This window comes from Actinosynnema sp. NPDC053489 (assembly GCF_044544865.1).
Taxonomy (GTDB): Bacteria; Actinomycetota; Actinomycetes; order Mycobacteriales; family Pseudonocardiaceae; genus Actinosynnema.
In genome coordinates, this window is sequence record NZ_JBITXT010000003.1 from 501,974 (window position 1) to 558,057 (window position 56,084).

A 56,084-nucleotide genomic window follows, 5' to 3' on the forward strand; every position below is an offset into this window, starting at 1 on the left:
AGCGGTCCGAGCCGCCACCCGCCCCGTGCGCCCCGCCACCGGGAGCCATCGGCGCGCCGGCCGCCGGCGGGGTCGAGGTCGACGGCGTGCCGGGCAGCCCTCCGGTGATCGAACGGGACGCCGTGCTCCCGCCCGGCGTGGTCGCGCCGGTCGCCGGACCGACCCCCGGCGTCGGCCCGCCCTTCACGGCCGGGCCGCCGGGAACGCCACCCGAGGCACCACCGGGCAACCCGCCCACGGGCGGGATCGAGGCACCACCGGGCGCCTTCACCCCACCCGGCGTGCCGGTCCCGGTCGCGCCGGGCACGTTCTTGACCGGTCCGACGGCCGGTCCCCCGGTGCCCTTCGTGCCGCCGGGGGAGGACGTGCCGGGCGCACCGGGCAGGCCGCTGATCGGCGACACGGACGGTCCACCGGGCGCCTTCACCCCACCCGGCGCGCCGGTCCCGGTCGCGCCGGGCAGGTTCTTGACCGGTCCGACGGCCGGTCCGCCGGCACCCTTCGTGCCGCCGGGGGAGGACGTGCCGGGCGCACCGGGCAGGCCGCTGATCGGCGACACGGACGGGCCGCCGGGGGTCTTCACGCCGCCGGGCGCGTTCGGCCCGGTCGCGCCGGGCAGGTTCTTGACCGGTCCCACGGCCGGTCCGCCGGCACCCTTCGTGCCACCGGAGCCGTTGGGCCCCGTGGCGCCGGGCAGGTCCTTCACCGGCCCCACGGCAGGCCCGCCGGGGGTCTTCACCCCGCCGGGCGCGTTCGGCCCGGTCGCGCCGGGCAGGTTCTTGACCGGCCCGACCGCCGGCCCGCCGGCACTCTTCGTCCCACCCGAGCCGTTGGGACCGCTCGCGCCCGGCACGTTCTTCACCGGCGTCACGGACGGCCCGCCCGCGCCCTTCGTGCCACCCGACCCGTTCGGACCGGACGCCCCCGGCACGTTCGTGACCGGCGTGACCGCCGGCCCACCGGGCCCCTTCGACCCGATCGGGCCGCTGCCCGGCGAACCCGGCAGCCGCTGCGCGCCCGAGTTCGGGTCGATCTTGGTGAACTGGTCGCGCGCGAACTGGTCGTTCTGCACGTGCGTCTGGACCGTGGCCTTGAGCCCCGACTGGACGTTGCCCATCGCGGACGACGCGTTGTTCGCCTGCTTCACGGAGGCGTCGTTCGAGCTGTTCAACGCGGGCACCGCGACGATCCCGATCGGACCGAGCGCGTTCGGCGCGAGCTTGAGGCCCTGCAAGCCGCTGGAGATCGCGGCCAGCCGGGACTGGAAGTCGCCCGCCCGCCGCTGGAGCGCGTCCATCGAGGACTCGTTCATGCCGAAGCCGCTGTTGCCGGTCGGCCCACCCGGCGACGACGGCGATCCGGGAGGGGGCGGTGACGACGGGTTGCCCGAGGGGTTGGGGTTCGGGTTCGGGTTGACGCCGCCGCCACCGCGTGCCATCGCTGGTTCTCCGGACTTCTTCGATCAGACCTGGACGGAACTGGTGGACGTCCCGCTCGACGCGGGCTGCGAGTACTGCGCCTGGAACGAGTCGTAGCTCGACTTGGCCGCCTTGCCCGCCGCCTTGGCGTCGCTCGCCGCCTGCTCGACCTTCGTGCCGGCCTGCTCGGCCCGGCGCGAGGCCTCCTCGGCGGCCTTGATGTCGGCCTCGCTGCCGGACGCGAACGCCTTGGCGTTGGCCTCGGCCGCCGCCGCGTTGGCCGCCGCGTAGTCGACGTTCGCCTGCTCGTAGGTGGCGTTCGCCGCCTTCGCCGCGTCGTTCTTGCTCGACAGCTCGGTCTCGGCGGACGCGCGCGCCGGGTCGCTCGACCCGGGGTTGTTGCGCTTGTACTCCTCGTACGCCGCCTTCGCCGCCTCGTCGGCGGGCTTGGCCGCGTTCAGCGCGTCGTTGCTGGCCTTGGCCGCGTCGGCGACGTCGCGGCTCTCCTTCGCGGCGGTCTCGGCCGCCCGCGCGGCCTCCGAGCGCAGCGACTCGGCCTCGCCCTTGGCCGACTCGTACTTCGCCATCGCGGCGTCGTAGCCTGCCTGGTCGCCGCGCGCGGCGGCGGCGTTGGCCTCGTCGATGGCCTTGCCGACCTTGTCGTTCGCGGCGGCGGCCTTCTCGGAGGCGGTGTTGAGGGCCTCGTTGGCGGCCTTGGCCTCCTCGGCCGCCTTGGTCTCCGCGTCCTTGGCCGCCTCGTACTTCTTGTTGGCCTCGTCGGCCTTGTCGTTGGCCGCGGTGACCTTGTCGTCCTGCACGTCCTTGGCCAGCGCCTTGTCGATCTCCCGGTCGACGCCCTTCTGCGCCTTCCACGACTCGTAGCCGACCTCGGCCACGTCGGCGATGTTCTCGAACCGGTGCCAGCCCTTGCCGACCTTCTCGGTGATGTCGTCCAGGTTCTTGATCCGGGACATCTGCCGGGCCAGCGCCGCGGTCAGCCGGGCGATCCGGGCCGCGATGTTCGTGCCGAGCGCGACGGCCTTGCCGACGGCGAAGCCGATGTAGGCGGCGATCGACGCGCCGAACGTGATGACCGCGGTCGCGGCGGCGATCAGCGCGCCGGCCAGCAGCGACCCGAGCAGCTGGGCGATCAGGTCGCGCACGATGTCGCGCAGCACCGACACCAGCACGCCGCAGATCGCGACGATCTTGGCCTTCTGCTCGACGGCGTTGGCCAGCGAGTCCAGCTCCTGGCCCATCGTCTCCATGTTCTTCTGGAACGCCTCGGACGACGCGCCGGTCCACCCGTCGAACGTGGCCAGCTCGCGCCGGTGGTCCTCGGCCAGCACGCGCAGCTCGGCGGCCTGCTTCTTGGTCGCCTCGACGTTGGCGTTGATCTCGTCCGGGTCGCCCATCAGCTGGTCGAGCGGTTCCTTGAGGAACGACACGTGCTCGATCAGCCAGCCGATGCCCGCGCCGAGGATCGTGCCGAACGGGTCGACCGCCAGCATGGCCATGGACGACGCCGTGCCGATCGCGGCGAACGTGATGTCCAGCGCCTTCTCGGTCTCGGTCTCCGCGTCCTTGCCGATCGAGGTGATCATCTCGTCCCAGGCCGAGATGAACAGGGAGCCCTTGAACTTGTTTTCCTCGGTGATCTCCATGCCGGGCGGCGAGGCGATCGGGGTCTCGGGGGCGGTCATCGGTCAGGGTCTCCTCGTCACCAGGGCTGGTTGTCGTCGTCCTCGTCGTCGGCCGGGCGCGAGGGGCGCGCCGGGCGCGACGGCGGCTGAGCCGCTGCCTGGGCCTGCCACCCCGGCTGGGCCGGTGCGGGCGCAGGCCGGGCCGGCTCGGGCTCGGGCGCCGCGTACTCGGGCTCGGCGTAGTCGCGCTCGTCGTCCTCGACGTCGTCGTCCGGGATCGCGTCGCTGACCATCCGCATGGCCTCGGTGCCCTCGCCGAGCGGCTCGAACGCGGCCATCACCCGCTGCGCGGCCTGCTTCTGCGCGGTCCGGGCCGTCTGCATGATCAGCGCGGTGAGGCGGGCGGAGCCGAGTTCGGTGGCCCGGTGCCCGAGCTGGATGTTCAGCAGGCCGCCGTTCGGGCCGACGGTGATCGTCACCGCGCCGTCCGGGCTGGACACCGTGGCCTGCGAGTTCTCGAAGTTCTCCTGGAGGTCGGCCGACTTCCGCTGGAGATCGGCCAGCTTTGCCTCGAAGTTGTCGAGCCACTGCTGGGGGTCCAAGTCAGCCTCCTAGGGGGGATATCGGTGCAGGCTGGAGTGCACCCGAGCACGCCAACGCGCCCCCAACGCCGCACCAACGGGCCAACGGTGCGGGCACCCGAACCCGGTCGGCCGCCGCGGTCCGCCCGGCCACCTCACCCGATCCGCCTATTGACGGTGAGTAACCACCTGCGACGCCCGGAAGTCGCCGGATCACTACGAGTGGCGGAGTCGCCCGAAGGCACCAACGATTAGGTCACGTGCGGACCGGTACGTGCGCGGGCGTCATTACTACGGGGTACGGTTCGCCACTCGGAAGCCCCGACGGCCCGCCGTCGGGATTTGTCTGCTCCTAGACGAGCAGGGAGGGAGACGAGCCGTGCGTCGTCGAATGCGTGGCCTCGCGGTGGCCGCGATCGCGCTGACCAGCGTTCTCACGATGGCCGCCTGTGCCAAGGACACCGGTGGGAACAACACCGGGTCCGGGTCCACGAACACCGCCGAGGGCTGCAAGCTGGCGGACAAGCCGCCGGCCGCCGCCGCGACGTCCAGCAACGCCGCGTCGGGCGACAAGGTCGACGGCAGCAGCCTCAAGGTGGGCCTGGCCTACGACATCGGCGGTCGCGGCGACGCGTCGTTCAACGACTCCGCCGCGGCGGGCCTGGACAAGGCCAAGGCGGACCTCGGCATCAAGGAGGTCAAGGAGCTGACCGCCGCGCCGAACGAGCCCGAGGACGCCAAGCAGACCCGGCTCCGCCAGCTCGCGGGCGAGGGCTTCAACCCGATCATCGGTGTCGGTTTCGCCTACGCCGAGTCCCTGAAGGTCGTCGCGCCGGAGTTCCCGAACGTCAAGTTCGCGCTCGTCGACGGCTCGGTCGAGGGCGCGACGAACGTCACGCCGCTGCTGTTCGCCGAGGAGCAGGGCTCCTTCCTGGCCGGCGTCATCGCCGCCTACAAGTCGAAGGCGTGCCACATCGGCTTCGTCGGCGGTGTGCAGATCCCGCTGATCCAGAAGTTCGAGGCCGGCTACCTGCAGGGCGCGAAGACCGCCGCGCCGGACATCAAGATCGAGAGCAAGTACCTGACCCCGGCGGGCGACTTCACCGGCTTCCAGGACCCGACCAAGGGCCAGGAGGCCGCGACCGGCCAGGTCGAGGCGGGCGCCGACGTGCTCTACCACGCGGCCGGCGCGTCCGGCAAGGGCGTGTTCTCGGCCGCCAAGTCGGGCAACGCGCTGGCCATCGGCGTCGACTCCGACCAGTACAACCAGAAGACGGTCGAGGAGTCCAAGGACGTCATCGTCTCCTCGATGCTCAAGCGCGTCGACGTGGCGGTATACGACTTCGTCCGCGCGGTCGCCAAGAACGACCTGGCGAGCCTGCCCAAGGTGTTCGACCTGTCCGTGGACGGCGTCGGCTACGCCACCTCCGGCGGCAAGATCGACGACAACCTGAAGGCGGTCCTCGAGGGCTACAAGGCCCAGATCATCGAGGGCAAGATCGACGTCAAGGCCACGCCGTAACCCCATCCGGCCTCCGGCGCACTGGGCCCTGCGAGCACCCTCGCGGGGCCCAGTGCGTGGTGAGCCCCGGCGCAGCCGGAGATCAGACGGAGCTTCCATGAGCACTACGACCCCTGCCGTCGTCCTGTCGGGCATCACCAAGCGCTTCCCGGGTGTCGTCGCCAACAGCGACGTCCACCTCAGCGTCCAGGTCGGCGAGGTCCACGCGCTGTGCGGTGAGAACGGCGCGGGCAAGTCCACCCTGATGAAGATCCTCTACGGGATGCAGCAACCCGACGAGGGCACCATCGAGGTGGCGGGCGAGCAGGTCCGGTTCCGCACCCCGGCCGACGCGATCAAGGCCGGCATCGGCATGGTCCACCAGCACTTCATGCTCGCCGACAACCTGACCGTGCAGGAGAACGTCGTGCTCGGCGCGGAGTCGCTGCACGGCATCGGCGGCCGGGCGCGCAAGCGCATCCAGGAGCTGGCCCGGGCCACCGGCCTGACCGTCGACCCCGGTGTGCTGGTCGAGCGCCTCGGCGTGGCCGACCGGCAGCGGGTCGAGATCCTCAAGGTGCTCTACCGGGGCGCGAAGGTGATCATCCTGGACGAGCCCACCGCGGTGCTCGTGCCGCAGGAGGTGGACGAGCTGTTCGCCACCCTGCGCGGCATGCAGCAGCAGGGCTTCACGTTCCTGTTCATCTCGCACAAGCTGGACGAGGTCCGCGCGATCGCGGACTCCGTCACGATCATCCGCCGCGGCACCACCGTCGGCACCGCCGACCCGAAGGCCGTCAGCTCCCGCCAGCTCGCCGAGATGATGGTCGGCAGCGAGCTGCCCAGCCCGGAGACCCGCGAGTCCACCGTCACCGACCGCGTGGTCCTCCGGGTCGAAGGACTGGGCCTGGTCGCCGCCGAGGGCACCCGGCCGGTGCTCGACGGCATCGACCTGGTCGTGCGCGCGGGCGAGATCGTCGGCATCGCGGGCGTCGAGGGCAACGGGCAGACCGAGCTGGTCGAGACGATCATGGGCATGCGCCGGGCCCACCACGGCCGCGTGCTGCTCGGCGACCGCGACCTGACCCGGCTCGGCACGCTGGCCCGGCGCGAGGCGGGCATCGGCTACATCCCCGAGGACCGGCACCGCCAGGGCCTGCTGCTGACGCAGCCGCTGTGGGCGAACCGCATCCTCGGCCACCAGACGCGCCGCCCGGTGTCGAAGGGCCAGTGGCTCGACCTGCCGGGCGCGAAGCAGGACACCCGGCGCATCGTCGAGGACTTCGACGTGCGCACCCCCGGCATCGACGTGGCCGCCGTCGCGCTGTCCGGCGGCAACCAGCAGAAGCTCGTGGTGGGCCGCGAGCTGTCCGGCGACCCCGTGCTGCTGATCGCGTCGCACCCGACGCGCGGCGTGGACGTCGGCGCGCAGGCGCTGATCTGGGACGAGATCCGCGACGCCCGCGCCCGCGGCCTGGCCGTGCTGCTGATCTCGGCGGACCTGGACGAGCTGATCGGCCTGTCCGACACCATCCGCGTGATGCTGCGCGGCAGGCTCGTGGCGGACGCCGACCCGGCCACGGTCACCCCGGAAGACCTCGGCAGCGCGATGACCGGCGCCACGAGCGCCGAGCACGCCCCGGCGTCGGAATCGGAAGGCGAGTGATGGGAACTCTGCGCGGCAAACTGCTGCCGCCCGTGCTGGCGATCCTGTTCTCTGCCCTGCTGTGCGGCATCGCGCTGGTGGTGTCCGGCGCGAACCCGCTTCGGGCGTTCGGGGTGATGCTGTCGCAGGTCGGCGAGGGCACCACCGCGGTCGACATCGTCAACAGCACCGGCACCTACTACATCGCGGCGCTGGCGGTGGCGATCGGGTTCCAGATGAACCTGTTCAACATCGGCGTCGAGGGCCAGTACCGGGTCGCGGCGGTCGTCGCGGCCGTGGTCGGCGGCTCGATCGCCCTGCCGCCCGGCCTGCACGCCCTGGTGATCATCCTGACCGCCGCCGTCGCCGGCGCGCTGTGGGCGGCGATCCCGGCGGTGCTCAAGGTGACGCGGGGCGTCAACGAGGTCATCTCCACGATCATGATGAACGGCCTGGCGCTCGGCCTGGCCGCGTACCTGATCGGCTCGGACGTGTTCGGCGAGCTGCGCGGCAACAACATCCGCACCCCGGAGATCCCGGAGAGCGGCTGGGTGCCCGGCATCCCCCTCGGCTCGTCCGGCACGGTGTTCGGCCTGGTGTTCCTGGCCGCGCTGCTGGGCATCGGCTACTGGGTGATGATGAACCGCACCCGGTTCGGCTTCGAGCTGCGCGCCTCCGGCGAGTCGGCCACGGCCGCCGCCGCGGGTGGCGTCAACGCCAAGAAGATGGTCCTGATCGCCATGCTGCTGTCCGGGGCGATCGCGGGCCTGGTCTCCATGCCGGAGATCCTGGGCCGCGACCACACCTACAACCTGAACTTCCCGGCCGGCATCGGCTTCTCCGGCATCGCGATCGCGCTGCTCGGGCGCAACCACCCCGGCGGCATCGCGTTCGGCGCGCTGCTGTGGGCGTTCCTGGACAAGTCGGGCCTCGCCCTGGACAACGTGGGCGTGCCCCGGGAGATCGTGACGATCATGCAGGGGGCGATCGTGCTGTCGGTCGTCGTCGCGTACGAGGTGGTCCGCCGGTTCGAGCTGGCCGCGCAGCAGCGGCAGGTCGGCCGGCAGCTCGGAACGGTGGATGCGGCATGAGCACTTCGTTGATGAACCCCTCCGAGGCGCCGGCCACCGTGCCGCCGCCCCGCAAGGCGCGCCGCATCCCCGGCTGGGCCGTCGGCGCGCTCGGCGTGGCCGGCGCGGTCGTGCTGCTGTCGACCACCTCGTACCTGACCGGGGTGCCGCAGCTGACGTCGACCGGCACCATCCAGACCGCCGTGCGGCTGGCGCTGCCGATCCTGCTGGCGGCCCTCGGCGGCCTGTGGGCCGAGCGCGCGGGCGTGGTGAACATCGGCCTCGAAGGCATGATGATCATGGGCACGTGGGGCGCGGCCTGGGCCGGCTACCAGTGGGGCCCGTGGGCGGCGCTGGTGTCGGCGGCCGTGTTCGGCGCGCTGGGCGGCCTCCTGCACGCCATCGCGACCGTGACGTTCGGCGTCAACCACATCGTCTCCGGCGTGGCGATCAACCTGCTCGGCGCGGGCGTGACCAAGTACCTGTCCACGCTGATCTTCTTCCCGATCTCGCACAACCCGCGCGAGTCGCCGGCCGTGCCGAAGTTCGACACCTACTCCGCCTCGGGCCTGTCGGACTGGCTGGGCGAGCTGGAGGCGCAGCAGCGCGTCGGCCTGTCCGACGTCGCCGGCATCCTGCGCGGCCTGGTCACCGGGGTGTCGCCCCTGACGATGCTCGCGGTCCTGCTCGTGATCGGCAGCTACCTGCTGCTGTGGCGGACCAGGTTCGGCCTGCGGCTGCGCTCGTGCGGCGAGAACCCGGTCGCCGCGGAGTCCCTGGGCGTCAACGTCTACCTCTACAAGTACGTCGCCGTGGTCGCGTCCGGCGCGCTGGCCGGCATCGGCGGCGCGGCGCTCGTGCTGAACCCCGGCCAGCCCGGTTACCTGGAGGGCCAGACCAACGGCCGCGGGTTCATCGGCCTCGCCGCGATGATCTTCGGCAACTGGCGGCCCGGCGGCCTGCTCGGCGGTGCGGCCCTGTTCGGCTACGCCGACGGGTTGCAGCTGCGGTCGGGCGGCAAGACGTTCCTGGCGCTGGTCTACGGTGCCGTGCTGCTGCTGGTCGTGATCGTGGTGTGGCAGCTGGCCCGCCGCCGGTGGTTCGCCGCCGCGTTCGGCGTCGTGGCCGCCGGCCTGCTGTACGCGGTGTACTACTCGGTGGACGAGGTGCCCAGCGAGCTGACCACCTACGCGCCGCACCTGGTGACGCTGGTCGTGCTCGCGGTCGCCTCGCAACGCCTGCGCATGCCCGCGGCCGACGGGGTGGTGTACCGCCGTGGTTGAGGTCGACTGGGAGCTGCTGCGGGCGCGTGCCGTCGAGGCCGCGCAGTCCGCCTACTGCCCGTACTCCGGGCTCCGGGTCGGCGCGGCGGCCGTCTGCGACGACGGCCGGGTCGTCGTCGGCTGCAACGTCGAGAACGCCGCCTACGGGGTGGGCCTGTGCGCCGAGTGCACGCTGGCCGGCCAGTTCACGCTGACCGGCGGCGGCAGGCTGGTCGCCCTGGCCTGCCGCAGCGGCGCGGGTGAGCTGCTGATGCCGTGCGGCCGGTGCCGCCAGGTGATCTACGAGCTGGGCGGCGCGGCCTGCCTCGTCGACACCCCGTCCGGCGTCCTGCCCATGAGCCGGGTGCTGCCCGACGCGTTCGGCCCGGAGGACCTGCCGTGACCCACACCGCCGTGGACGTCATCCGCGCCAAGCGCGACGGCGACCGCCTGACCGACGCCCAGATCGACTGGGTGGTCGACGCCTACACCCGCGGGGACGTGGCCGACGAGCAGATGTCGGCCCTGGCGATGGCCATCTACCTCAACGGCATGGACGCGTCCGAGACCGCCCGCTGGACCCGCGCCATGGTCGACTCCGGCGAGCGGCTGACCCTGGACGTGGGCCGGCCCACCGTGGACAAGCACTCCACCGGCGGCGTCGGCGACAAGATCACCCTGCCGCTGGCGCCCCTGGTGGCCGCCTGCGGCGCGGCCGTGCCGCAGCTCTCCGGCCGCGGCCTCGGGCACACCGGCGGCACGCTCGACAAGCTGGAGTCCATCCCCGGCTGGCGGGCGCAGCTGTCGGTGGACGAGGTGGTCTCCCAGCTGCGCTCGGTGGGCGCGGTGGTCTGCGCGGCGACGTCCGGCCTGGCGCCGGCCGACAAGAAGCTGTACGCGCTGCGGGACGTGACCGGGACCGTCGAGTCGATCCCGCTCATCGCGTCGTCGATCATGTCGAAGAAGATCGCCGAGGGCGCCGAGGCGCTGGTGCTGGACGTGAAGGTGGGCTCCGGGGCGTTCATGAAGTCGCCGGAGCGGGCCCGGGCGCTGGCGCAGGCCCTGGTCGCGATCGGCGTCGACCACGGTCTGCGGGTCAGCGCCCTGCTGACCGACATGTCCGTGCCGCTGGGCCGTGCCGTGGGCAACGCGGTGGAGGTGGCCGAGTCGGTCGAGGTGCTGCGCGGCGGCGGCCCGGCGGACGTCGTGGAGCTGACCGTCGCCCTGGCCGAGGAGATGCTGTCCCGGGCGGGCGTCACCGCGTCACCGCGTGAGGTGCTCGCTTCCGGCGCGGCCTACGAGACGTGGGCGAGGATGATCAGGGCCCAGGGCGGTGACCCGGACGCCCCGCTGCCGGAGGCCGCCCACAAGCACGTGGTCACCGCCGAGGAGGACGGCTACCTCACGGAGCTGGACGCCTACGCCGTGGGCGTGGCCGCGTGGCGGCTGGGCGCGGGCCGGGCCCGCAAGGAGGACCCGGTCCAGGCCGCCGCCGGCGTCCTGTGCCTGGCCAAACCGGGCGACGAGGTGACCAGGGGCCAACCGCTGCTGGAACTGCGCACCGACACCCCGGCCGCCATCCCCGCCGCCCTGGCCTCCCTGGCGGGCGGCTATGGGATCGGCGACACCCCGCCGCCACCTCGCCCCCTGCTCCTCGACACCCTCCGCGGCTGACCCGGCCGCACTGGGTGGTCGGTGCGGGCGGTGCAGACGCAATGCGATCGCATTACACTCGGGGCGGTGTTCCGCGAGGTCAAGGACAGCCAGTGGTCGGCCGACCACATCGCGCGGCACCGCGTGACGCTGGACGAGGTCAGGGAGGCGATCCTCGAACATCCGTACTGGCAGGCGGAGGGCAAGGGCGACACGCTGCTGATCTACGGCCGCACGTACGCGGGCCGGTACCTGCTCGTGGTCGCCGTCGACGACGGCGGCGCGGCGTTCATCGTGACCGCCCGGGACATGACAGCCGGTGAGAAGAAGACCTTCCAGAGGAAGGCGCGGTGATGACGATGGCAGAGCGGAACGAGCCACTTCCCAGGCCGGTCGACGAACTCGAGGAGCTGGCCGCCCACTACGACACCGGCGACACCTCGGCGGAGATGGAGCACGGCGAGTGGGTCGACCCACGTCCGATGCGAACCACGTCGCTGCGGCTGCCCGGTGAGGTCGTCGACGCGCTGAAGGCGCTGGCGGCCACGCGGGGCATCCGCTACACCGCCCTGGTCCGGGAGATCATCGAGAACGCCGTCAACGGCGTGCCGCTCGTGGAGTTCCGGGAGTTCGCCCGGATCAACGAGCGGCTGGCGCGCATCGAGGCCGCGGTCGTGGAGCAGGCGGACGAGCCCGTCCCGCCGCGCCCGACCGGGAGGAGCACCCGGACACGGGTTCCGGTGGCGCTGCACGGCCGGACGAGGAAGCCCCGGAGCGCGAAGGCGGTCCTCGGCTCCCGCCGTCGGGTGGCCGGCAAGGGCTGAGGTCCGGACCTGCGACAAGAGGCCCGGTCCGCGAGTGCGCGGACCGGGCCTCCTGCTCACGTCACCCGACGATCAAGCGCCCTCGGCGGCCAGGTCGTCGTCGTCCAGGTTCCGGTTGTCGCCGGGCTTGGGCCCGTTCTTCCGGGTGCGGCGCTGCGGCCGGGGCAGGGCGGTCGGCGGCGGGGGCGGGGTGGGCGAGCCGCCGCCGAGGATCAGCTCGGCGAACGTGGCCATCGCCTCGTCCAGCTGGCCGCCGATGCGCAGCTCGGACTCCTGGTTGCTCCGGCGCACGAGGCCCGCCAGCGAGTCGGCGTCCGGCCGCGAGGCCAGCGTGCCCTCGACCTTGGCGATGCCCTGCTCCACCACGCCGGACAGCTCGCCCAGCCGCGAGGCGAAGTCGTCCTCCACCGAGTCGAGCCGGGTGGCCATGGTGTCCAGCCGCGACGTGACCTGCTCCAACCGCTGCGCGAGCGCCTCCAGCCGGTCGGTCGAGTCGACCTGGTCGCGGGTCTCGTCCAGCGCCGCGTGCAGCGCCTCGCGGGCCTCGTCCAGCTTGCCCGTCAACGTGCTGCGCGTGTCGGCCAACGTCGCCGCCAGCGACTCGCGGTGCTCGTTGAGCGACGAGTGCAGCCCGTCGCGGGTGCTGTTGAGGTTGTCGCGGGTCTCGTCCAGCCTGCCGTGCAGGTTGTTGGCCGTGTCCGTGACGGAGCGCTGCAACGCCTCGCGCGTGCCGTCGAGGTGCTCGTGCACGCCCTCGTCGACCTCGTCGAGCCGACCGCGCAGCGCCGCCTCCAGCGCCTCGATGCGCTCCCGCAGCGGCCCGGTCACCGCGCCCGGCACCTGGTCGACCTTGCCGTCCTGCTTGTCCAGGTGGCCGTCGAGGTCGTCCAGCCGCTTGTGGATGTGGGCGAGCTTGTCCTCCAACCCGTCCATCCGCCCGGCGACGCCCTCGAACCGGCCCGCCACCCCGTCGAGCCGACCGTCGAGCTGCGCGAACGGCTTGGCGAGCTTGTCGACCAGGCCCTCCACGGCCCGACCGATGCCCTGCACCGCGTTGTCCTGCGCCTCCAACCTGGCGAGCGCCTCGTCCAGCCGCTCGGCCAGCACGCTGACCTCGGTGCGGTCGGGCAGCTCGGACAGGCGCTTGCGAACGGAACCCAGCGATTCGAGCGGGGACATCCGCGCGTGGATCTCGTCCAGTGCGTCGAAGATCTGCTGCTGTTCGCTCTCACGGATCTCCGCGGCGCGCGTGAGCATGTTGCGCATCCGATCGAAGGACATCGTGGAGTTGTTGTTCTCGTTCACGGCTCGGGTGCCTTCGTCCAGGGGAGGGGAGACCTCCGGGAGCCTAACCAGGTTGGGGCGGCGGGCAGTAGCGCCCCCCGACGGGGACCGCCTGGATCGACCTTGCGTGTACTCCGTTGGAGTGACGATCGCCGACCCTACCTCAACGTAACCGGCAGCGTGCCCGTGACTGCTCCCGGTGAACATCCGCCGTGCGAGTGACTAAAGTCCAGGTGGCGGTAGCGGAAAGTTCTGCATCACGACTGCACAACGGCTGCACTGCGGCGAATGCCGCGTCCGGGCGAGTGGTTCTCGCCACAGGCGGTGACGACGGGGCGATCCCACCGAACCATGATCATCGCTCGTCGGACCGACACGGTGGGTCACCGGTATACGGTGGCGCGCATGTCGACCCCGCTTACCCCGGAGAACCTTCGCCGCGCGCCGAAGGTCCTCCTGCACGACCACCTCGACGGCGGCCTCCGACCGCAGACCGTGATCGAACTCGCCGAAGCGTGCGGCCACCAGGGGCTGCCCACCACCGACCCGGTGGCCCTGGCCGAGTGGTTCCGCGACAACGCCAACTCCGGCTCGCTGGTCCGCTACCTGGAGGGCTTCGCGCACACGTGCGGCGTCATGCAGGACGAGGCCGCGCTGGTGCGGGTCGCGTCCGAAGCCGTGCAGGACCTCGCCGACGACGGCGTGGTGTACGCGGAGATCCGCTACGCGCCCGAGCTGTTCACCGACAAGGGCCTGACGCTGGAGCAGGCCGTGGAGGCGGTGCAGGAGGGCTTCCGCCAGGGCGAGGCCGCGACCGGCGGCCGCATCAGGGTCGGCACGCTGCTGTGCGCGATGCGCCAGAACGACGGCTGGCAGCGCATCGCCGACCTCGTCGTCCGCTACCGGGACGCGGGCGTGGTCGGCTTCGACATCGCGGGCCCCGAGATCGGGTTCCCGCCGAGCCGCGAGCTGTCGGCGTTCGAGTACCTGCGGCAGCAGAACGCGCACTTCACCATCCACGCCGCCGAGGCCGCGGGCGCGGAGTCGGCGTGGGAGGCCGTGCAGCTCGCCGGCGCGGAGCGGCTGGGCCACGGCGTGCGGCTGACCGAGGACATCGACGGCGACGAGGTCGGCCGGCTGGCCGCGTACGTGCGGGACCGGCGCATCGCGCTGGAGATGTGCCCGACGTCGAACGTGCACACCGGCGCGGTGGCGTCGCTGGCCGAGCACCCGATCAAGCGGATGGCCGACCTGGGCTTCCGGGTCACCGTGAACACCGACAACCGGCTGATGAGCATGGTGTCGCTGAGCGGCGAGTTCGCCACCGTGGTGGAGAACTTCGGCTTCGGCTGGGACGACCTGCGCAAGTTCACCGTCAACGCCGCGAAGGGCGCGTTCCTCTCGCACGAGGAGCGCCGCGCCCTGATCCAGGACGTGATCGAGCCGGCGTACGCCGCGTTCCAGGAGTGACGGGCCGCCGGGGGTGACGGGCCTTCGGCAGTGACGGAAGAGGGGCGGGGACCCGGTGGTCCCCGCCCCTTCGCCGACTAGTGGACCCTCAACCGGTCCTCGAACGCCGCCACGAGCGTCCGCCACGCCACCTGCTCGTCGTCGAACGGCGCGCTGGGCGCGAGCCGCGTCGGGTCCGGCTTGAGCACGTAGGACACCAGCCACCCCAGCCGCTCGGACTGGTTCAGCGCCACCTTGACGGTGTCGTCGCCCGCCCACTCGCCCGCGTCCTCCAGCAGCTCGACCACGAGGTCCAGCTGCGTCGGGTCGATGGCGTCCGGGCCGTCGACGATGTCCTCGTCCAGGCCGGTGAGCACGTAGACGTTGTCCGGGTCGACCTCGACGTCGAGGTCGCCGCCGGTCGCCTTGGTGACCAGCTCGCCCCAGGTCGAGACCTCGGCCAGGTCGTTGTCGTCGGCCTCCACGATGAACCGGGCCAACGCGCGCGGCGACGTGAAGACGTCGATGCGGCCCTTGCGGCCGAGGAACACCGGGTGGTCGTCGAGGTAGCAGCGCAGCGTGTAGTACTCGCCCGCACCGCTGATGATCTTGATGGGGTCGATGCCGACCTCGCCCCAGAAGTTGACGGGCTCCTCGCCGTCCTCTTCCTCCACGTCGACCACGGCCGCCGCGGCGGCGGTGGCCTCCTCGAACTCGGCCAGCTCGTCCTGCGCGACCTTGAGCGCGGTCTCGTCGACCTCCGGCGTGGTCACGACCTCGTCGATCGCGTCCAGCACCTCGTCCCACTTCTCCGCGACGACCTGGGAGATCTCGGTCCACAGCGCCTGGCCCTCGCGGCCGGTGAACGGCAGCGTGCCCTGCGGCAGCAGCGCGAAGCCCTCCGCCGAGTCGAGGATCTCGTGGACCTTCTCCAGCTCGCACACGTCCGCCAGCGACCGCACGATGGAGATCACGTCGGCCAGCTCGCCGATGACCCACGTGTCGGGCTCCTCGGCGACCAGCTCCGGCACGCCGACCAGGTCGAACTGGTGGTTGTCGTCCGGCGACAGCTCACCGACCGACAGCGCGGGCACCACGTGCCACGCCGGGTGGTCGGTCAGGTCGTGCTCTTCGGTCGTGCGCACGAACGCCGCCAGGTGCGCGGCATCGGGGAACGCGTACAGGTCCTCCTCGTGGCCGAGGAAGGCTTCCCACTCCTCGCCCTCTTCCCGCCAGCGCGGGGCCCACAGGGTGACCACATCACCCTGGGTGAGCCCCAGCTCGATCGGGACGATGTCCTGTGCCATCCGACCTCCCGGTCACGCCATGCCCCTTTGCGATGCGGGGGCAAGAGTACGGGGTCGATCAGCCGCTACTGCCGTTGACCACGGAAAGGGTCGGCGAAGTAGTCGTCGTCGTCCGCCTCCTCCGGCAGCGGGCGGGGCGCGGGTCGGCCCCTGACCCGTCCGGCCCACGGCGGCGCGGCGGGTCGTGGCGGCTCCGCCCGCGGTCGTGACGGCGGCGTGACCTGCGGTGGGGTGGTGGTGGCGACGGGTGGCGCGGCGCGCGGCGGCGGCGGGCCCGCGAACGCCTCCACGGCCATGGCGAGGCCGTCGCCCAACGACTTGGCCAGCTCGTTGTAGCTCTTCTGCACGGCCGCGTCCGCCGCGAGCCGGGCCGTCTCCACCACCAGCCTGCCGACGGCCTCCGGTCCCCGCGCCAACGCGTTCGGGTGCAGGTCGAGCGCGGTCAGCTCGCCCGCGGCGGTCGCGGTGGCGCGGGCCAGCCCGGTCGGGTGCTCGGCGCTGCCGGTGGTGCGGGCGAGGACTTCGGTCAGACCTTCGGCCGCCGCGAGCCGTTCCTCCCGCGTCACCGCGGCCCCCTCGGGTACGTGCCGTCGAAGGTGTCCGGGTCGTCGTCCGGACCCGGTGGGAAGCCGATCTCGGCCAGCGCCCGCGCCGTCGCCGGGTCGGTCACCCGCGCGACCGCCCGGTGAGCGCGCGAGGCGGCGTCCCGGGAGGCCCGCGCGGACACGCGCAGGATCTCGTCCGCCAACGCCCTGGGCCCCATCGACAGCGCCGAGGTGGACACGCGCACCTCCCGCGGCGGTCCGCCGGGCGCGGTGACGACGGTGACCGCGCCGTCCGGCGACGACGCCCGGCCGAGCACCGGTCCGGTGCAGGCGACGTGCTCGGCGACCTGCCGCCCGGTGTCGGCGACCCGTCGGGCCGCGCGCTGCGTCTCGTCCACGTCCTCAGCCCGTCGGTCGGTAGAAACCCAGGAAGCCCATGCCGCTGTTGCCGGTGCGGATGGGGTTGACCTGCACCGGGTCGCCTGCCTCGACCATCTGCCCGTTGCCGATGACCATGGCGACGTGCCCGTCCCAGACGACGAGGTCGCCGGGCAGCAGTTGGCCCGGCGGCACGGACGCGCCCATGGCCTGCGACGACGCCGGGCGCGGGAGGTCGAACCCGGCGCCGGCGTAGGCCCACTGGGTCAGGCCGCTGCAGTCGGTGCCCTGGGGCGGGTTCGCACCACCCCACACGTAGGGAGTGCCCAGCGCGGACAGCGCGTTGCGCACGGCGCGCGCGGCGGTCTCGTTGGGCGCTTCGGCGGAGCTGCCGTCGGGCAGGTTCACACCGACGCCGGTGCCGGGCTGCGGCGGGATGGCCACCGGCAGGCGCGGCCCGGTGGCGCCGCCTCCGCCGCCACCCCCACCACTGCCGCCTCCTCCGCTACCGCCTCCACCGCCGCCACTGCCACTGCCTCCGCCGCTGCCGCCGTTGCCGTTGCCCGACGAGGAGGAAGACCCGCCGACGTCACCCGCCGACGAGGTCGACGTCGTGCCGCCGCCCTCCGCGCCCAGCGGGTCGCCGATCCCGGTGAAGTCCGCGCGCGGCAGGCCCCGCAACCGCGCCACGACCGCCGTCAGCTCGTCGCGGACCCGGTCCAGCTCCCGGCCGGTCCTGCCCTCGTACTCGCGGGCCTTCGCGGTCACCTCCGCCGCCACCGCGAGCACCGCGCCGATCCCGCCGAACACCCCGGCCGCCACCGCCGCCGCCAACCGCGGCGTCGCCCAGCCGGTGAACTCGTCGATCAGGCCCTGGATCGCGATCCTGCCCGAGTTCACGGCGGTCACCGCCGTCGCGGCGGCCTCCTGCACGGCCGCGGCGTTGCGCGCCAGCGTGCCCACGCCACCGGAGAACGCGGCGACGCGGGTCTGGAACGCGGTCGCCTTCTCGCCGTACCACTCGCTCAACGCGGTGTTCGCCGCGCTCGTGTGCCTGCCGTCCAGCTCCGCCAGCGCCGAGGAGGCCCGCCCGAAGGCGTCCGCCGCGCCCGTCGCGGCACCGGTGTCGCCGTCGAGCTCGGCCAGGTGGTCCTTCATCGGCCGGACCAGGGCCGCCAGGAAGCCGCCGACGTCCACGTCAGACCTGCGCCGCCCGGCCGAGGTCGGCGCTCGTGCGCGCCTCCTGCTCCTGGTAAGCCGCGCCCGTCCGCCGGACCGCCTCGCCGAACGCCGACAACGCGGCCGCGGCGGCGGCCACACCGTCCACTTGGGCCTGTGCCGCGCGCTGGAACTCCGCGCCGAGGCCGACCTCGTCGCCGAGCGCGCCGAAGCTGCCCGCGGCCAACGACGTGGTGCCCGCCAACGTCGACGTGCCGACCTCGCCGACCTCGCCCGCCAGACCCGCCGCCGTGCCGCCGTACGCCGACAGCGCCGCGGTGTCGACCCCGAAACCCCGTTCCACCCTCGTCCCCCTCTGGTGCACGTGCGGTGGCGATCCTGCCCCATCGACCGGGTGGTTGTGCGGCGTTCGGCCAGATCCTGCCCCGATGAGCGGTACCGGCGGCGAGGACCGCACCTGATCATGTGCCTGTGGGAGTTTTGCGCCATTGGGAACGGATCGTGGCGTGGCTGGACGACCACGCCCCCTTGACCGCGTCGGCGTTCGTTCCCCCCGAGGACGGCGCGGCGGTGGAGGAGTTGGCGGTCGCCGGCGGCTTCGAGCCGCCCGCCGACCTGCGCGCGTGGTGGGCCGTGTGCGGCGGGACCGCCGACCTGGCGTTCGCCGAGGTGCTCCCGCCGTTCTACACCCCGCTCGGGCCGTCGAACGCGTTGCGGTCGTGGCGGTTGAAGCAGCGGTTCTGGCCCGCGGAACTCGACACCGAGGCCGGCACGCCGACCGCGGGGTTCCACCCGCTGTGGCTGCCGATCGCGTTCGACGGGTGCGGTGACGCGCTGGCGCTGGACCTGCGGCCGGGCGTGCTGTCGGGGTGCGTGGTCGAGTGGGACCGCGAGGCGGGCGAGATGCTGAAGCCGGAGTGGACGAGCCTCGACGAGATGCTGGACCAGGTGGCGACGGCCCTGGAGCACCGCGGCCGGGTCGGCCACTGCGAGCCGCTGGTGACCACCGACGGCCGCCTGGGCTGGTTCACGAACTAGTGAACCGCTCGTCGTGGGCGTTGAACTCGGGGGTCGCGAACGCAGGACTCTCGGGACCCGGGCGTTCGACTCTCGCGGGGGTGACACTCGCGGGTGAACTTCGGGGGGTATGGCGCGCCGAAGTGCCGCCGGTGACTTTGGCTGCTGGGAGGGTCGACCTCCACGGGAGCCGGACATGCAGATCAGCCGCATCGGCGCCGCCGCCGCGACGGTCGCCGTCGCCGTGCTCGCCCTCGGGTGGGCGCCCGCCCCGCAGCCCCGGCCCGCGGCGTCGGTGAACCCGGTCCGGCCGGTCGCGCCGGACGACGTGGTGGCCGACCCGAGCCACGGGTTCCTCGTGCTGGTCGAGGGGGACGCGGGGCTGTACGAGAACGAGACCGAGGGGCCCGTGGGCGTCGGCGGCGACGTCCGGTTCCGCGCCTACAACGCGGGCCCGAACAACCCGGGCACCTACACGCTGCCCGGCGACACCCGGCCGACCAGCCTCGTGGTCGGCGGTCGCGTCGACTTCGCGGGCAGCGGCACGGGCACGCTCAGGGTGCTGAACCAGTCCTACGCCAAGGTCGGCGACCTGAGCGGGTCGACCGTCGTGCCGTCGGGCGGGGTGACGTTCGTGGTGCCCGCGGGCGGCGGTCCTGACACCCGGCCCGCCGTGGCCGTCCAGACCTCGCAGCCCGCCGCGTCGGTCGGCGGCCCGAGCGGGTTCGACTTCCCGGCGCTGTTCGCGCTCTACCGCCGGATCAACGCCGACCTGTCCGCGTGCGCGTCGACCGCGCGGCTGCTCGACCAGAACGCGCAGTCGCCGTGGAACGGCACCGACCCCGTCGCCACCATCGGCCTCCAGCCGGGCCAGAACGTGCTGACCCTGACCGCGGCGCAGCTCGAGGCGCTCGACAGCGTCAACCCGGTCGCCAACGCCCTGCAACCCGGCGACCGGGCGTGGCTGGTGGTCGACGTCGACGTCGCCGGCGACTACACGTGGTCCGTGCCGAACGTGAGCTGGCAGGGCAACGGCCCCTCGCGGCACGTGCTGTGGAACTTCACCACCTCGGGCACCATCACGCTGCCGCCGGGCTCGAACACCGTGTGGGGCACCGTCTACGCGCCCAACGCCACCCTGGTCGACTCCGGCGACGCCAACATCGAGGGCGCGGTCGTGGTGAAGTCGCTCGTGCACGGCGGCGCGACGAGCGGCAGCGGGGGCGAGATCCACTACGCGCCCTTCGCCGACAGCCTGACCACCTGCGACACCCCGCCGACCACGACCACGACCGCCGACACCACGACCACCACGACGACGAACGCGACGCACCCGACCACCACCACGCCGACGAACCGGCCGACGACCACCGCACCGGTCACCACGATCCCCGTCACCCTCCCGACCACGCATCCCATCGGGATCACCACCCACCCCGCGGATCTCTGGCCGGGCGGCCTCTGGCCGAGTGGTGTCCGGCCGGGCGGCCTCTGGCCGAGCGGTCTCCAGCCGGGCGGTCTCCGGCCGAGCGGTCTCCGGCCGAGGGGTGACGGGTTGGCCGCCACCGGCGCGCCGCTGCGGGGCGCGCTGGTCCTCGGCGGGGTCCTGCTGCTGTCCGGCGTGGCCGCCCTCGCCGGCGCCAGGCCGCGCAACCGCCGCGGCCCCACCGACCGGCGATCTCCGGTAGACTGAGTAGTCGCAGCTCAGAGCACTCGCGGGAGGTGGCATGGCGGACGTCCACGACGTGGCCGCGGCCCTGCTCGACGCCACCGGGCCCGAGTCGCCGATGAAGTTGCAGAAGCTGCTCTACTACGCCCAGGCCTGGTACCTGGCCGAGCACGGCGAGCCGCTGTTCGACGCCCGGATCGAGGCGTGGCGGCGAGGTCCCGTGGTGCCCGAGGTCTACCAGCGCCACCAGGGCCGCTCCGAGGTCTGTTCCTGGGAGGAGGGCGACCCGCGCCGGCTGGCCGGGCGGGAGCGCGCGGTCGTGGCGTCGGTGGTCGAGCGGTACGGGCACTTCAGCAGGCACGAGCTGAGCGACATGGCGCACGACGAGGAGCCGTGGCGGGCCGCGCGGGGCGACCTGCCCGAGTCGGAGCCGAGCAGCGCGCCCCTCTCGCACGAGGTCATGGCCCGCTACTTCCGCCGCATGCTCAGCGGCGGCGAGGAGGCGGTCGCCGAGGCCGTGGGCAGCGCCCGGCTGGAGGGCCTGGCCGTCCCGGACGACGTGGTGGCCACCATGCGCGCCGTCGCGGCCGGCGAGCTGACCGTCGACGAGGCGATCGCCCGGGAGATCGAGGCGCTGCGCCGGTAGTGGACCGCGACCCCTACCTGGACCCGGTGTCCGGGGTGCTGCGCAACAAGCTGGGCCTGACCGACCCGATCGAGTGCGACTTCGCCGAGACGCGGCTGAGCACGATGCGCGTCGAGCAGTTGGCGCTCACCCCCCTGCCCGGCCTGTACGACCTGGCCCACCTGCGTGCCTTCCACCGCCGCATCTTCGGCGACTTCTACCCGTGGGCGGGCGAGCTGCGGCGGGTCAACATCGCCAAGTCGACCCTGTTCGCGGCCTGGCAGCAGGTCGAGCCCTACGCCACCGGCGTGTTCGACGGGCTGAAGAAGGAGCGCTACCTGCGCGACCTGGACCGCGAGGCGTTCCTCGACCGGTTCACGCACTACTTCGCCGAGGTCAACGCCGTGCACCCGTTCCGCGAGGGCAACGGCCGCGCGCAGCGGGCGTTCTTCCGCCAGCTGGCGCGGGAGGCGGGCTGGCGGGTCGCCGTGCACACGCTGGACCGCGTCGCGTTCATCGGCGCGTGCGAGCAGAGCCTGACCCGGTCGGGCGAACCGCTGCGCGACCTGTTCGACACCGTCTTGAGCCCGGCCTGACCGGGTACCCGTGGCCATGACCAGCTATGAGCACCGGGCGCCCGTCGAGATGTCCGCGCGGGAGTTGTTCGAGTTCCTGGCGCGCCCCGGGAGCCTGCCCCAGCACCTGCCCGGCCTGGCCGACTCGACCCCGCGCGTCGACCGGGAGGGCCGACGCGTGTCGTGGGAGGAGAACCGCTACCGGGGTGTGCTGACGGTGGTGGACGACGGCGCGGGGCGCAGCGAGGTGGTGCTCGCCGTGGAGACCGACGAGCCGGGTGACGTGCAGCGGGAGCTGGAGGAGGCGGTCGCGGCCGTGGCGCACCGGGCCACCTCCGAGGCCGACGTGGACGCCGCCCGCAACCAGGACACCTGGTACTGATGTGACGCACGTCACTTCCCGCTGAGAACCTTTTCCGCGACCGGGCCGTCTTGCCGGGTGTGAACGAGGAGCAGCTGGTCCGCGCGGTGGCCCGCGGCGACCGCGCGGCCTTCGAGGAGCTCTACCGCCGCACGTCGCCGTGGCTGGCCGTGCGGCTGCGCCGCCGCTGCGCCGACGAGCAGGTCGTCGCCGAGGTGATGCAGGAGACGTACCTGGCCGTGTGGCGGGCGGCCGGGTCGTTCGCGGGCGCGGCGGTCGACGGCACGGCCGTCGGCTGGCTGTGGACGATCGCCGCCCGGCGGCTCGTGGACGCGTTCCGCGGACGGGCGCGCCAGGCGGGGCCGCTGCCCGCGGCCGCGGCCGCGCCCGCCGCCGAGGACGAGGCGCTGGCCGGCGCGTTCGGCGACGACGTCGGCGGCGCGCTGCGCGACCTCGCGCCGGAGCTGCGGCAGGTGTTGCAGGCCATGGTGCTCGACGGGCTGACCGTGCGCGAGACCGCGGTCCTGCTCGGCGTGCCCGAGGGCACCGTCAAGACCCGCGCCCGGCGGGCCCGGATCGCGATGCGGGAGGCACTGTCATGAGCGGGCACCCGAGCGCGGGGGCGATCGCCCGGTACGCGGCGGGCGGCGAGCTGCCCGCCGACCTGCTGTGGGCCGTCGAAGCGCACCTGGAGACGTGCGAGACGTGCCGGCTGCGGCTGGCCGACGCGGCGCCGCCGCCGGTCACCGCGTTGACGACGGCCGTGTGGGCGCGACTCGACCCGGTCGGCACGCCGGTCCGCCGCCGACCCCGCCTCCCGCGGTGGGTCACGCCGTCACCGCTGCCGTGGCTCGGCATGACGGCGTTCGTCGTGCTGGCGGCCGTGGCGGCCGACGGGCTGCTGTCCCGCGGCGCGATGTCGTCGGCGGTGCTGCTGGTCGCGCCGATCGTGCCCGTCCTGGGGGTCGCCGCCGCCTGGTCGCGCGGGATGGACCCGGCGCGCGAGCTGGTGGCCTCCACCGCCCGCGCCGGCCTGCAACTCGTCCTGCGCCGCACGCTCGCGGTGCTCGTCGTCGTGCTGCCGGGCCTGCTGCTCGGCGGGCGGTTGACCGGCGCGTCGCCCGCGTACTGGCTGCTGCCGTGCCTGGGGGTCACGGCGGCGACCCTCGCGCTGGGCGGCCTGATCGGGGTCCGCCGGGCCGCCGTCGCCACCACCGCCTCCTGGGCGGTGCTGGTGATCGGCCCGGCGGTGGTCGTCGGCGGGGTGCCCGGTGTGCTCGCACCGGGCGCCGCGCCGGTCTGGGCGGCGGTGCTCGTCGGGGGCACCGCCGCCGTGGTCTTCAGGTCCGCGGCCTACGCGCGGCCGTGACGGGGGGAGGACGGGTGGCACGTGCGGTGAGCGCGGCGGAGGTCGCGCCGACGGGGTACGCCTGGCAGGTCGAGGCGAAGGACCTGCGCGTGCGCGCGGGCCGGACGGTGGCGGTCGACGGGGTGGACCTGCGGCTCGGCCGCGGCGTGCACGGCCTGCTCGGGCCGAACGGCGCGGGCAAGACCACGCTGATCCGGTCGCTGGCGACCGTGCTGCGGCCCGCGTCGGGGACGTTGGAGGTGCTCGGCTCGCCGGTGTCCGGCCGGCTGGACCTGCGCCGCGTGCGGCGGTCGCTGGGCTACCTGCCGCAGGACTTCGGCTACTACAAGCGGTTCACGGTCCGCGAGTTCGTCGAGTACGTGGCGTGGCTCAAGGAGATGCCCGCGCGGGACGTGCCCGGCGCGGTGCAGCGGGCCGTGGAACGGGTCGGGCTCGCCGACCGGGCCGACTCCCGGATGAAGTCCCTGTCCGGCGGCATGGTGCGGCGGGCCGGCATCGCGCAGGCGATCGTGAACGACCCCGAGGTGCTGCTGCTGGACGAGCCGACCGCCGGGCTCGACCCCGGTCAGCGGGTCCGGTTCCGGGAACTGGTGCAGGAGCTGGGCGTCGACTCGTGCGTCGTCATCTCCACGCACCTGGTCGAGGACGTCGCGGCGGCGTGCGCCGACGTGGTCCTGTTCGACCGGGGCCGGCTGGTCTTCCAGGGCACGCCCGACGAGCTGGCCGCCGCGGGCGGTCCGGACGACGTCGGCGACAGCCCGCTGGAACGCGGCTACTCGGCCCTGCTCGGTGGGGCGGGTGCCTGGTGAGGGTCTTCCGGATCGAGCTGAGGCGCAGCACCGCCCTGGTCCTCGGCGCGCTGACCGCGCTGGTCCTGCTGGGGCTGCTGGTGTGGGGGCCGTCGACGAAGAACAGCACCGCGTGGACGCGGCAGTGGACGACGATGGCCGAGTGGACCCGGTTCATGCTGGTGCTCGCCTGGCCGCTGGTGCTGGGCGGCGGCGCGGTGCAGGGACTGCGGGACCGGCGGTCGGGGGTGGCGGAGCTGTTCGGCTCCACGCCGAGGCCGCGGGCGCACCGGGTGGGCCGGACGTTCGGCGCGGTGGCGGCGGCCCTGGTCGCCGGGTACGCCGTGGTACTGGCGGTGGGTGCGGTGCAGGTGGCCTCGTCCACGGACTACACCCACCTCGGCTGGCTGCCGGTCGCGCTGGTCGGCGCGGTGGCGCTGGTCGCGGCGGCCGGCCTCGGCATGGGGCTGGGCGCGCTCGTGCCGTCGCCGCTGACGCCACCGCTGCTGGCGGTCGCCGGGTTCGCGGTGATGACGGTGGGGTTGGAGCCGGAGGCGCGCTGGGCGCTGCTGCTGCCACCGCTGCCGATGCCGGTGAGCGCCTACGCGTCGGTGCCGTGGTCGGTGAACGCGGTGCAGCTGGTGTGGTTCGCGGGGGTGGCGGCGACGGGGTTCGCGCTGGCCGCGCTGCGGCGGCGGTGGCCGGCGCTGCTCCCGGCGCTGGTGGCCGGCGCGGTCGCGGTGCCGCTGCTGCCGGCGTCGGCCGTGACGCGGGACGAGGCCGCGGCGGAGCTGGTGTGCGCCGAGCGGCTGTGCCTGACCCGGGCGCACGAGCACGAGCGGGCGACCCTGGCCGGGCCCGCCCGGGAGGCGTTGCGGCTGCTGGCGAAGCTGCCGGCACCGCCGACCTCGGTGCGGGAGGTGGCCGCGGCCGTGCGGGGCAACCCGGAGCGCGGCCCGGAGCCCACGGACGCCGTTTGGGTGAACCTGGACGACTTCACCTACTTCCGCCGGGAGCCGCCGACGGCCGAGCAGCTGACGGCGTACCTCGTCGCCGGCGCGGGCACGCGGACCTGCTACGCCGACCGCATCCCGCGCGAGGTGGGCCGGGAGGTGGCCGCGCGGACGGTGATGACGGCCTTCCTGACCGGCCGCGTCGAACCGCTGCCGTCGTTCCGGCTGTGGTTGGGCGAGGAGATCGACGCCCTGACCGACCGGGCCTGGCAGCACCTGCGCGCGCTGCCGGAGGCGGAGCAGGCCGCGCGCGTCCAGTCGGCCCGCGAGGTGCAGGCCGCGTGCGCCGGCGACGCCCTGACCACGCTCACCGGAGGCACCACGTGACCCCGTGCTGCGCAGAGGTCCCCGCCAGGGGACCCCTGATTCCACTTTACCGGCGGGGTACGACAATTCCGGCGCTCCGCCCGGGCCCGCCCCCGACGGGAGCCCTCGGGTGACGCGCTGGGTGCTGCTGCACGCACGGGCCCGGCAGGTCCCGGCGTCGTTCGGCGCGGTGGTGGTCGCCGTGACCGCGCTCGCCGCGCTCGCCCACCCCGGCGGCAGCCCGCAGCTCGCCGCGCTCGGCGCGGCCGTCGGCGTGGGAGCCCTCGCGACCGGCCTCGGCGGACCGGACCCCGCGCTCGACCGCACGGCCGCGTTCGGCTGGCCGCCCCGCCGGGCCGCGCACCTGCTGCTGGGCGGCGCGGTCGTCGCCGCGCTCCTGCTGGTCGCGGGCCGGGTGGCGGCCCCGATCGCCCCGGACGCCTTCGTCCTGCGCGACGTCCTCGGCCTCGGCGGCGTGGCGGCCCTGGCCGCGTCGCTGCTCGGCCCCCGCACGGCGTGGTCGCTGCCGGTCGGCTGGACCGGCGTCACGCTGGTCGTCCCGCCCGGCGACGACCACTGGGCCACCCGCCTGCTGACGTGGCCGGTGCAGCCCACCGGCACGACCTCGGCCACGGTCACCGCGGTCGCGCTGGGCTGCGCCGGCCTGCTCGCCCACAGCTGGTTCGGCTGCCGCCGCTAGACGCCCAGCGGGTGCCAGACCGTCTTCGTCTCCAGGAACGCCCGCAGCCGGGCCAGGTCCGGCTCGCGGGTGAAGTCCTCCGCCGGACGGGACCGCAGCACGCGCTTCACCGTGCCCGCCGCCGCCCGTTCCAGGTCCGCCCGCGCCGACTCCGGCGCGCCGGTGAGGTCCAGCGCGTTCACGTCGGCGTGCGACGCGAGCCACGGCGCGATCTCCGCGGTGCGGCCGGTCAGCACGTTCACCACCCCGCCGGGCACGTCGGACGTCGCCAGCACCTCCGCCAGCGTCACCGCGGGCAGCGGCCGGTCCTGCGAGGTCACGACCACCGCCGTGTTGCCGGTCGCGATCACCGGCGCGATCACGCTGACCAGCCCGAGCAGCGACGACTCCTGCGGCGCGAGCACCGCGACCACGCCCGTCGGCTCCGGCACGGAGAACGAGAAGTACGGCCCGGCCACCGGGTTCGCCGCGCCCAGCACCGTCGCCACCTTGTCGGTCCAGCCCGCGTACCAGACCCACCGGTCGATGGCCGCGTCCACCAGCGACTGCGCCTTCTTCAGCGCGACGCCCTCGCCGGCGGCCACCTCGGCGGCGAACTGCTCCCGCCTGCCCTCCAGCACCTCGGCGACCCGGAACAGCACCTGCCCCCGGTTGTACGCCGTCGCGCCCGACCAGCCGGGGAACGCCTTGCGCGCCGCGGCGACCGCGTCCCGGGCGTCCTTGCGCGAGCCCTGCGCCGCGTTGGCCAGGAACGCGCCCTTGGCGTCGACCACGGGGTAGGACCGGCCCGACTCCGACCGGGGGAACGCGCCGCCGATGTAGAGCTTGTAGGTCTTCGCGACCGCGACCCGGTTCTCGGACTTGCCGAGGGAAATCCGACTCTCAGACATCGAGGTACGCCTCCAGCCCGGTGCGACCGCCCTCGCGGCCGAAGCCCGACTCCTGGTAGCCGCCGAACGGGGCGGTCGGGTCGAAGCGGTTGAACGTGTTGGCCCACACCACGCCGGCGCGCATCTTCTGCGCCGCCCACAGGATGCGCGACCCCTTCTCGGTCCAGATGCCCGCCGACAGCCCGTACGGCGTGTTGTTCGCCTTGGCCACGGCCTCGTCCGGGGTGCGGAACGTCAGCACCGACAGCACCGGCCCGAAGATCTCCTCGCGGGCGATCCGCATGGCCTGCGACACGTTGGAGAACACCGTCGGCGCGAAGAAGAAGCCCTTGTCCGGCAACGGGCACGCCGACGTCCACCGCTGCGCGCCCTCGGCGTCGCCGGACTCGACCAGCTCCTGGATCTTCGTGAGCTGCTCGCGCGAGTTGATCGCGCCGACGTCGGTGTTCTTGTCCAGCGGGTCGCCGACGCGCAGCGTGGACACGCGCACGCGCAGCTTCTCCAGCAGCTCCTCGGCCACGGATTCCTGCACCAGCAGCCGCGAGCCCGCGCAGCAGACGTGGCCCTGGTTGAAGAAGATCCCGTTGACGATGCCCTCGACCGCCTGGTCCAGCGGCGCGTCGTCGAACACGATGTTCGCCGCCTTGCCGCCCAGCTCCAGGCCGAGCCTGCGGCCGGTGCCGGCGAGCTGCCGCTGGATGACCTTGCCGACCTCGGTGGACCCGGTGAACGCGACCTTGTCCACGTCCGGGTGGGCCACGACGGCCGCGCCGACGTCACCGGCGCCCGGCAGGATGTTCACCACCCCGGGCGGCAGGTCGGCCTGCTGGACGATCTCCGCCAGCACCAGCGCCGTCAGCGGCGTCGTCTCGGCCGGCTTGAGCACCACCGTGTTGCCGGTCGCCAGCGCCGGCGCGATCTTCCACGCCGCCATCATCAGCGGGAAGTTCCACGGGATGACCTGGCCCGCCACGCCGAGCGGGCGCGGGTCGGGGCCGTAGCCCGCGTAGCCGAGCTTGTCCGCCCAGCCCGCGTGGTAGAAGAAGTGCGCGGCGGCCGTGGGCACGTCCACGTCGCGCGACTCCTTGATGGGCTTGCCGTTGTCCAGCGACTCCAGCACCGCCAGCTCCCGGGAGCGCTCCTGGATCAGGCGCGCGATGCGGAAGATGTACTTGGCGCGCTCGGAGCCGGGCATGCGACCCCAGACGTGGTCGTAGGCGCGGCGAGCGGCCTTCACGGCCTTGTCGACGTCCGCGGGCGCGGCCGTGGAGACCTCGGCCAGCACCTCCTCCGTGCCGGGGTTGACCGTCTTCAGCGGCTCGCCGGCGCCGTCGACGAACTCGCCGTCGACGAACATCCGGTAGTTCGGCTTGAGGTTCGCGATGTCCCGCGACTCGGGCGCGGGCGCGTATTCCCACATGTCAGTCCACCGTCACGTAGTCGGGGCCGCTGTAGTGGCCGGCCAGCTGGGTGCGCCGCTGCATCAGCAGGTCGTTGAGCAGCGTGGAGGCACCGAAGCGGAACAGGGTCGGGGTCAGCCACTCCGGTCCCGCGACCTCGTGCACCGCGACCAGGTACTTGATCGCGTCCTTGGTCGTGCGGATGCCGCCGGCGGGCTTCACGCCCCTCAGCTCGCCGGTCCGCGCGTGCCAGTCGCGGACGGCCTGCAGCATCACGTGCGTCACCGGCAGCGTGGCGGCGGGGGACACCTTGCCGGTGGAGGTCTTGATGAAGTCGCCGCCCGCCAGCAGGGCGAGCCAGGACGCGCGGCGCACGTTGTCGTAGGTCGCCAGTTCGCCGGTCTCCAGGATGACCTTGAGGTGCGCGTCCCCGCAGGCGCGCTTGACCTGCGCGATCTCGTCGAACACCTGCCCGTAGCGGCCGGACAGGAACGCGCCCCGGTCGATCACCATGTCGATCTCGGTGGCGCCCGCCTCGACGGCGTAGGCGGTGTCCTCCAGCTTCACCTTCAGGCTCGACCGGCCCGAGGGGAACGCGGTGGCGACGGAGGCGACGCCGACGTCGGTGCCCTTCAGCTCCTCGACCGCCGCGCCCACCATGTCCGGGTACACGCAGACGGCGGCCACCCGCGGCACGTCCGGGTGGTCCGGGTCGGGCCGGCGCGCCTTCGCCGCCAGCGACCGCACCTTGCCGGGGGTGTCGGCGCCCTCCAGCGTGGTCAGGTCGACCATGGCGATCGCGGTGTCGATGGCCCACAGCTTCGCGGCCTTCTTGATGCTGCGGGTGCCCAGACCGGCCGCGCGCTGTTCGACGCCGACCTGGTCCACACCGGGCAGCCCGTGCAGGAACCGGCGCAGCGACGCGTCGTCGCGGACGGCGTCCGCGAACGCCGGCGGCAGCGACGGCGAGGTGGGGGGAGCAGCCATGTCGCCGAGTCTAGGCGGAATGGGACGGCCGTCCTAAGTCAACGACTTCGCGCAGGTCAGAGCACGTGAAGCCGGTTCGCGAACCACCCCTGGGGGTCGGTTCGTCAGTCCTCCAGCTCCTCGCGCTTGTGGGCCTTGAGCTTCTTCTTCTTGGGCCGCCGCACCTCGACCGCGCCCATCATCGCGAAGCCGGTGATCCGCACGACCGGGCCGCCCGGGATCGTCGGCGCACCCTTGTGCGTGGCGTCCTCGAACGCGCCCATGAAGCCGATGCCGTCGACCCGGACGGTGATGTCCTCGGGCACGATGATCTCAACCCCGCCCATGAGCGCGAAGGCGTTGATCGTCGTCTCGCCCTGCGCGAAGCGGGCCCGGGTGAGGTCCAGCTCGACCCCGCCCATGATCGCGACCGCGGTGTGCATCGGCGGCACCACCCACTCGCCCCGCCGTTCCACGCCCGACCAGAACGCGAACGACACCGTGGAGCCGGGCGTGCCGCCGATGCGCGAGGCGGGCGCGTGCTGCTGGAGGGGCACGGGCATGACGGAGGGCGCGGGCACCCCGAGGTCGGCGGTCAGCGGCACCAGGTCGCCGTAGGTCTTGGCCGCGTACACCGCCGCCAGGCGTTCGTCCAGCTCGTGCAGGTCGAGCCTGCCCTCGCCGTGCGCCTGTTGGAGCACCTGGGCGACCTTCTCGCGGTCGGCGTCCGAGGCACGCATCTGACGGGGGTCCGGCACCAGCTCGTCGCTCACACGGGTGAGTCTAGGAGTCCGGTCGTCCCGGGTGCTCGATTTGCCCCCACCACCCGGAGTCCTCTGGTTCGGCGGTTGTCAGGTCGGTGGTCGTCAGGTCGGCTGGCGCACCGGCAACCCGGCGGCGCGGTAGATCTCGTCCACGACCCGCATCGTGGCCACCGCGTCGTCCGCCGTCGTCGGGAACGGCTTGCCGTGCAGCACGGCGTCGGCGAACGCCTCCAACTGGTACTCGTACGACGGCCGCCGGTCGAACCGCTCGACCCGCCGGTGGCCGTTCAGCCGCACCGCGAGCCGGTGCCCGGCCTGCGGCGCGAACGGGTTGAAGACGCGCATCTCGCCGTTGGCGCCCAACACCTTCGCCGACAACCTCAGCAGCGACCGCGACCACATCGACGCGACGACCGTCCCGGTGTGCCCGGCCGGGAACTTCAGCTCCGCCCGCATCGCGCGGTCGACGCCGTCGCCCTTCAGCTTCGCCCGCGCGGACTTCACCTCCGGCTCGCCGCCGAGGTAGCGCACCATGTTCACGGCGTAGCAACCGGCGTCCATCAGCGCGCCGCCGGCCAGCTCCAGCGAGTACCGGATGTCCTTGAACCGGGGCATCGGGAACGCGAGCCGCGCCTCGACGTGCCGCAGCTCGCCCAGCTCGGCGACCACCTCCGGCAACCGCAGCGCCAGCGGGTGGTAGCGGTAGTGGAACGCCTCCATCACCACGAGGCCGCTGCTCCCGGCCGCCTCCGCGACCGCCGCGGCCTCGTCGGCGTTGGCCGCGAACGGCTTCTCGCACAGCACGTGCTTGCCGGCCGCCAGCGCCGCCAGCGTCCACCTGCCGTGCAAGCCGTTGGGCAGCGGGATGTAGACGGCGTCGACGTTCTCGTCGGCCAGCAGGTCCTCGTAGGTCGCGTGCACCCGGGCGATCCCGAACCGGTCGGCGAACCGCCGGGCCCGTTCGGCGTCCCGCGCGGCGACCGCCGACACCTCGACCGCGGCCGCGTTCCGCGCCGGTCGGACCAACGCCGCCGGAACGATCCGCGCCGCACCCAGCACCCCGATCCGCACGTGGTCGGCCATGCCCAGGACGTTACCCGGGCGGGCACGTCGTCAACCCCGAGCCGCCGGGCACCGCTCCGGGCTACCACATACTGTTCGACCATGGACGTCCTCGTTGTCGATCACCCACTGGCCAGGGCGCGGCTGACCACCATGCGCGACGCCCGCACCGACAACGCGGCGTTCCGCGCCGCGCTCCAGGAACTGACCGTGATGCTGGTGTACGAGGCCACGCGCGACCTGCCCGTGGCCGAGGAGCGCGTGCACACGCCGGTCGCCCGCACCACCGGCTACCGCCTGGCGAACCCGCCGCTGCTGGTGCCAGTGCTGCGGGCCGGGCTGGGCATGGCCGACCAGGCGCACAAGCTGATCCCGGACGCGCAGATGGGGTTCGTGGGGCTGGCGCGTGACGAGGAGACGCTCCAGCCGACGCCGTACATGGAGTCGCTGCCGGACACCCTGGCTGGCCGGCCGGTGTTCGTGCTGGACCCGATGCTCGCCACGGGCGGTTCGATGGCGTACACGATCCGCCTGCTGACCGACCGCGGGGCGACGGACGTGACGGCGATCTGCACCCTCGCCGCCCCCGAGGGCATCAAGCACCTGGAGGAGTCGAACCTCCCGGTCCGCCTGGTCACCGCGAGCGTCGACGAGCGCCTGAACGACTCGGGCTTCATCGTCCCCGGCCTGGGCGACGCCGGCGACCGCCAATACGGCTCCGTCCACTGACCCGTGTGTCGAACGCTCACGTCCCGTGTGTCGAACCTCCGGGACCACCGTGTCGAACGTTCGCGTCCCCTGAGTTCAACGTTCGGGTCGGCGTGCGAGGACGCGAGTGTTGAACTCGGGGGTCCCTGAGCGTTCGACACACCGGCCGCGAAGGTTCGACACACGAGACCTGGAGGTTCGACACACGGGGGCTGAGGGTTCGACTCGCGGAGGTGAGAGGGATTCGCGTTGACGGATTCGGCCGAACGGACGTAGCAATGGTCTAGACCTCATCACTACCGTGGTCCAGACCACACCGAGCACGCGAGGAGAGCCATGTCGAGCAGGAGATGGGTGCTCCCCGCACTCCTGGCCACCGCGATGGCCGCGACGCTCGCACCCGAGGCCGCCGCCCACGGGACGACCACGCGCACCGTCGGGTACTACACCCAGTGGAGCGGCTACGACCGCAACTTCCTGGTCCGCGACCTCGTCGCCAACGGGACCGCCCCGCGGCTCACCCACCTGAACTACGCCTTCGGCTTCCTCGACGAGTCCGGCAAGTGCGTCAGCGCCGACCCGTGGGCCGACTACCAGCGCCCGTTCACGGCCGAGCAGAGCGTCAACGGCAAGGCCGACGTCGCGGGCCAGCCCCTGTCGGGCAACCTGAACCAGCTCAAGCAGCTCAAGGCCCGCTACCCCAAGCTCCGCATCAACATCTCCCTCGGCGGCTGGACCGGCTCCAAGTACTTCTCCAACGCCGCCCTCACCCCGCAGTCACGCGCCGCGCACGTGGCCTCGTGCATCGACCTGTGGCTCAAGGGCAACCTGCCCGGTGCGGCACCCGGCGCGGCGGCCGGCCTGTTCGACGGCTTCGACCTCGACTGGGAGTGGCCGTCGTCCGAGGCCGCGCCCGGCAACGTCGTGCGGCCCGAGGACAAGCGGAACTTCACCGCGCTGCTCACCGAGTACCGCGCGCAGCTCGGCAAGCTGACCTGGCGCACGGGCAAGCGCTACGACCTCACCGCGTTCCTGCCCGCCGACCCGCGCCAGGTCGACCGGGGCTTCGAGGTGGACCGGGTCTTCGACCTGCTGACCTTCGGCACGATCCAGGGCTACGACTACCACGGCGCCTGGGACCCGCTGACCAACCAGCAGTCCTCCCTCCGCACGCCCGCGGCCGACCCGACCACGCCGCCGTTCAGCTCGCAGGTCGCGATCGACCACTACCTGCGCAACGGCGCGCCGAAGGACAAGGTCGTCATGGGCGTGCCGTTCTACAGCCGCGGCTGGACCGGCGTCCGCGACGAGAACAACGGCCTCTTCCAGCCCGCCGCGGGCCCCGCGCCCGCCACCTACGAGGCCGGGTACGAGGACTACCGCATCCTCAAGGCGCAGCTCTCCAAGTTCACCGTGCACCGGGACGCCAAGGCCGGGCACGCGTGGTTGTTCGACGGCAGCACGTTCTGGACCTGGGACGACCCGGTCGAGATGAAGCGCAAGGGGCGCTACGTGGCCGAACGACGCCTTGGCGGCGCGATGATCTGGTCGCTCGACGGCGACACCGCCGACGGCGAGCTGATCAAGGCGCTCACGAGCGGGCTGTCCTGAACCGGACGGTCCACGGGGTCCGGGGAGGTTTCGCGGCGGCCACCTCCCCGGGCCCCACCTTCATGCCACGACCTCACGCCACGCGACGCCAACCGTCCGCGTGCGCGCGCAGCGCGCGCTCGTAGACGGGCGCGATCTCCACCCCGGGCGGCAGGTTCCCGTTGAGCTCCAGGCTCACCAGGCCGTGCACCATGCCCCACATCGCCAGCGCGATCCGCTCCGGTTCCTCCTGCGCGAACACCCCGGTCCGCACGGCCCGCTCGACGTCCCGCACCACGGGCAGGAACGTCCGGACCGCCGCCTCCTTCGTCTCGTCGGACGGCTCGAACCCCGGCACGACCTTGCTGAACATCACGAGGTAGAACTGCGGGTCCGCCAGCGCGCTCGCCCGGTACGCCAGGCCGATCTGCACGATGTCCTCGACCGGGTCGTCGGTCTGCGGCACGCTCGCGATGCGTTCACCGAATCGGCGGAACGCCTCCTCGTACACCGCGTTCAGCAGCGCCGGCTTGCCGCCGAACAGCGAGTACACGGCGGTGGTCGAGGTGTTGACATCGGCCGCGAGCCTGCGCAAGCTCAGTGCGCCCGGGCCTTCGGTGGACAGCAGTTCGCCCGCCCGCTCCAGCAGTCGGCCGCGCAGCGCCTGGTCGTGTGTCTTCGGTCGTGGCACCGGGGCATCGTATCGCAACAGTGTTATAATTCGCGCCCTGGTCATCGTGGTATCAGCTTGGTACCGTCAATCTCCATGGCGATGACTCTGCGTCTGAGCGACGAGGAGAACCGGCGGCTGGACGAACTCGCCGCGGCTGAGGGTCGTTCGAAGCAGGAGGTCGTGCGCTTGGCGTTGGCCGAGCGGTGGGCCAGGCTGCAGAAGGAAGAACAGCTCTCCGAGGTCCTCGGGCGGGTGCTCCCGAAGTACCGCGGGCTGCTCGACCGCCTCGGCTCCGCCTGACGTCGGTTGCGGGATCCCGCACCTCTGCGCGACCGCTCGACTACTCCTCGGCCACACCGTCGCACCTTCGGGTGAGCGCACCGTCATGGCCTCGATGTTCGAACACATGTTCGATACGATCAATCCATGCAGCTCAACCGCCGCACTCCCGAGCACCCGCCCGGCTACCGCTGTGAGCGTCCGCTGCGGCCCGGGTGGCACCGGTATCGTGCGCCGTTGAAGATCGGGCTGCGTCCAGGTTGCGCTTCGGTGCACAACGCGGCCGACAGCATCCTCGCCGCCCTCGGGGCGGGGAGGCGACACGGACCCGAGGGGGTGGGTGGTGACGCCGCAGGCGTCCCCGGTGCGGTGTGGCCGCGCCGGAGTCCCCGCCCTTCGGGACAGGGAGCGCGTCAAGCAGTGGTCAACTACCTCGACGCCGGCGACTTGCTCGTGCTGGCGACCGCCGTCACCGGCGGGGACCTGGTCGTGCGCGACTTAGGCCTCCTCGACTCCGCAGCCCACCGGCCCAGGGCCACAGTGCTGGGGGTCGAGGCGTACGACACGCTCTGGCTCAAGGCTTCCGCGCTGCTCGACTCCATCGTCCGGACGCGCCCGCTGGTCGAGGGCAACTGGCGGTTGGGCTGGGTCGCCGCGGTGACGTTGTGCGACATCAACGGCTGGTGGGTCGACGCGGAGGAGGACGAGGCCCTCGACCTGGTGCGCGCGCTGGGCCGGGAGCAGATCGACGTGGCCGGGATGGCCGCCCACCTGGAGGCGTGGGGCACGCCGAAGGACGACTGACCGCGTCCGGGTTGACCTGGAGCGCACTCCAGCTCCTACGGTCACACCGTGACTTATTCGATCGCCCAAGCGGCCGAGCGCAGTGGGTTGTCGATCGACACCCTGCGCTACTACGAGCGGATCGGCCTGGTCGAGCCGCCTGCCAGGGACTCCGGTGGGCGGCGCACCTACAGCGACGACGACCTGGGCTGGCTGGTCTTCCTGACCCGCCTGCGCACCACCGGCATGCCCATCCGGATGATGCGCGAGTACGCGCAGCTCCGGCACCGCGGCGCGGCCAGCGCGGGCCGGCGCAAGCAGATCCTGTTCGAGCACCGCGCCTCCGTCCGCGCGCGCATCGCCGAGCTCCAGTCGTGCCTGGAGGTGCTCGACTACAAGATCACGCACTACGAGCAGATCGAGCACACGACCGTCGAGGGGATCACGGCATGAGGACGTTGGGCGAACTGCGGGTCGGCGACCAGGGCTTGGGCTGCATGGGCATGAGCCAGTCCTACGGCGTCGGCGACGAGGCCGAGTCGATCGCCACCGTCCACCGGGCGCTCGACCTCGGCGTCACGCTGCTGGACACCGCGGACGTCTACGGCGCCGGCGCGAACGAGGAGCTGGTGGGCCGGGCGATCAGGGGCCGCCGGGACGAGGTCGTGCTGGCGACCAAGTTCGGGCTCGCCGACCCCGACCGCAAGCCGCGCGGTGACGCGGCCTACGTCAGGCAGGCCGCGGAGGCGTCGCTGCGGCGGCTGGGCGTCGACCACATCGACCTGTACTACCAGCACCGCGTCGACCCGGACGTGCCGATCGAGGAGACGGTCGGCGCGATGGCCGAGCTGGTCGCCGAGGGCAAGGTCCGGCACCTGGGCCTGTCAGAGGCGGGCGCGGGCACGATCCGGCGGGCGCACGCCGTGCACCCGATCAGCGCCCTGCAGAGCGAGTGGTCGCTGTGGACGCGCGACGTCGAGGCGGAGATCGTGCCCGCGTGCCGCGAGCTGGGCATCGGCATCGTGCCCTTCTCGCCGCTGGGCCGCGGGTTCCTCACCGGCCGCGTCACGTCCGTCGCCGACCTGGCCGAGGACGACGTGCGGCGCACGCTGCCCCGCTTCGCCGAGGAGAACTTCGCCCGCAACACGGCGATCGTGGACGCGCTGCGCGCCCTGGCCGCCGAACGCGGCGTCACGGCCGGTCAGCTCGCGCTGGCGTGGGTGCACCACCGGGGCGAGGACGTCGTGCCCATCCCGGGCACCAAGCGGGTGAAGTACCTGGAGGAGAACGTCGCCGCCGCCCGCCTGGAGCTGACCGCCGACGAGCTGGGCGCGATCGAGGCCGCCGCGCCGGCCGTCGCCGGGGAGCGGTACCCGGCCGAGTTCCTGAAGCTCTCGAACCGCTGACCGCCGAGAAGACCACCGCCGAGAAGACCACCGCGGGTCAGACCACCGAGGAGAGGACCACCGTGGAGAACCGCCGGTTGGGCGCGCTCGACGTGAGCGCGCAGGGCCTGGGCTGCATGGGCATGAGCGACTTCTACGGCCCCGGTGACGAGGCCGAGTCCGTCGCCACCATCCACCGCGCGCTGGAGCTGGGCGTCAGGTTCCTCGACACGGCCGACATGTACGGGCCGTTCACCAACGAGGAGCTGGTCGGCCGCGCCATCAGGGGGCGTCGGGACGAGGTCGTGCTGGCGACGAAGTTCGCCATCGTCCGCGCCCCCGGGCTGCCGCGCTCCGAGTGGGGGCTGCGGGGTGACCCGGCGTACGTCAGGCAGGCCGCGGAGGCGTCGCTGCGGCGGCTGGGCGTCGACCACATCGACCTGTACTACCAGCACCGCCTCGACCCGAAGGTGCCGATCGAGGACACCGTCGGCGCGATGGCCGAGCTGGTCGCCGAGGGCAAGGTCCGGCACCTCGGGCTGTCCGAGGCGGGCGCGGGCACGATCCGGCGGGCGCACGCCGTGCACCCGATCGCGGCCGTGCAGACGGAGTGGTCGTTGTGGTCGCGCGACATCGAGGACGAGGTCGCGCCGACGTGCCGGGAGCTGGGCATCGGCATCGTGGCGTACTCGCCGCTCGGCCGCGGCTTCCTCACCGGCCGCTACACGTCCAAGGACGACTTCGCGGCGGGCGACTTCCGCCTGGTCGGGCAGCCGCGGTTCGCCGGCGACAACTTCGACCGCAACCTGGCGCTGGTCGAGTCGCTGCGCGCGGTGGCGCGGGAGCACGACGCGACGCCCGCGCAGATCGCCCTCGCGGGGTCCACCACCAGGGCGCGGTGCCGATCCCGGGCACCAAGCGGGTGAAGTACCTGGAGGAGAACGCCGCCGCCGCGGACCTGGCGCTGACCGGGGCGCAACTGGCCGCGATCGCCGCCGCCGTGCCCGCCGACGCGGTCGCGGGCACCCGCTACCCGGCCGAGGTGATGCCCTCGCTCGGCCGCTAGAGCGTCAAGGTGGCCGCCACCGCGGCGCCCAACTCCCGGCACCGCTCCCGTGCCGCGGCGTCGGGCGCCCCGGTGGAGGTCACCGGTTCCGCGACCGGCCGCCACCCCAGCCCGGTCGTGATGTCGCGCAACGCCTTCACCGCGCCCTCCACGCCCAGGTTGCCGTGCACGTAGGCCCCGAACGGCCGGCCGCGCGTGGCGTCCAGGCAGGGGTAGTAGACGGTGTCGAAGAAGTGCTTCAACGCCCCGCTGATGTACCCGATGTTGGCCGGCGTGCCCAGGACGAACCCGTCGGCGTCGAGGACGTCGGACGCGGTGGCGGACAGCGCCGGGCGGCGGACCACCTCGACGCCCTCGATGTCCGGGTCGGTCGCCCCCGCCACCACGGCCTCGAACAGCTCCTGCAGCGCGGGCGACGGGGTGTGGTGGACGATCAGCAGGCGCGGCACGCGGGTCAGGGTGCCGCGATCGGCGGGGCACGGCAACCTCGGGGTAGGGTTGAGGAGCCCTGGTGACGGTGTTGTCGCTGGTCAAGGGTGTGACGTGACGGCCGGGTCCGGACCGCGGCGGCTGGCGTAGCAAGATCGACAAGGGGCGCGGGGGAACCGGCGGGCCCGTCGCGCGTCTTCACTTGCAGTGACACTGGAGGGAGTCATGGAAACTCGCAGCATCGCCACGATGAGTCGCAACCGGCGGATCACCTGGGGGGCGGGGGTCGCCATCGGGGTCGGGCTGATCGGCCTGCCGCTCGTCTTCATCGCCCTGTGGCCGGGGGTCGACCACAGCCCGTGGGACGTCAACACGATGATCCTCGCGACCGGCGTCGCGCTGTGCACCACCAGCTACGTCGCCGCCCGCATCTCGGTGGCCGCCGTCACGCAGCACCGCCCGCGCCCGGTGAGCCCGCCGACCAGGCGCCCGTACCTGGTGGCGGGCGGTTCGCTCGTCGTCGCCGTGCTGTGCCTGCTGCTGGCCCTGGCCTCCTGACCGCTAGTCCAGCAGCTCCGCCACCCGCGCCCGCAGCTCGGCCAACCGGGCGCGGGCGCGTTCCCGGGCCGCCGGCAGGTCGCCGGACACCGGTTCCACGACCTCCAGGTACGCCTTGAGCTTCGGCTCCGTCCCCGACGGCCGCACGACCACGCGCACGCCCTCGCGGGTGAGCCGGACCACGTCGGCGTCGGGCAGCAGGTCCTCGAACGCGAAGCCCTCCGGCGGCGCGGCGCGCAACCGGGCCATCAACGCCCCGATCCGGCTCAGGTCCGTGAACCGCAGCGACACCTGGTCGGTCAGGTGCAGGCCGTGGTCGACGGCGAGCTGGTCCAGCGCGTCCACCAGCGTGCGGCCCGACGCCTTCAACCCGGCCGCCAGGTCGCACGCCACCACGGCCGCCGAGATGCCGTCCTTGTCGTTGACGTGCGCCGGGTCGACGCAGTTGCCCAGCGCCTCCTCGTAGGCGAACACCAGCCCCTCACCCGCCCGCACCAGCCACTTGAACCCGGTCAGCGTCTCCGCGTACCGGGCGCCGTGCGCCGCCGCGATCGACTTCAGCAGCGACGACGACACGATCGTGGTGGCCACGAGCGGGTCGGGGTGGTCCGTCGTCGACAGCACGAGCGAACCCAGCAGCACGCCCGTCTCGTCACCGCGCAGCATCCGCCACGACCCGTCCCGGTCCCGCACGCCCAGCGCGCACCGGTCCGCGTCGGGGTCCAGCGCGATGGCGAGGTCGGCGTCCTCGGCCGCCGCCAGCTCCAGCAACCGGTCCGCCGCGCCCGGCTCCTCCGGGTTCGGGAACGCCACGGTCGGGAAGTCCGGGTCCGGCACGGCCTGCTCGCGCACCACCCGCACGTCGGTGAACCCGGCCCGCCGCAACGCCTCCACCGCCGTCGCGCCGCCGACGCCGTGCATGGGCGTCAGCACCACCCGCAGGTCGCGCGCCGTGCCGCGGGGCAGCGCGGCGACCGTCCGGAGGTACTCGTCCACCTCGGCGTCCGACACCGGCAGGTGGTCGTCCGACAGCGGCACCGACACCGCGGCCGGCACGCCCCGGATCGCCGCCTCGATCTCCCGGTCCTCGGGCGGCACGATCTGCCCGCCGCCCGCCAGGTACAGCTTGTAGCCGTTGTCCGCGGGCGGGTTGTGGGAGGCGGTGATCTGCACGCCCGCCACCGCGCCGTGCCGCTTGACCAGGAACGCCAGCACCGGCGTCGGCAACGGGCCCGGCAGCACCCGCACGGTGAAGCCCGCGCCCGCCAGCACGCCGGCCGCCGCCGCGGCGAAGTCCTCCGACCCGTGCCGCGCGTCCCGGCCGACGAACACCGTGCCGACGTGCCCGTTGGCCCGCAGCCACGCGGCCAGCCCGGCCGTGGTGCGGGTGACGACGGCCCGGTTCATGCCGTTCGGCCCGGCCCGCACGGGTCCGCGCAACCCGGCCGTGCCGAAGGTGAGCGGGCCCGCCATCCGGTCGGCCAGCTCGTCGACCGCGGCGGCGTCACCGCCCATCGCCCGCGCCAGGACGGTCTGGAGCTCCAGCCGCGTCGCCGGGTCGGGGTCGTCGGCGATCCAGCGGTACGCGGCGTCGCGCAGTGCCGGGGCGAGGGTCATGCCCGGGTCACCAGCTCCCGCAGCAGCGCGCCCATCCGGCTCGCCGCCGCCTGACCGGCCTCCAGCACCTCTTCGTGGTTGAGCGGTTCGCCGGTGATGCCCGCGGCGAGGTTCGTCACCAGGGACAGGCCGAACACCTCGACGCCCTCCGCGCGGGCCGCGATGGCCTCCAGCACGGTGGACATGCCGACCAGGTCCGCGCCCATCGTGCGCAGCATCCGGATCTCGGCGGGGGTCTCGAAGTGCGGACCCGGCAGGCCCGCGTACACGCCTTCCTCCAACGACGGGTCGATCTCCCGCGCGAGGTCGCGCAGCCGCGGCGAGTACAGGTCGGTCAGGTCCACGAACCGCGCCCCGACCAGCGGGGACGACGCGGTGAGGTTCAGGTGGTCGCTGATCAGCACCGGCTGGCCGACCGACATGCCCTGCCGCAACCCGCCCGCCGCGTTGGTCAGCACGACCGCGCCGACACCGGCCGCCGCCGCCGTGCGGACGCCGTGCACGACCTTCGCGACGCCCTTGCCCTCGTAGCCGTGCGTCCGGCCGAGCATGACCAGCACGTTCTTGTCCTCGACGCGCACCGACCGCACCGTGCCGCCGTGCCCGACGGCGGTGGGCGGCTCGAACCCGGGCAGCTCGCCCATGGGCACCTCGGCGCTCGCCTCGCCGATGAGGTCGGCGGCGGGTCGCCACCCGGACCCGAGGACGACGGCGATGTCGTGCCTGTCCACCCCGGTCCGCTCGGCCAACGCCTTGGCCGCGTCGGTCGCCAGGGCTTCCGGAGAGGTCTTCTCACTGATACCGGTCACGGCCGGGAGCCTAATCGCCGCCCCACTCCGGTGCCCGCAGCGCCGCTGTGGGGTCCACCGCTGTGGGGTCCGCCGCTAGTCCTTCACGCTGAACGTGGGCGCGATGGCCTCGAACAGCCGGCTCCGCCCGGTCTCCTCCTGCTCCGTCGGCACGACCACCTCGACCACCCACAGGTCGTTGCGGCGCGGCAGGACGCGGGAGTAGCGGCTGCGGCGCAGGTCCGGGCCCGGCGGCACGGTGCCGCGGGCCGTCGGGGTCGCCCGCTCCGCGGTCCGGTAGCTGTACTGGACGCCCGGCTGCGGCCCGCCCGGCGGCAGGACGTCGGTCGGTTCCACGACCTCGCCGAAGTACTGGCCCTCCGCCCACCGCGACCGCACCAGCTCCAGGTAGTCCTCGAGCGTGTGGCGGGGGTAGTAGTCCGGGAACCGCTGGACCGTCACCTCGTACCACCCGTTCGGCGCGACCAGGTGCACGACGGTGCTCGGGTCGAGCCCCTCGTTCGCCCGCTGCTCCAGGAAGCTCGTCCAGTCCGGGCCCACCTCGATGGTGAACTCCGCGCCCTGCTCGCCCTTCGCGGCCGCGGCCGACGCGGTGGTCGGCAGCAGCGACGGCGTCCCGGTCACCACGGGCGGCGACGGCGCGGTGCGGGTCGGCGGCGGCAGCAGCGGCGCGCCGGCCACGGTCCTGGTCAGCGCGAAGCCGGACGCGCTGCCGATGGCGAACAGCACCACCGCCGACAGCGCCACGGCCACCGCCGCCCCGGGCCTGCGCCCCAGCTCGCGGGTCGGCGGGGGAGCGGGGGCGAACGGCAGCGGGCCGGGGTCGGCGGCCAGCGGGGTGTCCGGGGCGATCGGCTGCTTGACCGGCGCGGGCCGCACGACCTCCACCACGGGGCGGGTGGCCGCCGACGTCGGGAACACGTCGGTGCCCGGCTCGGGCAGCAGCGGCCGGACCAGCCGCCGCACCTCCGCCAGGGGTAAGCGCTCCGCCGGCTCCTTCACCATCAGCCCGGCCACGACCGGCTCCAACGCCCCGCACGCCGACGCCGGCGGCACGTCGCCGTGCACGACCTGGTTGATGGTCTGGAGCACGTTCGCGCCTTCGTACGGTTGCTGCCCGGTCATCGCCGCGTACAGCGTGGCGCCCAGCGACCACTGGTCCGCCGCGAACGACACCGCCCCGCCGGCCGCCACCTCCGGCGCGATGAACGCGGGCGTGCCCAGCGTGATCCCGCGACTGGTGAGGGTGGCCTCGGCGACGTTGCGGGCGATGCCGAAGTCGGTGAGCTTGACCCGGCCGTCGTCGGCGACCAGCACGTTGCCCGGCTTGACGTCCCGGTGCGTGATCCCGGCGCGGTGCGCGGCCTCCAGCGCCGCCGCCACCGCGTCCGCCACGACCGCGCCCTGCACGTCGGTCAACGGCCCGCGCCGCCGCACGACCTCCGCCAGCGACGACGACGGCACCAGCTCCATCACCACGTACGGGTCACCGTCGACCTGCACCACGTCGTACAGCGTCACGAGGTTCGGGTGGGCGAGCGCCGCGGCCGACCGCGCCTCGCGCAGCGTGCGCTCCCGGAGCAGCTCGTCGTCCGCGGGGTCGACGCCTTCCGGGGTGCCGCCCGGGCGCAGGATCTCCTTCACCGCGACGGCGCGGCGCAGCACCTCGTCGTGCGCGGCCCACACCGTCCCCATCGAGCCGCGCCCCAGGACGTGCCGCAGCCGGTAACGGCCCGCGATGAGCCGGTCGTGCCCGGTAATCGGCTGGTCTTCCTCCACTTCGCCATCATTCCCCAGCGTGGAAGACTGAGGTCTGCATCGTTCACGGCGGTGAACCTCACATAGCCGCCGTACTACTGGTGAGTAACACTGCGGAGCATGATGGAGCCGTCAGGCGAGTTGGCGCTGGCCGCCGAGTTCCCCGCCCCCGACCACGAGCAGTGGTCGGAGCTCGTCCGGGGCGTCCTGCGCAAGTCGGGTGCGGAATTCGGGTCCCTGATCACCACCACCTACGACGGCATCGACGTGCGGCCGCTCTACACCGCGGCCGACCGCGCGCCCGACGCCGGTTTCCCGGGCCTCGCCCCGTTCACCCGCGCCGGCAGGCCGCAGGGCGCGGTGGAGGGCTGGGACGTCCGCCAGCAGCACGTGGTCGCCGACCGCGAGGCGGTGCTGGCCGACCTGGAGAACGGCGTCACGTCGCTGTGGCTCAAGGGTCTCGACCCGGCCGCCTACGACGACGTGCTGGCCGACGTCTACCTCGACCTCGCGCCCGTCGTGGTCGACGCCGGCGCGGACTTCCTCGACGCCGGGCGCGCCATGCTGCGGGTCTGGGACCGGCGGCCGGTGCTCGCGAGCCAGGTCCGGGGCAACCTCGGCGCCGACCCGCTGGGCGTGCGCGCCCGCACCGGCCAGGCCGCCGACTTCGCGGCGCTGACCGAGCTGCTCGGCGCGGCCCGCGCGTTCCCGGAGCTGCGCCTGGTCGTCGTGGACGGCCTGCCGTTCCACGAGGCCGGCGGTTCGGACGCGGAGGAGCTCGGCGCGTCCCTCGCCGCCGGCGTGGCCTACCTGCGCCACCTCACCGGGGCCGGGCTGGACGCCGCGCGGGCCGTGCGGCTGCTGGAGTTCCGGTACGCGGCGACCGCCGACCAGTTCCTCACCATCGCCAAGTTCCGCGCCGCGCGGCGGCTGTGGGCGCGGGTGACCGAGGTCGTCGGCGCACCCGCCGCGCAGGTCCAGCACGCGGTCACGTCGCCCGCGATGATGACCCGCCGCGACCCGTGGGTGAACATGCTGCGCACCACCGTGGCGTGCTTCGGCGCGGGCCTGGGCGGGGCGGACGCGGTGACCGTGCTGCCGTTCGACCACGCGATCGGCCGGCCCGACGACTTCTCCCGCCGCATCGCCCGCAACACCCAGTCGCTGCTGCTGGAGGAGTCGAGGCTGGCGGGCGTGATCGACCCGGCCGGCGGCTCCTGGTACGTCGAGCGGCTCACCGACGACCTCGCGCGCGCCGCGTGGGCGTGGTTTCGGGAGATCGAGGCGGCGGGCGGGCTGCCGGAGGCGTTCGACCTGGTCGGCGACCGGATCGCGGCCACCTGGGAACGGCGGCGGGCGAACCTCGCCGACCGGTCCGACGCGATCACCGGCGTCAGCGAGTTCCCGAACCTCGGCGAGCAGCCGGTGGTCCGCGAGCCGCACCCCGAGCAGCCGGGCGGCGGCCTGCCGCGCGTCCGCTACGCCCAGGACTTCGAGGCGCTGCGGGACGCCGCCGACGCCGCGCCCGAGCGACCCCGGGTCTTCCTGGCCACCCTCGGCCCGGTCGCCGCGCACACCGCCCGGGCCACGTTCGCGGCGAACCTGTTCCAGGCGGGCGGGATCGAGACGCCGAGCGCCGGCGCCACCGCGACCGCGGACGACGTGGTCGCGCGGTTCCGCGAGAGCGGCACGAGGGTCGTGTGCCTGTGCGGCAGCGAGACGAGCTACGCCGAGCTCGCCGAACCCGTGGCGCGGGCGCTGCGCGAGGCCGGCGCGGAACGGGTGCTGCTGGCGGGCAGGCGGTCCGAGGCCGAGATCGACGAGTACGTGTTCACCGGCTGCCCGGCGCTCGACGTGCTGGAGCACACGTTCGAAGCCCTTGGAGTCCCGCGATGATCCCGAACTTCGCCGACGTCGAGCTGGGCGAGCCGACCCCCGACGCCGACGCCGCCCGGTGGCGGGCCGCGCTGCAGGAGGCGACCGGCAAGGGCGTCGACGCGTTCACCTGGGAGACGCCCGAGGGCATCGGCGTCAAGCCGGTCTACACCGCCGCCGACACCGAGGGCCTCGACTTCCTCGCCACCTACCCGGGCATCGCGCCGTTCCTGCGCGGCCCGTACCCGACGATGTACGTCAACCAGCCGTGGACGATCCGGCAGTACGCCGGGTTCTCCACCGCCGAGGAGTCCAACGCCTTCTACCGCCGCAATCTCGCGGCCGGGCAGAAGGGCCTGTCCGTCGCGTTCGACCTGGCCACGCACCGCGGCTACGACTCCGACCACCCGCGCGTGGCGGGCGACGTCGGCATGGCGGGCGTGGCGATCGACTCGATCTACGACATGCGGCAGTTGTTCGACGGCATCCCGCTGGACCGGATGAGCGTGTCGATGACCATGAACGGCGCCGTGCTGCCGGTCCTGGCGCTGTACGTGGTGGCGGCCGAGGAGCAGGGGGTGGCGCCCGAGCAGCTCGCCGGGACCATCCAGAACGACATCCTCAAGGAGTTCATGGTCCGCAACACCTACATCTACCCGCCGCAGCCGTCGATGCGGATCATCTCCGACATCTTCGCGTTCACCTCGCGGCGGATGCCGAAGTTCAACTCCATCTCCATCTCCGGCTACCACATGCAGGAGGCGGGCGCGACGGCCGACCTGGAGCTGGCCTACACGCTCGCGGACGGCGTGGAGTACCTGCGGGCGGGCCGGGACGCGGGGCTGGACGTCGACGCGTTCGCGCCGCGGCTGTCGTTCTTCTGGGCGATCGGCATGAACTTCTTCATGGAAGTCGCCAAGATGCGCGCCGCCCGGCTGCTGTGGGCCAAGCTGGTGAAGGGCTTCGGCGCGCGCAACCCGAAGTCGCTGTCCCTGCGCACGCACTGCCAGACGTCCGGCTGGTCGCTCACCGCGCAGGACGTGTTCAACAACGTCGCCCGCACGTGCGTCGAGGCGATGGCCGCCACGCAGGGGCACACGCAGTCGTTGCACACCAACGCGCTGGACGAGGCGCTGGCGCTGCCGACGGACTTCTCCGCGCGCATCGCCCGCAACACGCAGCTGCTGCTCCAGCAGGAGTCCGGCACCACCCGGGTGATCGACCCGTGGGGCGGCAGCGCGTTCGTGGAACGCCTCACGCACGACCTGGCGCACCGCGCGTGGGCGCACATCACCGAGGTGGAGGCCGCGGGCGGGATGGCGCGGGCCATCGACGCGGGCATCCCGAAGCTGCGCATCGAGGAGGCGGCGGCGCGCACCCAGGCGCGCATCGACTCCGGCCGGCAGCCGGTGATCGGCGTGAACAAGTACCAGGTCGAGGTCGACGAGAAGATCGACGTGCTCAAGGTCGACAACGCCGGGGTGCGCGCGCAGCAGCTCGCGAAGCTGGCGCGGCTGCGCGAGGAGCGCGACCAGGCGGCGGTCGACCGGGCGCTGACCGCGCTGACGAACGCGGCCGGCTCGGACGGCAACCTGCTGGAGCTGGCCATCGACGCGGCCCGGGCCAAGGCCACGGTCGGCGAGATCTCCGAGGCGCTGGGCCGGGTGTGGGGCCGCCACTCCGCGCAGATCCGCACGATCACCGGCGTCTACCGCGAGGAGGCGGGGTCCGTGTCCAACGTCGAGGCCACCCGCGAGGTCGTGGCGGAGTTCGCCGAGGCCGAGGGGCGGCGCCCGCGCATCCTGGTCGCCAAGATGGGCCAGGACGGGCACGACCGGGGCCAGAAGGTGATCGCGACCGCGTTCGCCGACCTGGGCTTCGACGTGGACGTCGGCCCGCTGTTCCAGACGCCCGACGAGGTGGCGCGGCAGGCCGTGGAGGCCGACGTGCACGTCGTCGGCGTGTCGTCGCTGGCCGCCGGGCACCTCACGCTGGTGCCCGCGCTGCGGTCGGCGCTGGTGGAGCTGGGCCGCGACGACATCATGATCGTGGTCGGCGGGGTGATCCCGCCGCAGGACTTCGAGGCGCTGCGGGATGCGGGCGCGGCGGCGATCTTCCCGCCCGGCACGGTGATCGCCGACGCGGCGGGCGACCTGCTGCGCCGGCTCGCCGAGCAGCTCGGACACGACGAGGTCGCGGCGCGCCCCGGCGACGGCGAGGCGGTCGACCCGCCGGGACGAGATGCCTAAGCCGGTCGACGTCGGCGAGTACGCCAAGGGCGTGCTCGCCGGGAACCGGGGCACCCTCGCGCGGGCCATCACGCTGGTCGAGTCGACGCGCCCCGACCACCGCGCGGCGGCGCAGGAGCTGCTGGTCGAGCTGCTGCCGCACTCGGGCGGCGCGCACCGCGTCGGCATCACCGGCGTGCCCGGCGTGGGCAAGTCGACGTTCATCGACGCGTTCGGCTCCATGCTGACCGGGCTCGGGCACCGGGTGGCGGTGCTGGCGGTCGACCCGTCGTCCACCCGCACCGGCGGCTCCATCCTGGGCGACAAGACCCGGATGGCCCGGCTCGCGGTCGACCCGGCGGCGTTCATCCGGCCCTCGCCCACCTCCGGCACGCTCGGCGGCGTCGCCAAGGCCACCCGCGAGTCGATCGTGCTGGTCGAGGCGGCCGGCTACGACGTGGTGCTGGTCGAGACGGTCGGCGTGGGCCAGTCCGAGGTCGCGGTGGCCAACATGACGGACTGCTCGCTGTTCCTCACCCTCGCCCGCACCGGCGACCAGCTCCAGGGCATCAAGAAGGGCGTGCTGGAGCTGGCGGACGTGATCGCGGTCAACAAGGCCGACGGGCCGCACGAGCTGGACGCCCGCAAGGCGGCGCGCGAGCTGGCGGGCGCGTTGCGGCTGCTGCGCCCGCCGGACGCCGTGTGGCACCCGCCCGTGCTGACGTGCAGCGGGCTGGACGGCACGGGCCTGGACGCGGTGTGGGAGCAGGTCCGGGCGCACCGGGCGGCGCTGGAGGCGGCCGGCGAGCTGGCCGAGCGGCGCCGCCGCCAGCAGGTCGACTGGACCTGGGCGATGGTCAACGACCAGCTCCTGGCGAGCCTGCGGGCCGCGCCGGGGGTGCGGTCGGTCGTGCCCGAGGTGGAGCGGCGGGTGCGCGCGGGCGAGCTGACGGCGACGCTGGCCGCCGAGCGCATCCTGGCCGCGTTCCGCGCCGGCGCGTGACCCCTCACGTCGCTGTTCGCTCACGGCACGTGAACGGTTCCCGGTTCGGATGACCACTGACAGTGGTAACCCCGCAGGGTGGTGGCTAGGCTTGGCGACCATGTGGCGATCTGTGCTCGCGGTGTGCCTGTTCGTGCTGGCCGGTGTCTTCACCGCGTCGGGCACAGCGGCGGCCGTGACGACGGCGCCTCACCTCGCCGCCGCCCAGCCCACCGAGACCCTCGCGCCCGGCGGCACGATCCAGCCGGGCGGCACCGTGCCGCCCGGTCCGGACCTCGACGCGCCGCAGGACCAGCCGGCGTCCTCGTCCGGCTCGGAGACCCGCCGGAAGCTGTGGATCGGCGGCATCGCGCTGCTGCTGTTCGCGCTCGTCTACTGGCGGAACAAGAAGCGGTGGTCCAAGTGGAGGGCCGGGCGCAAGTCCGGTTGATCCCGTTCGGGTGATCTCGCCGGGTGGTCCGCGAGCGGGCGGCTCGACCTGGGTTTTTCCCAGTGGGTGGGAACACGTGGGCGCGATGTGGTCGCGTTCCGGCGTGACGCGCCTAGCATGGCCTGCGCGAACGTGAACGGCGCTCGTGCCGGTTGATCGGTCTGACCGAACATCGAGCACCGCTCGGCGCAGCCCTCCGACCGGCCGCCGGTTGATCAACGAGGGGTGCGACGTGGCCGCCGGGCCGTGATGCAGGATGGACGCAAATGAGTACCGACTTCAAGATGAGCACGCGCTCGGCCGTCGAGCGGTACTCGACTGCGCTGGTCGACCTCTCCCGCAGCATCCACGCGGAGCCCGAGCAGGCGTTCGCCGAGCACCGCAGCGCCGCCAAGGTCGCCGACCTGCTCGCCGCCGAGGGCTTCGAGGTCGACCGCGGCGTCGCGGACCTGGAGACGGCGTTCACCGCCTCCTTCGGCTCGGGTGACCTGGTGGTGGGCCTGTGCGCCGAGTACGACGCGCTGCCCGAGATCGGGCACGCGTGCGGGCACAACGTCATCGCCGCCGCGTCCGCCGGGGCGGCCCTCGCGCTGCGCGACCTGGCCGACGACCTCGGCCTCACCGTCCGGGTGATCGGCACGCCGGCCGAGGAGGTCGGCGGCGGCAAGGTGCTGATGCTCGAACGCGGGGTATTCGACGACGTGGCGTTCTCGATGATGGTGCACCCGGCTCCCTACGAGGCCGTCGCCGCGCGATCGCTCGCCATCACCGACGTCGAGGTCCACTACACCGGCAAGCCCTCCCACGCCGCCGCCGCGCCGCACCTGGGGGTGAACGCCGCCGACGCCATCACGGTCGCCCAGGTCGCCATCGGGCTCGCCCGCCAGCACCTGGAGCCGGGCCAGATGGTCAGCGGCATCGTCACCCGCGGCGGCGCCGTGCCCAACATCGTGCCCGCGCGCACCTCGGCGATGTTCGACCTGCGCGCCGACGACCTGGAATCGCTGCGCCGGCTCGAGGAGCGGATCAACCGCTGCTTCGAGGCGGGCGCGATCGCCACCGGCTGCACCCACGAGGTCGTCAAGGTCTCGCCGGTGTACGCCGAGCTGACGCCCGACCCGTGGCTCGCGGACGCCTACCGGCGCGCGGCCACGGAGCTGGGGCGTCACCCCATGAGCCCCGAGCAGGAGCTCAAGGAGAAGATCGGCAGCACCGACATGGGCAACATCACCCGTGCGCTGCCGGCCATCCACCCGACCATCGCCATCGACTGCGGAGACGCGGTGAACCACCAACTCGAGTTCGCGAACGCCTGTGCCACGGCATCGGCCGACCGAGCCGTGCTCGACGGGGCGCTCGCCCTCGCCTGGACCACTATTTCCGCTGCCACCGACGCGGAGCAGCGCGCGCGACTGCTGGCGGGTGGGGCATGACGGTCCTGGACTCGCGTCTGCCGGAGGAGGGTGCCGAGGTGCTGTTGACCGACCGTGGGGTCAGCATTGCCCCTGTGGATGATCCCGGTGAGGGCCGCGGGCCCTCGTGGCTGGACGACTGGCTGGCGGCGAACGCCTCCGAGGTCGTCGCCTGGCGCCGGCACCTCCACGCCCACCCGGAGCTGTCCCGCCACGAGTACGCCACCACCGAGCTGATCGCGGACGTGCTGCGCTCGGCCGGCCTCAAGCCGCGCATCATGCCCGGCGGGACCGGCCTGGTGTGCGACGTCGGCTCCGGGCCGCGGTGCGTCGCGCTGCGGGCCGACATCGACGCGCTGCCGCTGCCGGAGAACACCGGCGCGCCGTACTCGTCCACAGTGGACGGTGTAGCGCACGCGTGCGGGCACGACGCGCACACCACCGTGCTGCTGGGCGCGGCCCTGGCGCTCGCGTCGGCCACCGAGCTGCCCGGCCGGGTGCGCCTGGTGTTCCAGCCGGCCGAGGAGGTCATGCCCGGCGGCGCGCTGGACGTGCTGGCCGCGGGCGGGCTCGACGGCGTGGAGCGGATCTTCGGCCTGCACTGCGACCCGCGGCTCGAAGTGGGTCGGATCGGCACCCGGATCGGCGCGATCACCTCGGCCAGCGACATGCTGGAGCTGCGGCTGACCTCGCCGGGCGGGCACACCTCCCGGCCGCACCTGACCGCCGACCTGGTGCACGCGCTGGGCACCGTGATCACCGGCCTGCCGGGGTTGCTGTCGCGCCGCGTGGACCCGAGGTCGGGGACCGTGCTGGTGTGGGGCGCGGTGCACGCGGGCGAGGCGCCCAACGCCGTGCCGCAGGACGGCGTGCTGCGCGGGACGCTGCGCACCGGCGACCGGGACATCTGGGCCGAGCTGGAGCCGCTGATCAAGGAGTTGGTGGGCGCGCTGCTCGCGCCCACCGGCGTCGGCTTCGACCTGCACCACCGGCGTGGCGTGCCGCCGGTCGTGAACGACCGCGAGAGCACGATGCTGCTGCGCGCGGGCATCGAGGCGGCCCTGGGCGAGGACGCGCTGGCCGGCACGGAGCAGTCGTCCGGCGGCGAGGACTTCGGGTGGTACCTGGAGCACGTGCCCGGGTCGTTCGCCCGCCTGGGCGTGTGGGACGGCGTGGGCAAGCAGAAGGACCTCCACCAGCCCGGCTTCGACCTGGACGAGCGCGCCCTGCTGGTCGGCGTGCGGGTGATGGTGCACGCGGCGCTGGCCGCGCTGGCCTGATCGGGCCACCGGGCCGCCGACGCGCGTCGGCGGCCCGGTGTTCTCCCCTCAGCTCACCGGTTCGGTCAGCTCGGGGCGGGCCTCGGGCGCGGCGGAGCGCACGGCGTCGGCCGCCTGGTCGTCCGGTTCGGTCTGCGAGGCCCGTTCGGCCTCCACGCGGGCGGTGTAGACCGCGACCTCGTGCTCGACCACCTCGTCGCTCCAGCCGTGGACGCCTGCCATCAGGCGGGCCACCGCCAGGGCGCAGTCGACGCCCCGGTGCGGGTACTCGATCGAGATCCGGGTGCGGCGGGTCAGCACGTCCTCCAGGTGCAGCGCCCCTTCGTGCGACGCGGCGTAGACGACCTCGACCTGGAGGTAGTCGGGGGCGTGGGGCACGGGCTTGAGCAGCTCGGGGTCCGCCGACCCGAGCACCTCGTGGACGAGGGAGCCGTAGCGGTCCAGCAGGTGGCGGACCCGGTAGGGGTGCAGGCCGTAGCGGTGGGCCAGCTGGTCCGCCTGGTTCACCAGGGCGTGGTAGCCGTCCGCCCCGATCAGGGGGACCTTGTCGGTGATCGACGGCTGGATGCGGCCCGGCAGGTCGACCGACGCGGCGTCCACGGCGTCCGCGCCCATGACCCGGTACGTCGTGTACTTGCCGCCGGCGATCGCCACCAGGCCGGGGGCGACCCGGGCGACGGCGTGCTCGCGGGAGAGCTTCGAGGTCGACTCGCTCTCGCCCGCCAGGAGCGGCCGCAGGCCCGCGTAGACGCCCTGGATGTCGTCGTGCGTCAGCGGGGTGGCCAGCACCTCGTTGACGTGCTCCAGGATGTAGTCGATGTCCGCCCTGGTCGCCGCGGGGTGCGCCAGGTCGAGGTTCCAGTCGGTGTCCGTCGTCCCGACGATCCAGTGGTTCCGCCACGGGATCACGAAGAGGACCGACTTCTCGGTGCGCAGGATCATGCCGGACTCCGAGACGATCCGGTCCCTCGGCACGACGACGTGGACGCCCTTGGACGCGCGGACGCGGAAGCGGCCCCGGCTGCCGGACAGGCGTTGCAGCTCGTCGGTCCAGACGCCGGTCGCGTTGATCACCGCGTGCGCCCGCACGGACGTCTCGCGGCCGTCCTCGACGTCGCGCACCCGCACGCCGGAGACCCGGTCCGCCTCCCGCAGGAAACCCACGACCTGCGTGGACGTGCGCAGGACCGCGCCGTAGTGCGCCGCCGTGCGGCCGACCATCATGGTGTGCCGGGCGTCGTCGGCCTGGGCGTCGTAGTACCTGATCCCGCCGATCAGCGCGGTCGGCTTCAGCGCGGGCACCAGCCGCAGCGCGCCGGCCCTGGTCAGGTGCTTCTGGCCCGGCACCGAGCGCGCGCCGCCCATCGTGTCGTACATGAGCAGGCCGGCGGCGGTGTAGGGGCGTTCCCAGACGCGGTGCGTGAGCGGGTACAGGAACGACACCGGCTTGACCAGGTGCGGCGCCAGGCGGGTCAGCATGAGTTCGCGTTCCCGCAGCGCCTCGCGCACGAGACCGAACTCCAGTTGCTCCAGGTACCGCAGACCGCCGTGGAACAGCTTGGACGACCGGCTGGACGTGCCCGAGGCCAGGTCGCGGGCCTCGACCAGCGCCACCCGCAGGCCGCGCGTGGCGGCGTCCAGGGCGGCGCCGACGCCGACCACGCCGCCACCGATGATCACCAGGTCGAACGTGCCGGAGCCCAACCGCTCCCAGGCGTCCTCCCGTTCCCGCGGTCCGAGCCGGCCCGGGGTGGAGGTGTGCTGCTCAGGCATGCCCATCGACGCCTCCTGATGCTCGACTCGACTGGTCCGACCAGGACTGACTCGACCACGTTACCCGTCGGTACGCCACCCGTGGACAACCGGAGTGGCCGGAACTAGCGTCAACGCTCATCGTGGGGTGGGCAGCGCCGCCGGACCCGGACCGCGTTGCCTCCTGTCAAGGCGAGGAGGTCGGCGAGTGAGCAGTGGCTCGATCTTCGTGTGGGAATTGCTGGGCACCGCGATCCTGATCCTGCTGGGCGCCGGTGTGGTCGCCAACGTCACCTTGAAGGACTCACTCGGCAACGCCGGCGGGTGGCTCCTGGTCAACTTCGGCTGGGGTTTCGCGGTGTTCGCGGGCGCCAGCGTCGCGGCGCCGAGCGGCGCCCACCTCAACCCCGCGGTGACGCTGGGGTTGGCCGTCGCGGGCAAGACGCCGTGGTCCCAGGTCCCCGTCTACATCGCGGCCCAGCTCCTCGGCGCCTTCCTCGGCGCCGTGCTCGCGTGGCTGACCTACAAGCTGCAGTTCGACGCGCACGACGACCCGGTGAACACGCGCGGCATCTTCTGCACCGCGCCCACCATCCCCCGGGCGGGCTGGAACTTCGTGACCGAGGTGATCGGCACGTTCGTGCTGGTCGCCTGGGTCCTGCTGAGCCCGGGCGCGAAGGGCGCGACCGACGGCATCCCGCAGCTGGGCAACGCCGCGCTCGGCTACGCCGGTGTCGCGTTCGTCGTGATCGGCATCGGCGCTTCCCTCGGTGGCCCCACCGGCTACGCCATCAACCCGGCCCGCGACCTCGCCCCGCGCATCGCCTACGCGATCCTGCCCATCCGCGACAAGGGCAGCGCCGAGTGGGGCTACGCCTGGGTGCCGGTCCTCGGCCCGCTGGTCGGTGGCGTGCTCGCCGCCCTCCTGTACCTGGTTCTCCCGGTCTGAAAGGACTCCATCGCATGACGAAGTACGTGGCCGCGATCGACCAGGGCACGACGTCGACCCGGTGCATGGTCTTCGACCACTCGGGCCGGGTGGTCTCCGTGGACCAGAAGGAGCACGAGCAGGTCTTCCCCCGGGCCGGGTGGGTCGAGCACGACGCGAACGAGATCTGGACCAACACCCGGCAGGTGGCCGCGGGCGCGTTGGCCAAGGCCGACCTGACCGTCGCCGACATCGCCGCGGTCGGCATCACCAACCAGCGCGAGACCGCGCTCGTCTGGGACCGGACCACCGGGCAGCCGGTCTACAACGCGATCGTCTGGCAGGACACCCGCACGGACCGGATCTGCGCCGAGCTGGGCGCGCTGGGCGGCGGCCAGGAGCGGTACCGGGACAAGACCGGGTTGCCGCTGGCCACGTACTTCTCCGGGCCGAAGGTCCGCTGGATCCTCGACAACGTGGAGGGCGCGCGGGAGCGGGCCGAGGCCGGCGACCTGCTGTTCGGCAACATGGACACCTGGGTGCTGTGGAACATGACCGGCGGGGTCGAGGGCGGCGTGCACGTCACCGACCCCACCAACGCCTCCCGCACGCTGCTGATGGACCTCGACACGCTGAACTGGGACGAGGACATCGCCGCGGAGATGGGCGTGCCCCTGTCGATGCTGCCGGAGATCCGGTCGTCGTCCGAGGAGTACGGCAGGGTGCGCCAGCGCGGCGCGCTGGCCGGCGTGCCCATCGCGGGCATCCTCGGCGACCAGCAGGCGGCGACGTTCGGCCAGGCGTGCCTGTCGCCGGGCGAGGCGAAGAACACCTACGGCACCGGCAACTTCGTGCTGCTCAACACCGGCACGGACAAGGTGATGAGTGAGAACGGGCTGCTCACCACGGTCTGCTACAAGATCGGCTCGCAGGCGCCGGTGTACGCGCTGGAGGGCTCGATCGCGGTGACCGGGTCGTTGGTGCAGTGGCTGCGCGACAACCTCGGCCTCATCTCCGACGCCGCCGAGGTCGAGCAGTACGCCCGCAGCGTGGAGGACAACGGCGGCGCGTACTTCGTGCCCGCGTTCTCCGGGCTGTTCGCGCCGTACTGGCGGTCGGACGCGCGGGGCGCGATCGTCGGCCTGACCCGGTTCGTGAACAAGGGCCACCTGGCCCGCGCGGTGCTGGAGGCGACGGCGTTCCAGACGCGTGAGGTGATCGACGCGATGAACGCCGACTCGGGCGTGCCGCTCAAGGCGTTGAAGGTCGACGGCGGCATGGTCGTGAACGAGCTGCTCATGCAGTTCCAGGCGGACATCCTGGGCGTGCCGGTGATCCGCCCGGTGGTCAACGAGACGACCGCGCTGGGCGCGGCCTACGCGGCGGGCCTGGCGGTCGGGTTCTGGGAGTCGGAGGAGGACATCCGGCAGAACTGGGCCCAGGACAAGCAGTGGGACCCGCAGATGGACGAGGAGGCGCGGTCGGCGACGTACGCGCAGTGGAAGAAGGCGGTGACCAGGACGTTCGACTGGGTCGAGTAGCCCTGCCGGGGCGTCGCCGCGCGGCGACGCCCCTCCGGTCGGGTCAGGGGGTGCCCCCCCCGCCGGCGGTCAACCGGTCACGACCACCCGAAGTGCCTAGTCCAGGTCGTCGTGGCGCATGAGCTGGCGGCCTGCCTCGGTGATCGAGCCGGTCAGCGAGGGGTAGACCGAGAACGTGGTGGCCAGGTCGTCCACCGTGAGCTGGTTCTGCACGGCCAGCGTGATCGACAGGATCAGCTCGCTGGCGTTCGGCGCGACGACGACGCCGCCGATCACCACGCCCGTCGCCGGGCGGCAGAACAGCTTCACGAAACCGCGCCGCAGGCCCTCCATCTTGGCGCGCGGGTTCGTGGCCAGCGGCAGCATGATCGTGCGGGCGGGGACCTCGCCGGAGTCGATCGCCTGCTGGCTGATGCCGACGCTCGCGATCTCCGGGTTGGTGAACACGTTCGCGGCGACCGTCTTGAGCTTGATCGGGCTGACGCCCTCGCCCAGCGCGTGCCACATGGCGATGCGGCCCTGCATGGCGGCGACGCTGGCCAGCAGCAGCACGCCCGTGCAGTCGCCCGCCGCGTAGACGCCGGAGATGTTGGTCCGCGACACCCGGTCGACCGGGATGTACCCGCCGCGGCCGAGTTCGATGCCGATCTTGTCCAAGCCCAGGTCGGCGGTGTTCGGGACGGAGCCGACCGTCATCAGCGCGTGGCTGGCCTCGATCGTGCGACCGTCTTCCAGG

54 protein-coding genes and 2 pseudogenes (1 of these 56 cut by a window edge) are annotated in these 56,084 nt (G+C 73.2%); 35 read left to right on the top strand and 21 right to left on the bottom strand.

Annotated features, from left to right (window positions below):
* The 3 genes and pseudogenes from ACIGNX_RS09100 to ACIGNX_RS09110 form a co-directional block, all read right to left on the bottom strand.
* A pseudogene (locus tag ACIGNX_RS09100) lies at window positions 1-1,438 on the bottom strand (hypothetical protein); the annotation flags it as partial.
* Between the two features lie 24 nt (window positions 1,439-1,462).
* Complete coding sequence (locus ACIGNX_RS09105; RefSeq protein WP_396537912.1) at window positions 1,463-3,121, bottom strand: hypothetical protein; 1,659 nt, start codon at window positions 3,119-3,121, stop codon at window positions 1,463-1,465.
* Window positions 3,122-3,138: 17 nt separating this feature from the next.
* Complete coding sequence (locus ACIGNX_RS09110) at window positions 3,139-3,663, bottom strand: YbaB/EbfC family nucleoid-associated protein (protein ID WP_396537914.1); 525 nt, start codon at window positions 3,661-3,663, stop codon at window positions 3,139-3,141.
* Window positions 3,664-4,033: 370 nt separating this feature from the next.
* On the opposite strand from ACIGNX_RS09110, the gene ACIGNX_RS09115 reads away from it, so the two are divergent.
* From ACIGNX_RS09115 to ACIGNX_RS09150, 8 genes are all read left to right on the top strand, one after another.
* Window positions 4,034-5,164, top strand: coding sequence for a BMP family protein (locus ACIGNX_RS09115; protein ID WP_396537916.1), 1,131 nt, complete (start codon window positions 4,034-4,036; stop codon window positions 5,162-5,164).
* Between the two features lie 97 nt (window positions 5,165-5,261).
* Complete coding sequence (locus ACIGNX_RS09120) at window positions 5,262-6,809, top strand: ABC transporter ATP-binding protein (RefSeq protein WP_396537918.1); 1,548 nt, start codon at window positions 5,262-5,264, stop codon at window positions 6,807-6,809.
* A complete protein-coding gene (locus tag ACIGNX_RS09125; protein WP_396537920.1) occupies window positions 6,809-7,879 on the top strand; it encodes an ABC transporter permease in 1,071 nt (356 codons plus the stop codon). The genes ACIGNX_RS09120 and ACIGNX_RS09125 overlap by 1 nt, the downstream gene beginning before the upstream one ends.
* The gene (locus tag ACIGNX_RS09130; RefSeq protein ID WP_396537922.1) at window positions 7,876-9,141 is read left to right on the top strand and encodes an ABC transporter permease; all 1,266 of its coding nucleotides are present in this window, start codon (window positions 7,876-7,878) and stop codon (window positions 9,139-9,141) included. The genes ACIGNX_RS09125 and ACIGNX_RS09130 overlap by 4 nt, the downstream gene beginning before the upstream one ends.
* Window positions 9,134-9,523, top strand: coding sequence for a cytidine deaminase (locus tag ACIGNX_RS09135; RefSeq protein WP_396537924.1), 390 nt, complete (start codon window positions 9,134-9,136; stop codon window positions 9,521-9,523). Before ACIGNX_RS09130 ends, ACIGNX_RS09135 begins: the two co-directional genes overlap by 8 nt.
* Window positions 9,520-10,794 (top strand): thymidine phosphorylase, encoded by a 1,275-nt coding sequence (locus ACIGNX_RS09140; RefSeq protein ID WP_396537926.1) that lies wholly within the window; start codon window positions 9,520-9,522, stop codon window positions 10,792-10,794. Before ACIGNX_RS09135 ends, ACIGNX_RS09140 begins: the two co-directional genes overlap by 4 nt.
* A gap of 66 nt (window positions 10,795-10,860) precedes the next feature.
* Window positions 10,861-11,127: a hypothetical protein gene (locus tag ACIGNX_RS09145; RefSeq protein ID WP_396537928.1), complete on the top strand. Its 267-nt coding sequence runs from the start codon at window positions 10,861-10,863 to the stop codon at window positions 11,125-11,127.
* Between the two features lie 5 nt (window positions 11,128-11,132).
* Window positions 11,133-11,597, top strand: a complete 465-nt coding sequence (locus ACIGNX_RS09150) for a hypothetical protein (protein WP_396537930.1) — start codon at window positions 11,133-11,135, stop codon at window positions 11,595-11,597.
* 72 nt (window positions 11,598-11,669) lie between these two features.
* Here ACIGNX_RS09150 and ACIGNX_RS09155 read toward each other — a convergent pair whose 3' ends face one another.
* Window positions 11,670-12,878: a hypothetical protein gene (locus tag ACIGNX_RS09155; RefSeq protein ID WP_396537932.1), complete on the bottom strand. Its 1,209-nt coding sequence runs from the start codon at window positions 12,876-12,878 to the stop codon at window positions 11,670-11,672.
* Between the two features lie 408 nt (window positions 12,879-13,286).
* On the opposite strand from ACIGNX_RS09155, the gene ACIGNX_RS09160 reads away from it, so the two are divergent.
* Entirely contained in the window at window positions 13,287-14,351 is a 1,065-nt protein-coding gene (locus ACIGNX_RS09160) for an adenosine deaminase (RefSeq protein ID WP_396537934.1), read from the top strand.
* A gap of 77 nt (window positions 14,352-14,428) precedes the next feature.
* Here the strand turns inward: ACIGNX_RS09160 and ACIGNX_RS09165 are convergent, their stop codons facing one another.
* The 5 genes from ACIGNX_RS09165 to ACIGNX_RS09185 all read right to left on the bottom strand — a co-directional run bounded on the left by ACIGNX_RS09165 (window position 14,429) and on the right by ACIGNX_RS09185 (window position 18,082).
* Window positions 14,429-15,637: a primosomal protein gene (locus tag ACIGNX_RS09165; RefSeq protein WP_396537936.1), complete on the bottom strand. Its 1,209-nt coding sequence runs from the start codon at window positions 15,635-15,637 to the stop codon at window positions 14,429-14,431.
* Between the two features lie 65 nt (window positions 15,638-15,702).
* Window positions 15,703-16,203: a YbaB/EbfC family nucleoid-associated protein gene (locus ACIGNX_RS09170; protein ID WP_396537938.1), complete on the bottom strand. Its 501-nt coding sequence runs from the start codon at window positions 16,201-16,203 to the stop codon at window positions 15,703-15,705.
* Entirely contained in the window at window positions 16,200-16,580 is a 381-nt protein-coding gene (locus ACIGNX_RS09175) for a hypothetical protein (protein ID WP_396537939.1), read from the bottom strand. The genes ACIGNX_RS09170 and ACIGNX_RS09175 overlap by 4 nt, the downstream gene beginning before the upstream one ends.
* Window positions 16,581-16,584: 4 nt before the next feature.
* On the bottom strand, window positions 16,585-17,757 hold the full coding sequence (locus tag ACIGNX_RS09180; RefSeq protein WP_396537941.1) for a C40 family peptidase: 1,173 nt from the start codon (window positions 17,755-17,757) through the stop codon (window positions 16,585-16,587).
* 1 nt (window position 17,758) lies between these two features.
* Window positions 17,759-18,082, bottom strand: coding sequence for a hypothetical protein (locus ACIGNX_RS09185; RefSeq protein WP_396537943.1), 324 nt, complete (start codon window positions 18,080-18,082; stop codon window positions 17,759-17,761).
* Window positions 18,083-18,240: 158 nt separating this feature from the next.
* Between ACIGNX_RS09185 and ACIGNX_RS09190 the strand changes: the two genes are divergently transcribed.
* From ACIGNX_RS09190 to ACIGNX_RS09235, 10 genes are all read left to right on the top strand, one after another.
* Window positions 18,241-18,777, top strand: a complete 537-nt coding sequence (locus tag ACIGNX_RS09190; protein WP_396537945.1) for an SMI1/KNR4 family protein — start codon at window positions 18,241-18,243, stop codon at window positions 18,775-18,777.
* 175 nt (window positions 18,778-18,952) lie between these two features.
* A complete protein-coding gene (locus ACIGNX_RS09195; RefSeq protein ID WP_396537947.1) occupies window positions 18,953-20,449 on the top strand; it encodes a collagen-binding domain-containing protein in 1,497 nt (498 codons plus the stop codon).
* Between the two features lie 34 nt (window positions 20,450-20,483).
* Entirely contained in the window at window positions 20,484-21,071 is a 588-nt protein-coding gene (locus ACIGNX_RS09200; protein ID WP_396537949.1) for a type II toxin-antitoxin system antitoxin SocA domain-containing protein, read from the top strand.
* Window positions 21,071-21,646 carry a Fic/DOC family protein gene (locus ACIGNX_RS09205; protein WP_396537951.1) on the top strand — a complete coding sequence of 192 codons (576 nt, stop codon included), beginning with the start codon at window positions 21,071-21,073 and terminating at the stop codon, window positions 21,644-21,646. Before ACIGNX_RS09200 ends, ACIGNX_RS09205 begins: the two co-directional genes overlap by 1 nt.
* A 16-nt stretch (window positions 21,647-21,662) precedes the next feature.
* A complete protein-coding gene (locus tag ACIGNX_RS09210) occupies window positions 21,663-22,007 on the top strand; it encodes an SRPBCC family protein (protein WP_396537953.1) in 345 nt (114 codons plus the stop codon).
* 59 nt (window positions 22,008-22,066) lie between these two features.
* Entirely contained in the window at window positions 22,067-22,588 is a 522-nt protein-coding gene (locus tag ACIGNX_RS09215; protein ID WP_396537955.1) for an RNA polymerase sigma factor, read from the top strand.
* A complete protein-coding gene (locus tag ACIGNX_RS09220; protein ID WP_396537957.1) occupies window positions 22,585-23,355 on the top strand; it encodes a zf-HC2 domain-containing protein in 771 nt (256 codons plus the stop codon). The genes ACIGNX_RS09215 and ACIGNX_RS09220 overlap by 4 nt, the downstream gene beginning before the upstream one ends.
* A gap of 14 nt (window positions 23,356-23,369) precedes the next feature.
* Window positions 23,370-24,164: an ABC transporter ATP-binding protein gene (locus ACIGNX_RS09225; protein WP_396537959.1), complete on the top strand. Its 795-nt coding sequence runs from the start codon at window positions 23,370-23,372 to the stop codon at window positions 24,162-24,164.
* The gene (locus tag ACIGNX_RS09230) at window positions 24,161-25,483 is read left to right on the top strand and encodes a hypothetical protein (protein ID WP_396537961.1); all 1,323 of its coding nucleotides are present in this window, start codon (window positions 24,161-24,163) and stop codon (window positions 25,481-25,483) included. Before ACIGNX_RS09225 ends, ACIGNX_RS09230 begins: the two co-directional genes overlap by 4 nt.
* A gap of 109 nt (window positions 25,484-25,592) precedes the next feature.
* Window positions 25,593-26,162 (top strand): hypothetical protein, encoded by a 570-nt coding sequence (locus ACIGNX_RS09235; RefSeq protein WP_396537963.1) that lies wholly within the window; start codon window positions 25,593-25,595, stop codon window positions 26,160-26,162.
* Here the strand turns inward: ACIGNX_RS09235 and ACIGNX_RS09240 are convergent.
* From ACIGNX_RS09240 to ACIGNX_RS09260, 5 genes are all read right to left on the bottom strand, one after another.
* Window positions 26,159-27,052 carry an aldehyde dehydrogenase family protein gene (locus ACIGNX_RS09240; RefSeq protein WP_396537965.1) on the bottom strand — a complete coding sequence of 298 codons (894 nt, stop codon included), beginning with the start codon at window positions 27,050-27,052 and terminating at the stop codon, window positions 26,159-26,161. The genes ACIGNX_RS09235 and ACIGNX_RS09240 overlap by 4 nt on opposite strands.
* Window positions 27,045-28,472: an aldehyde dehydrogenase family protein gene (locus ACIGNX_RS09245; RefSeq protein WP_396537967.1), complete on the bottom strand. Its 1,428-nt coding sequence runs from the start codon at window positions 28,470-28,472 to the stop codon at window positions 27,045-27,047. Before ACIGNX_RS09245 ends, ACIGNX_RS09240 begins: the two co-directional genes overlap by 8 nt.
* Window position 28,473: 1 nt before the next feature.
* Window positions 28,474-29,439, bottom strand: coding sequence for a deoxyribose-phosphate aldolase (gene deoC / locus ACIGNX_RS09250; RefSeq protein WP_396537969.1), 966 nt, complete (start codon window positions 29,437-29,439; stop codon window positions 28,474-28,476).
* A 104-nt stretch (window positions 29,440-29,543) separates the two neighbouring features.
* Complete coding sequence (locus tag ACIGNX_RS09255) at window positions 29,544-30,191, bottom strand: DUF1707 domain-containing protein (protein WP_396537971.1); 648 nt, start codon at window positions 30,189-30,191, stop codon at window positions 29,544-29,546.
* 93 nt (window positions 30,192-30,284) lie between these two features.
* Window positions 30,285-31,265, bottom strand: a complete 981-nt coding sequence (locus ACIGNX_RS09260; RefSeq protein ID WP_396537973.1) for a Gfo/Idh/MocA family protein — start codon at window positions 31,263-31,265, stop codon at window positions 30,285-30,287.
* Between the two features lie 81 nt (window positions 31,266-31,346).
* Here ACIGNX_RS09260 and upp point away from each other — a divergent pair, with 81 nt between their 5' ends.
* The gene (upp, locus tag ACIGNX_RS09265) at window positions 31,347-31,973 is read left to right on the top strand and encodes a uracil phosphoribosyltransferase (RefSeq protein ID WP_396537975.1); all 627 of its coding nucleotides are present in this window, start codon (window positions 31,347-31,349) and stop codon (window positions 31,971-31,973) included.
* 315 nt (window positions 31,974-32,288) lie between these two features.
* The gene (locus tag ACIGNX_RS09270; protein ID WP_396537977.1) at window positions 32,289-33,563 is read left to right on the top strand and encodes a glycoside hydrolase family 18 protein; all 1,275 of its coding nucleotides are present in this window, start codon (window positions 32,289-32,291) and stop codon (window positions 33,561-33,563) included.
* Window positions 33,564-33,636: 73 nt separating this feature from the next.
* On the opposite strand, the gene ACIGNX_RS09275 is transcribed toward ACIGNX_RS09270, so the two are convergent.
* Window positions 33,637-34,233, bottom strand: coding sequence for a TetR/AcrR family transcriptional regulator (locus tag ACIGNX_RS09275; protein WP_396537979.1), 597 nt, complete (start codon window positions 34,231-34,233; stop codon window positions 33,637-33,639).
* A gap of 75 nt (window positions 34,234-34,308) precedes the next feature.
* Here ACIGNX_RS09275 and ACIGNX_RS09280 point away from each other — a divergent pair, with 75 nt between their 5' ends.
* The 5 genes and pseudogenes from ACIGNX_RS09280 (at window position 34,309) to ACIGNX_RS09300 (ending at window position 37,728) form a co-directional block, all read left to right on the top strand.
* A complete protein-coding gene (locus ACIGNX_RS09280; protein WP_015105038.1) occupies window positions 34,309-34,515 on the top strand; it encodes a type II toxin-antitoxin system VapB family antitoxin in 207 nt (68 codons plus the stop codon).
* 399 nt (window positions 34,516-34,914) lie between these two features.
* A complete protein-coding gene (locus ACIGNX_RS09285) occupies window positions 34,915-35,298 on the top strand; it encodes a type II toxin-antitoxin system death-on-curing family toxin (protein WP_396537981.1) in 384 nt (127 codons plus the stop codon).
* A 48-nt stretch (window positions 35,299-35,346) separates the two neighbouring features.
* Window positions 35,347-35,730, top strand: a complete 384-nt coding sequence (locus ACIGNX_RS09290) for a MerR family transcriptional regulator (protein WP_396537983.1) — start codon at window positions 35,347-35,349, stop codon at window positions 35,728-35,730.
* Window positions 35,727-36,683 (top strand): aldo/keto reductase, encoded by a 957-nt coding sequence (locus ACIGNX_RS09295; RefSeq protein ID WP_396537985.1) that lies wholly within the window; start codon window positions 35,727-35,729, stop codon window positions 36,681-36,683. The genes ACIGNX_RS09290 and ACIGNX_RS09295 overlap by 4 nt, the downstream gene beginning before the upstream one ends.
* A 116-nt stretch (window positions 36,684-36,799) precedes the next feature.
* Window positions 36,800-37,728 (top strand): annotated as a pseudogene (locus ACIGNX_RS09300) (aldo/keto reductase).
* Here ACIGNX_RS09300 and ACIGNX_RS09305 read toward each other — a convergent pair.
* On the bottom strand, window positions 37,725-38,177 hold the full coding sequence (locus tag ACIGNX_RS09305) for a flavodoxin family protein (protein WP_396537987.1): 453 nt from the start codon (window positions 38,175-38,177) through the stop codon (window positions 37,725-37,727). The pseudogene ACIGNX_RS09300 and the gene ACIGNX_RS09305 sit on opposite strands and share 4 nt — an antisense overlap.
* Before the next feature lie 229 nt (window positions 38,178-38,406).
* Between ACIGNX_RS09305 and ACIGNX_RS09310 the strand changes: the two genes are divergently transcribed.
* Window positions 38,407-38,715 (top strand): hypothetical protein, encoded by a 309-nt coding sequence (locus ACIGNX_RS09310; RefSeq protein ID WP_396537989.1) that lies wholly within the window; start codon window positions 38,407-38,409, stop codon window positions 38,713-38,715.
* Between the two features lie 3 nt (window positions 38,716-38,718).
* On the opposite strand, the gene ACIGNX_RS09315 is transcribed toward ACIGNX_RS09310, so the two are convergent.
* The 3 genes from ACIGNX_RS09315 to ACIGNX_RS09325 form a co-directional block, all read right to left on the bottom strand.
* Window positions 38,719-40,332 carry a phospho-sugar mutase gene (locus ACIGNX_RS09315; RefSeq protein ID WP_396537991.1) on the bottom strand — a complete coding sequence of 538 codons (1,614 nt, stop codon included), beginning with the start codon at window positions 40,330-40,332 and terminating at the stop codon, window positions 38,719-38,721.
* Complete coding sequence (locus ACIGNX_RS09320; protein WP_396537993.1) at window positions 40,329-41,141, bottom strand: purine-nucleoside phosphorylase; 813 nt, start codon at window positions 41,139-41,141, stop codon at window positions 40,329-40,331. The genes ACIGNX_RS09315 and ACIGNX_RS09320 overlap by 4 nt, the downstream gene beginning before the upstream one ends.
* A 75-nt stretch (window positions 41,142-41,216) precedes the next feature.
* On the bottom strand, window positions 41,217-42,920 hold the full coding sequence (locus ACIGNX_RS09325) for a protein kinase (RefSeq protein ID WP_396537995.1): 1,704 nt from the start codon (window positions 42,918-42,920) through the stop codon (window positions 41,217-41,219).
* Between the two features lie 102 nt (window positions 42,921-43,022).
* Between ACIGNX_RS09325 and ACIGNX_RS09330 the strand changes: the two genes are divergently transcribed.
* From ACIGNX_RS09330 to ACIGNX_RS09355, 6 genes are all read left to right on the top strand, one after another.
* Entirely contained in the window at window positions 43,023-44,795 is a 1,773-nt protein-coding gene (locus ACIGNX_RS09330) for a methylmalonyl-CoA mutase family protein (RefSeq protein ID WP_396538204.1), read from the top strand.
* Window positions 44,792-47,023: a methylmalonyl-CoA mutase gene (gene scpA, locus ACIGNX_RS09335; RefSeq protein ID WP_396537997.1), complete on the top strand. Its 2,232-nt coding sequence runs from the start codon at window positions 44,792-44,794 to the stop codon at window positions 47,021-47,023. The genes ACIGNX_RS09330 and scpA overlap by 4 nt, the downstream gene beginning before the upstream one ends.
* Window positions 47,016-48,005: a methylmalonyl Co-A mutase-associated GTPase MeaB gene (gene meaB / locus ACIGNX_RS09340; protein WP_396537999.1), complete on the top strand. Its 990-nt coding sequence runs from the start codon at window positions 47,016-47,018 to the stop codon at window positions 48,003-48,005. Before scpA ends, meaB begins: the two co-directional genes overlap by 8 nt.
* 100 nt (window positions 48,006-48,105) lie before the next feature.
* Window positions 48,106-48,435 (top strand): hypothetical protein, encoded by a 330-nt coding sequence (locus tag ACIGNX_RS09345; RefSeq protein WP_396538001.1) that lies wholly within the window; start codon window positions 48,106-48,108, stop codon window positions 48,433-48,435.
* A gap of 266 nt (window positions 48,436-48,701) precedes the next feature.
* Window positions 48,702-49,868 carry a M20 family metallopeptidase gene (locus tag ACIGNX_RS09350; RefSeq protein ID WP_396538003.1) on the top strand — a complete coding sequence of 389 codons (1,167 nt, stop codon included), beginning with the start codon at window positions 48,702-48,704 and terminating at the stop codon, window positions 49,866-49,868.
* Window positions 49,865-51,127, top strand: a complete 1,263-nt coding sequence (locus ACIGNX_RS09355; RefSeq protein ID WP_396538005.1) for a M20 family metallopeptidase — start codon at window positions 49,865-49,867, stop codon at window positions 51,125-51,127. The genes ACIGNX_RS09350 and ACIGNX_RS09355 overlap by 4 nt, the downstream gene beginning before the upstream one ends.
* Before the next feature lie 48 nt (window positions 51,128-51,175).
* On the opposite strand, the gene ACIGNX_RS09360 is transcribed toward ACIGNX_RS09355, so the two are convergent.
* Window positions 51,176-52,906, bottom strand: a complete 1,731-nt coding sequence (locus tag ACIGNX_RS09360) for a glycerol-3-phosphate dehydrogenase/oxidase (RefSeq protein ID WP_396538007.1) — start codon at window positions 52,904-52,906, stop codon at window positions 51,176-51,178.
* 181 nt (window positions 52,907-53,087) lie between these two features.
* Here ACIGNX_RS09360 and ACIGNX_RS09365 point away from each other — a divergent pair, with 181 nt between their 5' ends.
* Together ACIGNX_RS09365 and glpK are read left to right on the top strand one after the other, a co-directional pair.
* Window positions 53,088-53,828 carry an MIP/aquaporin family protein gene (locus ACIGNX_RS09365; protein ID WP_396538009.1) on the top strand — a complete coding sequence of 247 codons (741 nt, stop codon included), beginning with the start codon at window positions 53,088-53,090 and terminating at the stop codon, window positions 53,826-53,828.
* Window positions 53,829-53,842: 14 nt separating this feature from the next.
* Entirely contained in the window at window positions 53,843-55,348 is a 1,506-nt protein-coding gene (gene glpK / locus ACIGNX_RS09370; RefSeq protein WP_396538011.1) for a glycerol kinase GlpK, read from the top strand.
* A gap of 96 nt (window positions 55,349-55,444) precedes the next feature.
* Here the strand turns inward: glpK and ACIGNX_RS09375 are convergent, their stop codons facing one another.
* On the bottom strand, window positions 55,445-56,084 hold the 3' portion of the coding sequence (locus tag ACIGNX_RS09375) for an NAD(P)H-quinone dehydrogenase (protein ID WP_396538013.1). 764 nt of this gene lie beyond the right edge of the window; only the last 640 of its 1,404 coding nucleotides appear in the window; the start codon falls outside the window, past its right edge — the gene reads right to left on this strand; the stop codon is at window positions 55,445-55,447.

Excerpts from the sequence above, each read along its gene's own strand:
- ACIGNX_RS09130 (WP_396537922.1), top strand. The coding sequence starts at position 7,876 with ATGAGCACTTCGTTGATGAACCCCTCCGAGGCGCCGGCCACCGTGCCG.
- ACIGNX_RS09360 (WP_396538007.1), bottom strand. The coding sequence starts at position 52,906 with ATGGGCATGCCTGAGCAGCACACCTCCACCCCGGGCCGGCTCGGACCG.
- ACIGNX_RS09355 (WP_396538005.1), top strand. The coding sequence starts at position 49,865 with ATGACGGTCCTGGACTCGCGTCTGCCGGAGGAGGGTGCCGAGGTGCTG.
- ACIGNX_RS09115 (WP_396537916.1), top strand. The coding sequence starts at position 4,034 with ATGCGTGGCCTCGCGGTGGCCGCGATCGCGCTGACCAGCGTTCTCACG.
- ACIGNX_RS09195 (WP_396537947.1), top strand. The coding sequence starts at position 18,953 with ATGCAGATCAGCCGCATCGGCGCCGCCGCCGCGACGGTCGCCGTCGCC.
- glpK (WP_396538011.1), top strand. The coding sequence starts at position 53,843 with ATGACGAAGTACGTGGCCGCGATCGACCAGGGCACGACGTCGACCCGG.
- deoC (WP_396537969.1), bottom strand. The coding sequence starts at position 29,439 with ATGGCTGCTCCCCCCACCTCGCCGTCGCTGCCGCCGGCGTTCGCGGAC.
- ACIGNX_RS09105 (WP_396537912.1), bottom strand. The coding sequence starts at position 3,121 with ATGACCGCCCCCGAGACCCCGATCGCCTCGCCGCCCGGCATGGAGATC.
- ACIGNX_RS09120 (WP_396537918.1), top strand. The coding sequence starts at position 5,262 with ATGAGCACTACGACCCCTGCCGTCGTCCTGTCGGGCATCACCAAGCGC.
- ACIGNX_RS09220 (WP_396537957.1), top strand. The coding sequence starts at position 22,585 with ATGAGCGGGCACCCGAGCGCGGGGGCGATCGCCCGGTACGCGGCGGGC.
- ACIGNX_RS09350 (WP_396538003.1), top strand. The coding sequence starts at position 48,702 with ATGAGTACCGACTTCAAGATGAGCACGCGCTCGGCCGTCGAGCGGTAC.
- ACIGNX_RS09295 (WP_396537985.1), top strand. The coding sequence starts at position 35,727 with ATGAGGACGTTGGGCGAACTGCGGGTCGGCGACCAGGGCTTGGGCTGC.
- ACIGNX_RS09260 (WP_396537973.1), bottom strand. The coding sequence starts at position 31,265 with ATGGCCGACCACGTGCGGATCGGGGTGCTGGGTGCGGCGCGGATCGTT.
- upp (WP_396537975.1), top strand. The coding sequence starts at position 31,347 with ATGGACGTCCTCGTTGTCGATCACCCACTGGCCAGGGCGCGGCTGACC.
- ACIGNX_RS09165 (WP_396537936.1), bottom strand. The coding sequence starts at position 15,637 with ATGGCACAGGACATCGTCCCGATCGAGCTGGGGCTCACCCAGGGTGAT.
- ACIGNX_RS09330 (WP_396538204.1), top strand. The coding sequence starts at position 43,023 with ATGGAGCCGTCAGGCGAGTTGGCGCTGGCCGCCGAGTTCCCCGCCCCC.
- ACIGNX_RS09240 (WP_396537965.1), bottom strand. The coding sequence starts at position 27,052 with ATGTCTGAGAGTCGGATTTCCCTCGGCAAGTCCGAGAACCGGGTCGCG.
- scpA (WP_396537997.1), top strand. The coding sequence starts at position 44,792 with ATGATCCCGAACTTCGCCGACGTCGAGCTGGGCGAGCCGACCCCCGAC.
- ACIGNX_RS09155 (WP_396537932.1), bottom strand. The coding sequence starts at position 12,878 with ATGTCCTTCGATCGGATGCGCAACATGCTCACGCGCGCCGCGGAGATC.
- ACIGNX_RS09345 (WP_396538001.1), top strand. The coding sequence starts at position 48,106 with ATGTGGCGATCTGTGCTCGCGGTGTGCCTGTTCGTGCTGGCCGGTGTC.
- ACIGNX_RS09125 (WP_396537920.1), top strand. The coding sequence starts at position 6,809 with ATGGGAACTCTGCGCGGCAAACTGCTGCCGCCCGTGCTGGCGATCCTG.
- ACIGNX_RS09160 (WP_396537934.1), top strand. The coding sequence starts at position 13,287 with ATGTCGACCCCGCTTACCCCGGAGAACCTTCGCCGCGCGCCGAAGGTC.
- ACIGNX_RS09150 (WP_396537930.1), top strand. The coding sequence starts at position 11,133 with ATGGCAGAGCGGAACGAGCCACTTCCCAGGCCGGTCGACGAACTCGAG.
- ACIGNX_RS09270 (WP_396537977.1), top strand. The coding sequence starts at position 32,289 with ATGTCGAGCAGGAGATGGGTGCTCCCCGCACTCCTGGCCACCGCGATG.
- meaB (WP_396537999.1), top strand. The coding sequence starts at position 47,016 with ATGCCTAAGCCGGTCGACGTCGGCGAGTACGCCAAGGGCGTGCTCGCC.
- ACIGNX_RS09245 (WP_396537967.1), bottom strand. The coding sequence starts at position 28,472 with ATGTGGGAATACGCGCCCGCGCCCGAGTCGCGGGACATCGCGAACCTC.
- ACIGNX_RS09310 (WP_396537989.1), top strand. The coding sequence starts at position 38,407 with ATGAGTCGCAACCGGCGGATCACCTGGGGGGCGGGGGTCGCCATCGGG.
- ACIGNX_RS09200 (WP_396537949.1), top strand. The coding sequence starts at position 20,484 with ATGGCGGACGTCCACGACGTGGCCGCGGCCCTGCTCGACGCCACCGGG.
- ACIGNX_RS09280 (WP_015105038.1), top strand. The coding sequence starts at position 34,309 with ATGGCGATGACTCTGCGTCTGAGCGACGAGGAGAACCGGCGGCTGGAC.
- ACIGNX_RS09210 (WP_396537953.1), top strand. The coding sequence starts at position 21,663 with ATGACCAGCTATGAGCACCGGGCGCCCGTCGAGATGTCCGCGCGGGAG.
- ACIGNX_RS09315 (WP_396537991.1), bottom strand. The coding sequence starts at position 40,332 with ATGACCCTCGCCCCGGCACTGCGCGACGCCGCGTACCGCTGGATCGCC.